Below are 57,671 nucleotides of genomic sequence, written 5' to 3' on the forward strand. Positions count from 1 at the left end.
CGAGACGGCGGCAAATGGCATCTGGCCAGACAGCATCAGAATGAAGGCTTCAAACAGCAAGGTGAAGCCATTAAGTCGCCCGGCAAAATCAGGCTCGACCAACCGCACCGAACCGTTGGGAAGTTTCACGCGAGGCGTGCGAACTTGCAGATGGCACTCGTGTTGAAAGAAGTTCAGGTGCCGATACGTCTTGGCCACCGTGTCGTGCACACCATGCAGCCCATCGTGACCCGAGACTGCAAAGCGACTGCCGACTTTGAAGTCAATCAATATCGTCAAGGTCTTGGCACCTTCGTCGAACTCAACCGAGGCAACGCACCACGGGTCAGTGATGCCCAGGGCAGATTCAAACAGCTTGGCAGTCATCAATTCACGCTCAAAAGTTGATCAATATGGCAGAAGCTTACCCACTCAAATTTCAAGAGAACCACAAAAGCCATTGGGCGAGAACACTCCGCAATCTGGGTTTGGCATACCACCAAATCGGCGACAACACGCAGGCTTTGGACTACGCCAAACACGCGCTGGACATCTATGCGCGTCTGGCCCAAGACAAGCCCAAGCGCTTTGAACCCGACTGGGCCATGTCGCTTAACGACTACGCAAATCTGTTATCAGACAAAGGCGACAACACGCAGGCTTTGGACTACTGCAAACAAGCGCTGAATATCCGTGAGCGTCTGGCCCAAGACAAGTCCGAGGACTTTGAATCCGACTGGGCCATGTCGCTTAACAACTACGCAAATCGTTTATCAGACAACGGCGACAGCACACAGGTTTTGGCCTGCGCCAAACAATCACTGGATATCTATGCGCGTTTGGCCCAAGACAAGCCCAAGCGCTTTGAACCCGACTGGGCCATATCGCTCAGCAACTACGCAATTCGTTTATCAGACAACGGCGACAGTACGCAGGCTTTGACCTGCGCCAAACAAGCACTGGATATCCGTGAGCGTCTGGCCCAAAACCAGCCCGAGCGCTTTGAACCCGGCTGGGCCATGTCGCTCAGCAACTACGCAAATGCGCTATCAGAGAACGGCGACAACGCGCAGGCTATAGACTTCGCCAAACAAGCGCTGGATATCTATGCGCGTCTGGCCCAAGACAAGCCCGAGCGCTTTGAACCCGGCTGGGCAGCGTCGCTCAACAATTACGCAACGTATTTATCAGATAACGGCGACAGCACGCAGGCTTTGGTCTACGCCAAAAAAGCGCTGGATATTTATGCACGTCTGGCTGAAAGCAACCCAAAAAAACGCACTGCAGATGCGGAGCGTAGCCAACTGAACGTTGCGATGTTGGCCTGGTTGATCACTGGGGCTGAGCTTGTCGTCAGTGCCGAAGCCGCCCCAGACAGCGCTTTGGACTATGACAGGCGACCTAACCGCTTTTACAGGCATGTGCTTTTAGCTTGGGCAGCAAACGACCCTGCCCATGCAGCAAACGCGCTGGAAAACGCGTGGCAGGCTTGGGGGGCGATGTCAAAAGCACAACAAAAAAATTGGGAAAACATCTTTCTGCTTGCGTGCGGCTTTGCCGCTGCACGCGCTGCTTTGCCGCCAGCGTTTGGCACTTGGCAAGTGCAGCTAACCCAGTTTAAAACCCGCCGAAAAGCTGGCTTGCCCCAGTGGATGGAAGAGATTGCGCGGCGCAAGGGTTTTGCTTTGGTTTGACAAATGGGCAGCCGCCAAGACTTCTAGCTTGGCGGCTTCTTACAGCTTGACAAGTGCAGACCACTGTAAGGTGCTGACCCGCACAGGTGCCTGCGGCGGCTCACGTAAGACCAAGATGCGCAAGCCGCTCATCGTGGCTAAGGCCGCAACCCCAGCATGATGCTGGACCAAGGCAGCGCATCGGCCAAGGCGAGCTGGCCGTGCGCACTGGCCGAACCCAGCACCAAGGCCCCATCAAATGAGCCAAAGGCCGAGCCCACGCCTTGGCGGGACCACTTCGAGGCCGATCGTCATGCCCACGGGTAGATGTCACCCAAGAAGAAACCCGTGGCACAGCAGCGGGAACACTTTGTAGATGCGGGCAATCCGCAGCGCCCACAGGAATTACGCCGAGCGTTTGGGCAGCACGAACACCTGCCTAAGCCACTACGCCCATGGCCTCCCTGCTGCGTGCACATGGTTGACCTTTGTCTGTTCCGAAACCGCATTCACTGTGCCCGCCACTTCGGTCAAAAAAAACGGCCCCGAAGGGCCGTTTTTCATTCAAGGAGCCGTGACCACTCAGGCGGTCACACCCTTGGCGTTCTCCACGTACTCTTCAATCTGGTTGAAGTTCAGGTACTTGTAGATCGCTGCGCCGTCCTTGTTCACGATGCCCATGGCTTCGTGGTATTCGGCCACGGTCGGGATGTGACCCAGCTTGGACGCGATCGCCGCCAATTCGGCCGAGGCCAAAAACACGTTGGTGTTTTTGCCCAAACGGTTGGGGAAGTTGCGGGTGCTGGTGGACACCACTGTGGCGCCTTCGCGCACCTGGGCTTGGTTGCCCATGCACAGCGAGCAGCCGGGCATTTCGGTGCGGGCACCGGCGGCGCCGAAGTTGGCATAGTGGCCTTCTTTGATCAGCTCGCTCTCGTCCATCTTGGTCGGTGGGGCGACCCACAGCTTGACGGGGATGTCGCGGCTGCCGCCGAGCAGCTTGGCCGCGGCGCGGAAGTGACCGATGTTGGTCATGCACGAACCGATGAACGCTTCGTCGATCTTGGTGCCGGCCACGTCGGACAAGAACTTGGCGTCGTCCGGGTCGTTGGGGCAGCACAGGATCGGCTCTTTGATCTCGTTCATGTCGATCTCGATGACGTGCGCGTATTCGGCGTCTTTGTCGGCTTCGAGCAGCTCGGGCGCGTCGAGCCAGGCCTGGACCTTCTCGATGCGGCGCTGCAGCGTGCGCTTGTCTTCGTAGCCGTTGGCGATCATGTTTTGCATGAGCACGATGTTGGACTTCAGGTACTCCTGAACCGGCTCTTTGTTGAGCTTGATCGTGCAACCCGCAGCCGAGCGCTCAGCAGACGCGTCGGACAATTCAAACGCTTGCTCGACCTTCAGGTTGGGCAGGCCTTCGATTTCCAGGATGCGGCCGGAGAACTCGTTGATCTTGCCGGACTTGGCCACGGTCAAGAGGCCCTTCTTGATGGCGTACAGCGGGATCGCGTGCACCAAATCGCGCAGGGTCACGCCGGGCTGCATTTCGCCTTTGAAGCGCACCAACACCGACTCGGGCATGTCCAGGGGCATCACACCCGTGGCGGCACCGAAGGCCACCAAACCGGAGCCAGCGGGGAAGGAAATGCCGATGGGGAAACGGGTGTGCGAGTCGCCACCGGTACCGACGGTGTCGGGCAACAACAGGCGGTTGAGCCAAGAGTGGATCACGCCGTCACCGGGACGCAGGGACACGCCGCCGCGGTTGCTGATGAAGGCCGGCAGTTCGCGGTGGGTCTTGACGTCCACAGCCTTAGGGTAAGCAGCGGTGTGGCAGAAGGACTGCATCACCATGTCGGCGCTGAAGCCCAAGCAGGCCAAGTCTTTCAACTCGTCGCGGGTCATCGGGCCGGTGGTGTCTTGCGAGCCCACAGTGGTCATCTTGGGTTCGCAATAAGTGCCGGGACGCACGCCCTGGCCTTCTGGCAAACCAACCGCACGGCCGACCATCTTCTGCGCCAGCGTGAAGCCGGCTTTGGTCGAAGCGGGCACGGAGGGCAAACGGAACACGGTGGACGCGGGCAAGCCCAAGAACTCGCGGGCCTTGGCGGTCAGGCTGCGGCCAATGATCAGGTTGATGCGGCCGCCGGCGCGCACTTCGTCAAAGAGCACATCGCTCTTGAGTTTGAACTCGGTGACAGTGGCACCGTTTTTCACGATCTTGCCGTCGTAGGGCAGGATGTCGATGACGTCGCCCATCTCCAGCTGGGACACGTCCACTTCGATCGGCAATGCGCCGGAGTCTTCTTGGGTGTTGAAGAAGATGGGGGCGATCTTGCCGCCCAAGGTCACGCCACCAAAACGCTTGTTGGGCACAAACGGGATGTCTTGGCCAGTGGCCCAGATCACGCTGTTGGTGGCCGACTTACGGCTGGAGCCGGTGCCGACCACGTCGCCCACGTAGGCGACCAAATGGCCTTTTTTCTTCAGGTCGTCGATGAACTGCATGGGGCCGCGCTTGCCGTCTTCTTCGGGCTTAAACGCCGCGCCAGGGCGTGTGTTCTTGAGCATGGCCAGGTAGTGCAACGGGATGTCGGGGCGGCTCCAGGCGTCGGGCGCGGGGGACAAGTCGTCTGTGTTGGTCTCGCCAGGCACCTTGAACACAGTGACGGTGATTTTTTTCTCAACTTCAGGACGGGTGGTGAACCACTCGGCCTCGGCCCAGCTTTGCATGACTTCCTTGGCCTTGGCGTTGCCGGCCTTGGCTTTTTCGGCAACGTCGTTGAAGAAGTCGAACATCAACAAAGTTTTCTTCAGGGCCTCAGCAGCCACACCAGCCACTTCGGCGCTGTCGAGCAACTCGATCAGGGGGTGCACGTTGTAGCCACCCACCATGGTGCCGAGCAGCTCTGTGGCCTTGGCTTTGGAGACCAAACCCACACTGATTTCGCCGTGGGCGACAGCTGCCAGGAAAGAGGCCTTGACCTTGGCCGCATCGTCCACGCCAGGTGGCACGCGGTGGGTCAGCAGGTCCATCAAAAAGGCGTCTTCGCCTGCGGGTGGGTTCTTGATCAACTCGATCAGTTCGGCCACTTGCTTGGCGTCCAGCGGCAGTGCTGGGATGCCGAGGGCAGCGCGTTCGGCTGCGTGTTCACGGTAGGCTTTCAACATGGTTTTTTTCTCCGGTCAAACAAAATAGGGATCAGTCATCGCCCCATGCCGGTCGTGTCGAACAGCTTGGGGGGTGGGTTGTGTTTCATGTCCTGCGCAAAGACAACTTGCTCGGGGTGTGCGCATTCATCGGCAATGCGTCGGCCTTTGTTCTGGTCCATCAGCATGGACTTGTTGGCCAGCTGAAGCCAGACGGCTCCGGCTTTTTTGTCTTCGAGGCGAATGGCCCCCGTGCTGGTGGCGACAGGGTGCATGCGGTAACGGAAACCTTTGCCGCGCAAATTGAAATAGCCCGGCTGCGAAGGATCAGCGTCCACACGAACCGTGGCGCCCAATTCGCAGGACAACTGGCCTTTGTGCACGCGATCTGCAATGGCCAGTTCTTCGGCGCCCATGGCTTGGTCACCTGAGGCCGTGCGCACGGTCTGGGCTGGAGATGCCGTCACGGCCGTCTGAGTTGGCACGGCGGGGGGACTGACAGTCGGTGCTAGGGGTGTTGCCGAGGTCAAACCGTGGGGCGCATGGACCGGCGCCGCGGAAGGCTTGGCCTGAGCACTGGCCAATGCCTGTTCATTGGCCAGGGCCTGAAGGCGGGCAGTGGCTTCGGCACTGGACATCGAGGATCCGTTCGGCGCGGTGCGGGCTTTGGTGCTTGACGGCTGGGCGTTTTTCGCAGGCGCTTGCGCCCATGCTGTGCCCGTCAAGCACACGCAGGTCAACACAATGGCTGTTTTGAACATGGGGAGCCCTTTCATGGAAGAAAGCACCATCATGAACCGCGCACGGTCGATTGACCAGATGCGGCAAAAAACGCCTGGATGAATGGGGGCAATGGACGGCCCGTTTGGTGGGCACGCTCCAGCAATTGCCAGAAAAAACGGTAGCTGGCCCGATCGTGCAACTGGCCCGCATGGCTGATAGGCGCCCAATCGGCGGCTTGGGCGACCTCCATGATCTCGCTGGCCTGGTCGATCTGCGCCTCGCTGGGGGCCATGGCCTCCAGGATGGGACGGATCTGGTCCGGGTGGATGCTCCACATGCGTGTGTAACCCAGTTCACAAGCGGCTTTCTTGGCAGCCATGCGCATGGCATCGGTGTTCTTGAATTCGGTCACCACGCAGTGCGAAGGCACCTTGCCATGCGCGTGGCAGGCACTGGCAATGTCGAGCTTGGCTCGAAGCACCAAGGGGTGCGTGAACTGGCCTTGGATGCCCATGCCCTCAGCGGGTATGGCCCCGCCATGGGCCGACACGAAGTCCATCAGGCCAAAACTGAGGGACTGCACGCGGGGGTGGGCAGCAATGTCAAATGCCCGGTGCACGGCAGCAGGTGATTCAATCAAAACATGCAGCGGCAGATGGCTTGCCCCTGCTTGCAACAGGGCCGCTTGCGCACGCTCAACATCGGCCACGGTTTCGACCTTGGGCACCATGATGTGCGACAGGCATGAACCGGCTTGGGCCGCAATCAGCGCCATATCGGCATCAAATGAGGGGTGATCGACTGGATGGACGCGCACGGCCACACGCACCCCGGGGTTGGCAGCCGTGGCGGCCAATGCCAGCTCGGTGACCAAGGCGGCATGCTCGGCTTCGCCACCCACGGGCGCACCATCTTCGCAATCCAGGGTGACATCAAAAACGCAAGCGCCGAACTCTTGCATCATGTCTGCCTGCAATTGCAGGCTTTTGCGCATCCTCGCCTCCACTCCGCTGTAATGGTCACAAACCGGCAGCTGAACGCTTCCGGCTTGTGCGCCCAACAGAACGTCGCGAGGATGGCTCACTTGGACTTCTCGGCCTGAAATCAGATCAGGTGAGCGACGCCAGCTTGCTCGTCGGTCAGCTCTTTCAGAGTCTTGTCGATGCAGCCCTGGCTGAACGCGTCGATGTCCAGACCTTCCACGACTTTGTATTCGCCGTTTTCGCAGGTGACGGGGAAGCCAAACATGACGTCTTTAGGAATGCCGTACCAGCCTTGCGACGGGATACCCATGGTGACCCACTTGCCGTTGGTGCCCAGGGCCCAGTCGCGCATGTGGTCGATGGCCGCGTTGGCAGCCGAAGCCGCCGAAGACAGGCCACGGGCTTCGATGATGGCTGCGCCGCGCTTGCCCACGGTGGGCAAGAACACGTTGGCATTCCATTCCTGGTCGTTGATCATGTCCTTGACCGATTCGCCGTTGATCGTGGAGAAACGGTAGTCGGCGTACATGGTGGGCGAGTGGTTGCCCCAGACGCACAGTTTTTCGATGTCGGCCACGGCTTTGCCAGTCTTGGCTGCGATTTGCGACAGGGCGCGGTTGTGGTCCAGACGCAGCATGGCGGTAAAGTTGCCGGGCTTCAAGTCCGGAGCGGCCTTCATGGCGATGTAAGCGTTGGTGTTGGCGGGGTTGCCCACGACCAGCACTTTCACGTCACGCGAAGCCACGGCGTTCAGGGCCTTGCCTTGAGCCGTGAAGATGGCGCCGTTGATGGCCAGCAACTCGGCACGTTCCATGCCGGGGCCGCGTGGGCGCGAACCCACCAGCAAAGCGTAGTCCACATCCTTGAAGGCGGTCATCGGGTCGCCATGGGCTTCCATGCCCACCAACAGCGGGAATGCGCAGTCTTCGAGTTCCATCATCACGCCCTTGAGGGCTTTTTGTGGGCCTTCGACAGGCACTTCGAGCAATTGCAGGATGACAGGCTGGTCTTTGCCCAGCATTTCGCCGGAGGCGATGCGGAACAACAATGCGTAACCGATTTGACCTGCTGCGCCGGTGACGGCAACGCGGACGGGCTTTTTGCTCATGGTGGAAAACTCCGAAGTGTTGAAAACAAGCGTTGCGGTCCGCTGCCAACATCCATGTCAGCAAGGCCGTCCGGCGCACCGGACCCGCGCTGGCGGTCTTTGTTCCAACAAAGCCGAAAGCGCAAGCAAACAACTTTCGAGTGTACCCGCGAAAACCCTGATCCGTCAATTTGTCTTATGTCTTATATAAGATATGATGACGCACCCGACATACACCTGACCGGCATGCCGGACAAACCATCAACACACCGTATCACCAACGTGACAGATTCCAACCTTCCTGCGGCAGACCTGCCCGCGCCCACTCCGGCGTTCAGTCCGCTCTACCAGCAGATCAAGGGCCTGATTCTGCAAAGCCTGCAAACAGGCGCATGGAAGCCTGGCGAGTCGATTCCCAGCGAAATGGAATTGGCAGCGCGCTACCGCGTGAGCCAGGGCACGGTACGAAAAGCCATTGACGAACTGGCGGGCGACAACCTGCTGGTGCGCAGACAAGGCAAAGGCACTTTTGTCGCCACCCATGCCGAGCAGCATGTGCAGTACCGCTTCCTCAAGCTCTTGCCTGACCAGGGGGGCGACCTCAATACCGAAGGCCCCGCACAGCGCGTGATCGTGGACTGCAAGCGGCTACGCGCCTCGGCCGAAATTGCCCGGGCGCTGGCTTTGAGGGCGGGTGACGCCGTCCTGCAGGTTCGTCGGGTGCTGTCTTTTGCAGGCGTGCCCACCATTTTGGAAGACCTGTGGCTGCCCGGTGGCCCCTTCAAAGGTCTGACTGCCGAGCGCCTGGCCGATTACCACGGCCCTATGTACGCCTTGTTTGAAACCGAATTTGGCGTGCGCATGGTCCGGGCTGACGAAAAAATCCGCGCCGTGCTGCCCGACGACGTCCAAAGTCAGCTGCTGGAAGTACCCGCCAGCACCCCACTTCTGAGCGTGGAGCGCATTGCCTACACCTACAACGACACGCCGATGGAGCTGCGCCGTGGCCTTTACCGGACAGACAGCCACCACTATCACAATGCCCTTAATTGACAAAAAAGCACGGTCAGACGTTTTTTCAATACTCGTCTGAAATGCTCATGTCAGTTTGTTGCGTTGCAATAGAATCCGACAGTTTGCCATCCAAAACTACAACCGAGTGACCACCCTGAAAGTGCCAATATGACTGAACTCGCCAGAAAGCGGCCTGAATTCCGCAACATCAACGCCCTGAAAGACTTGCCCACGTACCGCCTGCCGGCCGCTGGCATTGTCTCCATCCTGCACCGCATCAGCGGTTTCCTGATGTTCTTGCTCATGCCGTTGTTCATCTGGATATTTGACAACTCCATCACCTCCGAGATTTCCTTCGCCAAGCTCTCAGCCACTTTCGGCATCGGCATCGGCTTTGTGCCCGGCTGGTTCTTCAAGCTGTTGGCCTTAGCCCTGATCTGGGCCTATTTGCACCACTTCATCGCTGGCGTGCGCCACATCTACATGGACGCCTTCCATGCCGTGACCAAAGAATTCGGCAAGTCCTCTGCCGTGGCCACTTTGGTGCTGAGCCTGGGCTTGACCGCCGTGCTGGGTGCCAAGCTGTTTGGCCTGTACTAATTTCTCCGCCCCTCATTCAAAACAACAAGGAAACTGACCTATGTCGTCCGTGAATTACGGCTCCAAACGCATCGTGACCGGTGCAGGTTATGGCTTTCGCGACTGGCTGGCCCAACGTGTGACCGCCGTCCTGATGGCCCTCTTCACCGTGGTCTTGCTGGCCCAAGTGATCTTCACCTCCGGCCCCATCGGCTACGAAGAATGGGCTGGCATTTTTGCCTCGCAGTGGATGAAGGTCCTGACCTTCTCAGTCATCATTGCCTTGCTTTACCACGTCTGGGTGGGCATGCGTGACATCTGGATGGACTATGTCAAGCCCCTGGCCCTGCGCCTGGCCTTGCACGTCTTCACCCTCGTCTGGCTGGTCGGCTGTGCCGGCTGGGCTGTTCAGGCCCTGTGGCGCCTGTGATGCGTCAGCCCTCGCCTGTCATTGCGCTGAAACCACACCAACCAAGATAAACCATGAGCTATACCAAAGACAAAATCACCACCCGCAAGTTTGACGTTGTGATCGTCGGCGCCGGTGGTTCGGGCATGCGTGCCTCGCTGCAACTGGCCCGCGCCGGCCTCAATGTCGCCGTCCTGTCCAAAGTGTTCCCCACACGTTCACACACCGTGGCCGCCCAAGGCGGCATCGGTGCTTCGCTGGGCAACATGTCCGACGACAACTGGCACTACCACTTCTACGACACCATCAAGGGCTCCGACTGGCTCGGCGACCAGGATGCCATCGAATTCATGTGCCGTGAAGCGCCCAAGGTCGTGTACGACCTCGAGCACATGGGCATGCCGTTTGACCGCAACCCTGATGGCACGATTTACCAGCGTCCATTTGGCGGCCACACCGCCAACTACGGCGAAAAGCCCGTGCAACGCGCTTGCGCTGCGGCTGACCGTACCGGTCATGCCATGCTGCACACCCTGTACCAGCAAAACGTCGCCGCCAAAACCAGCTTCTTCGTGGAGTGGATGGCGCTCGATCTGATCCGCGACGTCGAAGGCGACGTGGTCGGCGTGACCGCACTTGAAATGGAAACCGGCGACCTGCACGTCTTGCATGCCAAGACCGTGCTGATGGCCACCGGTGGCGCAGGCCGCATTTATGCCGCATCCACCAACGCCTTCATCAATACCGGTGACGGCCTGGGCATGGCCGCTCGCGCCGGCATTCCTTTGGAAGACATGGAGTTCTGGCAATTCCACCCCACCGGCGTGGCCGGTGCTGGCGTGTTGTTGACCGAAGGCTGCCGTGGCGAAGGCGCGATCTTGCTCAACAGCAATGGCGAGCGCTTCATGGAGCGTTATGCGCCCACACTGAAAGACTTGGCCCCGCGTGACTTCGTGTCCCGCTGCATGGACCAGGAAATCAAGGAAGGCCGCGGCTGCGGTCCCAACAAGGACCATGTGCTGCTCAAACTGGACCACCTGGGGTCTGAGACCATCCATAAACGTCTGCCCTCGGTGTACGAAATCGGCGTCAACTTCGCCAACGTCGACATCACCAAAGAGCCGATCCCGGTGGTGCCCACCATCCACTACCAGATGGGCGGCATCCCCACCAACATCAACGGCCAGGTCGTGACGCAAAACGCCACCGACCACAACGCCGTGGTCAACGGTTTGTATGCCGTGGGCGAATGCTCTTGCGTGTCGGTGCACGGCGCCAACCGCCTGGGCACCAACTCGCTGCTCGACTTGTTGGTGTTCGGCCGCGCGGCTGGCAACCACATCGTCGACTTCGCCTCCAAAACCAAGTCGCACAAGCCTTTGCCCGCTGATGCCGCAGACTACACCTTGAGCCGCCTGAACAAGCTCGAAGGCCGTGGCGGCGAATACGCCCAGGACGTGGCCAACGACATGCGCGCCGCCATGCAGCAACACGCTGGCGTGTTCCGCACCCAAGCCTCTATGGACGAAGGCGTGCAAAAGATCGCTGCCATCCGCGAGCGCGTCAACGCGATCGGTCTGAAGGACACCTCCAAAGTGTTCAACACCGCCCGCATCGAAGCCCTGGAAGTGGACAACCTGATCGAGAGCGCACAAGCCACCATGGTGTCTGCCGCTGCCCGCCGCGAGTGCCGTGGTGCCCACACCGTGAGCGACTACGAGCGCCCCGTGGACGACGCCGTGGCCCCATTGGGCCGCGACGACGCCAACTGGATGAAGCACACCCTGTGGCACAGCGCCGACAACAGCCTGACCTACAAGCCGGTCAAGCTCAAGCCCCTGACTGTGGACTCCGTGCCACCCAAGGTTCGCACCTTCTAAAGATTGTTCGGACCGCGCACCCAAGGTGCCGGTCCACCACCCGAATACACCAGGAGTTCTTTCATGACCCTACGCACTTTCCAGATCTACCGCTACGACCCCGACAAGGACGCCAAGCCCTACATGCAAACCATCCAGGTCGAACTGGACGGCAATGAACGCATGCTGCTCGACGCCCTGATGAAACTCAAGGCAGTGGACCCCAGCATTTCCTTCCGCCGCTCCTGCCGCGAAGGCGTGTGCGGTTCGGACGCGATGAACATCAACGGCAAAAACGGCCTGGCGTGTCTCACCAACATGAACACCCTGCCCGACAACATCGTTCTCAAGCCCCTGCCCGGCCTGCCCGTGATCCGCGACGTGATCGTGGACATGACCCAGTTTTTCAAGCAGTACCACTCGATCAAGCCCTACCTGATCAACAGCACCATCCCGCCCGAGACCGAGCGCCTGCAAAGCCCGGAAGAGCGTGACGAGCTCAACGGTTTGTACGAGTGCATCTTGTGCGCCAGCTGCTCGACCAGCTGCCCCAGCTTCTGGTGGAACCCTGACAAGTTCGTGGGTCCCGCTGGCTTGCTGCAGGCTTACCGCTTCATCGCCGACAGCCGCGACGAAGCCACCGCCGAGCGCCTGGACAACCTGGAAGACCCTTACCGTTTGTTCCGCTGCCACACCATCATGAACTGCGTCGATGTCTGCCCCAAGGGTCTGAACCCCACCAAGGCGATTGGCAAGATCAAAGAGATGATGGTTCGCCGCGCCGTCTGATGACTGTCACCCCTATCCTGGAAGATGCGTCGCTGGTTGGTGCTGACCGACTCGCCCCGTTGAGCGAGCGGTCGCTGAGCAAGCTGCGCTGGCGCAGCCGACGCGGCTTGCTCGAGAACGATTTGTTCATCGAGCGCTTTTTCAACCGCCACGCCACTGCGCTGACGGTTGGCCAGGCCCGGGGCATGTATGTGCTGATGGACCTGTCTGACAACGATCTCATGGACTTGCTGCTGCGCCGCTCGGAACTGCAGACCGAGATCAGCACCGAAGAGGTGCGCGAAGTCCTGGACATGCTGAGAGCGTGAACCGAACTGGTTCTCACCTGGAAATTTAGAGGAAACCCACCATGAAACTCGCCGATAACAAAGCCACCCTGTCGTTCTCCAATGGCAGCCCCAGCATCGAGATGCCCGTGTACTCCGGCAACATCGGTCCAGACGTGATCGACATCCGCAAGCTCTACGCTCAAAGCGGCATGTTCACCTACGACCCGGGTTTCCTGTCCACGGCTTCGTGCCAGTCGGCCATCACCTACATCGACGGCGACAAGGGCGAGCTGCTGTACCGCGGCTACCCTATTGAGCAGCTGGCCAACAAGGCCGACTACTTGGACACCTGCTACCTGCTCCTGAACGGCGAACTGCCCGTCGGCCAGCAAAGCAAAGACTTCCACAAGCTGGTCAACCAGCACACCATGGTCAACGAGCAGATGCAGTTTTTCCTGCGTGGCTTCCGCCGTGACGCGCACCCCATGGCCGTGTTGACCGGTCTGGTGGGCGCTTTGTCGGCCTTCTACCATGACAGCACCGACATCAATAACCCCGAGCACCGCCACATCGCCGCGATCCGATTGATTGCCAAGATGCCCACCCTGGTGGCCATGGCCTACAAATACGGCGTGGGCCAGCCTTACATGTACCCCCGCAACGACTTGTCGTATGCCGGTAACTTCCTGCGCATGATGTTCGGCACACCTTGCGAAGAGTACAAGGTCAACCCCGTGCTTGAACGCGCCATGGACCGCATCTTCACACTGCACGCTGACCACGAGCAGAATGCTTCGACCTCCACCGTGCGCCTGTGCGGCTCGTCCGGCACCAACCCCTTCGCAGCCATTGCTGCGGGCGTGGCCTGCTTGTGGGGCCCTGCCCACGGCGGCGCCAACGAAGCCTGCCTGAACATGCTCGAAGACATCCAGAAAATGGGCGGCGTGTCCAAAGTTGGCGAGTTCATGAACCAGGTCAAAGACAAGAATTCCGGCGTCAAGCTGATGGGCTTCGGTCACCGCGTGTACAAAAACTACGACCCGCGCGCCAAGTTGATGCAAGAGACTTGCGACGAAGTGCTCAAAGAGCTTGGCCTGGAAAACGACCCCCTGTTCAAGCTGGCCAAAGAACTGGAAAAGATCGCCCTGGAAGACGAATACTTCGTCAGCCGCAAGCTCTACCCGAACGTGGACTTCTACTCCGGCATCGTGCAACGCGCCATCGGCATTCCCGTGAACCTGTTCACCGGCGTGTTCGCCCTGGCCCGCACCGTCGGCTGGATCGCACAATTGAACGAAATGATCAGCGACCCCGAATACAAAATCGGCCGCCCACGTCAGTTGTTCACCGGCTCCCCACGCCGCGACGTGCAGCGTTGATCGGTTGACACCCCCATGAAAAAACCCGCTTCTTGCGGGTTTTTTCATGGGTCAAATTATCGGGGTCTTCGACCACCAAGCTGCGAAAAACCACCCATCCCCTTGCAGGCATACTCGCAGAGCCAAACGATTCTCAGCCGACCTTGTCCAGCGCCAGCAGGCGCACCGCATTGCCCTGAAGGCTGCCAAGCATCACCTCTATGCGGAACCCAGCGACTTCAAATCACCCACCCCTCAGGCGTGAAGAGTGGGTGATCGCTGCCACAACAAACATCACCAGCCAGACCACAACGCCGGTTTAGACCACCGCCTATCGCCCTCCCATCGCAGCGCCCCGAGGACGTGACTTCTGTAAAGGGCTGGGCATACGCCTTGTGTAGACAAGGCGTCTAGGGAAAACACCAAGCAGTAAATCGTCATGCTCTGATCACAATATGGTTATGAGTAATAACCTTCTTGACCCATGGGTCAAGTCTGCAGAAAGCCCCTTGCAATGACACACAACAGTCACCCGATCCTCGAACGCGCAGCCGCCAACGGTGTTGCGCTGGACATGAAAGGGTCCGTCGCGGTGGTGCGCCTGTCCCGCTCTGCCAAGCGCAACGCCCTGAACGACGCCCTGATCGAAGCCCTGCGTGATGTGTTTCAAAACCTGCCGCCAGAAGCGGGAGCCGCCGTTATCCATGGCGAGGGCGACCACTTTTGTGCCGGTCTGGATTTGTCTGAATTGAAAGAGCGCGATGCGGGCGAAGGCATTCACCACTCACGCAGCTGGCATGTGGCCTTGAACGCCGTTGAGCAAGGCCGGGTGCCCGTGGTGGCCGCTTTGCATGGTGCTGTGGTGGGCGGTGGCCTGGAGCTGGCCAGCGCCAGCCACATCCGCGTGGCCGACGAGAGCACTTTTTACGCCCTGCCCGAAGGCACACGCGGCATTTTTGTGGGTGGCGGCGGCTCGGTGCGCGTGCCCAAACTGATCGGCACAGCGCGCATGATCGACATGATGCTCACGGGCCGTGTGTACGACGCGCAAGAAGGCGAGCGTGTGGGCTTTGCCCAATACCTGGTGCCCACCGGCACGGCTTTGACCAAGGCCATCGAACTGGCCACCCGCATTGCCACCAACGCGCCACTGACCAACTTTGCCCTCACCCACGCCATGCCGCGCATTGCCGAGCAACCGGCTGACCATGGCCTGTTCACCGAAACCCTGATGGCCTCGATCGCCCAAGCTGCCCCCGAAGCCAAAGCCCGTGTGCGCGCCTTCCTCGAAGGCAAGGCGGCCAAAGTGCAGAAGGGTTGAGCGTTAGGCGTTGAGCGTTGAGCGTTGAGCGTTGAGCGTTGAGCGTTGAGCGATGCGCAAACTCTGAAACTTAAATCCCGAACCCAACACGCTGAACGCAAAACGCTGAACGCTGAACGCCAAACGCCAAACGCCGAAACCGGAGACCCCATGACCGCCCCCCAATTTCGCCCGCTCAAATTTGGCGTGACCCGTGTCAGCCTGCGCGACGGCACGCCCGGCACGCGCTACCTGCAAGCCGACCAGGCGCTGCAGGCTTTTCCGGATCGACTGACCGACCGTCTGCAGCACTGGGCGCACCACAAGCCCGAGCAGACCTTCATGGCCCGGCGCGAAAAAAATGCCGATGGCACGCTGGGCAACTGGAAGCACATCACTTATGCGCAAGCCTGGCAAACCGCACGCAGCATCGCGCAAAGCGTGCTCGACCGGGGCCTGAGTGCTGAGCGCCCGGTGGTGATCCTGAGTGAAAACAGTCTGGAGCACGCCTTGCTGGCCCTGGGCTGCCTGATCGCGGGTGTGCCCTTTGTGCCCACCTCGCCGCCCTACTCACTGGTCAGCGTGGACTACGACAAGCTCAAGCATGTGCTGCGCACCGTCACGCCCGGCCTGGTGTTCGCCTCGGACGCCCGCTACGCCAAAGCCATCGCCGCCACCGTCAGTAACGACATGGAAGTGGTGATATGCGAAGGCCAAGTGCCCGGTCGCACGGTCACGGCTTTTGACAGCTTGTGCGCCACCGCAGCCACACCCGCAGTCGATGCGGCCATGGCCGCCACCGGCCCCGACACGATTGCCAAGTTTTTGTTCACCAGCGGCTCCACCAAAATGCCCAAGGCGGTCATCAACACCAACCGCCTGTGGTGCGCCAACCAGCAACAAATGGCGCAGTCCATGCCCGTGCTGGCCGAGCGTGAGCTGGTGCTGGTGGACTGGCTGCCGTGGAACCACACCTTTGGCGGCAACCACAACTTTGGCATGACGGTGTTCCACGGCGGCACGCTCTACATCGACGACGGCAAGCCCACGCCCGCCTTGATGCACGAGACCTTGCGCAACCTGCGCGAAATCGCGCCCACCGTCTACTTCAACGTGCCCACCGGTTTTGAAGCGATTGCCCACGCCATGCAAACCGACGACCAGCTGCGCAAAACGCTGCTGTCGCGGGTGCAGATGTTCTTTTACGCCGGGGCCGCTTTGGCCCAGCCCATCTGGGACAGCCTGTATGCCAGCCAGGAGCGTGAAGTGGGCGAGCGCATCGTCATGGGCACGGGCTTAGGGATGACCGAGTCCGGCCCGTTTGGCATCTTCGTGACCAACCCCTTTGTGCAAGCCGGTGACTTGGGCGTGCCCACGCCCGGCCTGGAACTCAAGCTGGTGGACACCGACGGCAAAACCGAGGTGCGCTACCGGGGCCCGAACATCACGCCCGGCTATTGGCGCGCGCCGCAGGAAACCACCGAGGCCTTTGATGAAGAAGGTTTCTTCAAAACAGGCGATGCGGTCAAGTGGATCGACGAAACCGATGTGCACCTGGGCCTGAAGTTTGATGGCCGCATTGCCGAGGACTTCAAGCTGGCCACCGGCACCTTTGTGAGCGTGGGACCGCTGCGCGCCAAGATCATCTTGGCAGGGGCGCCTTACATCCAGGACGCTGTGCTGACCGGCATCAACCTCAAAGAGGTTGGCGCCATGATTTTCCCGACCCCGGCGGTGCGCGCCTTGAGCGGCCTGCCTGCTGATGCGCCGCTGGCCGAAGTGCTGGCCTCGGCACCGGTACTGGCCAAGTTTCAGGACGTCGTCAACACCCTGGCCCAAACCGCCACCGGCAGCGCCAACCGCATTGCCCGCCTGTGTCTTTTGAGCGAGCCGCCCACCATCGACAAGGGGGAGATCACCGACAAGGGCTCGATCAACCAGCGCTCGGTGCTGGCCCACCGTGCGGGCACTGTGGCCGCGCTGCACGAAGGCACTTTGCCCAACATCCTTCAACCCCAATGAGGGCAACGCATTGGATCTGCGAACCTTGTAGGAGCGGCCTCTGGCCGCGATCCGCCCACCAAGTCACACAGACATCAGCGACACCCAACCCCATCGCGGTCAGAGACCGTTCACACAAAAAATCGAAAGAACAGACATGAGCTCCAAAGGATTTTTCAACGCGTTTGCCGATGTGTGGATGCACGAAGGCGTGCGCACGCCCATGGTCGATTACTGCGGCGCGTTGGGCCACATCTCGCCCACCGACCTGGGCATCAAGGCCGCACGCGAAGCTTTGAAGCGCTCTGGCATCGCCGCCAGCGAGATCGGCTCGGTCATCACCGGCAACATGGCTCCGGGCGACTTTGATCAGTTTGTGCTGCCGCGCCACATTGGCCTGTACGCAGGCGTGCCGCAAGAGGTGCCCGCCATCATGGTGCAGCGCATTTGCGGCACCGGTTTTGAGTTGTTTCGCCAAGCGGGCGAGCAGATCGAAGCGGGCGTGTGCGAGGCCGCGCTGGTGGTCGGCACCGAGAGCATGACGCGCAACCCGATTGCCGCCTTTGACCACCGCACCGGCTTCAAGCTGGGTGCGCCTGTGGGCTTCAAGGACTTCATGTGGGAAGCCCTGAAAGACCCGGCCGCAGGCATCAACATGATCCAGACCGCCGAGAACCTGGCCAAAAAATACAACATCACCCGCGAAGAGGTGGACCAGTTTGCCTCCGACTCGTTCGCCAAAGCCGTGGCCGCGCAAGCCGCTGGTTTTCATGCGGGCGAGATCGTGCCGGTGGTCACCGAAAAATTCGAGCTGGAAGGCTACGTCTCGCGCGGCATCAAACTGCAAGGCAAAGTGACCGAGGTCAGCGCCGACACCCACCCACGCATCTCGCCCGCCGAGGTGCTGGGCAAACTCAGGCCTGTGTACGAAGGCGGCGTGCAAACCGGTGGCAACAGCTCGGCCCTGGTCGATGCGGCGGCGGCTTGTGTGGTCACGTCGGGCACCTATGCCAAAGCCAACGGCAAAAAGCCGCTGGCCCGCGTGGTCGCTGCTGCGGCTGTGGGCGTGCCGCCCGAGATCATGGGCATTGGCCCCGCGCCTGCGATCCGCTTGCTGCTCGAGCGCACGGGCCTGAAACTGTCCGACATTGGCCGCTTTGAAATCAACGAAGCGCAAGGCGCGCAAACCCTGGCGGTGGCCAAAGAGTTGGGCCTGGACATGTCCAAGCTCAACGTCAACGGCGGCGCGATCGCGCTGGGCCACCCCCTGGCCGCAACCGGCGTGCGCCTGACCATCACGCTGGCGCGTGAGTTGCAGCGCAGCGGTTTGCGCTACGGCATCTCCAGCGCCTGCGTGGGCGGCGGGCAAGGCATTGCGCTCTTGATCGAGAACCCCGAGGCAGCATGACCCCCCTGTAGGAGCCCTTGTGGGAGCCCACCCTGTGGGCGATCTCCTGCAAAAACAAAACGACATCAAAAGGAACTGACATGAACATTCAAGGACAAGCCGCATTGGTCACCGGCGGTGGCTCAGGCCTCGGTGAAGCCACAGCCCGCGAACTGGCCCGCCTGGGTGCCAAGGTCGCGGTGCTCGACCTCAACATGGCCAACGCCGAGCGCGTGGCAGCCGACATCGGCGGCGTGGCCGTCCACTGCAACGTGTCTGACCCAGACAGCATGGCCCAGGCCATCGAGACTGCCGCCGCAGCCCACGGCCCCGCCCGTATCTTGATGCAGATCGCCGGCATTGGCACCGCCAAGCGCGTGGTCGGCAAAGACGGCAAAGCCGCGCCGCTGGACGAGTTCGCCAAGGTCATCAATGTCAACCTGATCGGCACCTACAACGCGGCGCGTTTGTTTGCCGAGGCCTGCAGCAAGCTGGACCCCATGGAAGACGGTGCCCGTGGCGTGATGGTCTTCACCGCATCGGTTGCCGCCTTTGACGGGCAAGTGGGCCAGCAGGCCTACAGCGCTTCCAAGGCCGGTGTGGTGGGCATGACGCTGCCCATGGCCCGCGATTTGGCGCAACACGGCATCCGCGTGTGCACCATCGCGCCGGGCCTGTTCAAGACCCCTTTGTTGGCCAGCTTGCCCGAACCGATCCAGCAATCGCTGGCATCCAGCATCCCCTTCCCCGCCCGCTTGGGCAAGCCCAGCGAATTTGCCGAACTGGCCTGCCACATCGTGCACAACGACCACCTGAACGGCGAAGTCATTCGCCTCGATGGCGCCTTGCGCATGGCACCGCGCTGACGCCCGTTGAGCGTTTGGCGTTCAGCGTTGAGCGTGAAAAACCGCCCAACGCCCAACGCCCAACGCTCAACGCTCAACGCCCAACGCCCAACGCTCAACGCTCAACGCCCAACGCCCACCCCTCAACGCTTAACGAAATAACCCATGAAAACCGTCATCTACGAAGTTCAAGTGGTGTTCGGTGACTGCGACCCCGCGGGCATCGTCTTTTTCCCTAATTTCTCCAAATGGATGGACGCGTCATCGCTGAACTTCTTCATGAAATGCGGCATTCCACCCTGGCGCGAGTTGGTCAAGACGCGCGGCATCATCGGCACGCCCCTCTTGGAGATCAACACCAAATTCATCCGCCCCGCCACCTATGGCGAAACACTGCAGGTGCACACCAGCGTGCAGGAGTGGCGCGAGAAAGTGTTTGTGCACAAACATGTGGTGATGCGTGGCGACACCGTGCTGTGCGAGGGCACCGAGGTGCGCGCCTTTTGCATCAAGCACCCCGAAGACCCGGACCGCATCAAAGCCATTGCCGTGCCCGAAGACATCAAAGCCTTGTGCAGCTGATGGGATCGATTCCCCTCTTTCCCCCAACCTGAATTTTCATCCACCCTTTCGAGGAGACAAGCATGAGCAACCGTCGCGAATTCATCCAATCCACCCTCGGTGCCGCCATTTTGGGCAGCACCGCGTTCCAGCAAGCTTGGGCGCAAAGCGGCCTGCCGATCGAGCAAGTCAAAGTGCTCTACGGCTTCCCACCCGGCAGCTCCGGCGACATCTGCGCTCGCCGTGTGGCCGAGAAGTTTGGCGGCACGCCCTACAGCAAGAATTCCGGCATCATCGACAGCCGCCCCGGCGCAGGCGGCCAGATTGCCCTGAACCTGCTGAAAAGCGCTCCGGCCGACGGCTCGGTGCTGGCCATGACCCCGTTCTCGGCCATCTCGCTTTACCCGCACATCTTTAAAAACCTGCAGTACAAGCCTTTTGAGGACTTCACGCCCGTGGGCACCGCCTCCATGATTCACCACGGTTTTGCCGTCGGCCCCATGGTGCCAGCCAGTGTGAAAAACGTGAAAGACTTCATCGCATGGGCCAAGGCCAACCCCGCACAAGCGAGCTACGGCTCGCCCGCTGCAGGCTCCACGCCCCACTTTGTTGGCGCTTTGCTCGGCCTGAACCAGAATTTCGAGTTCAAGCATGTGCCTTACCGTGGCTCGGTGCCCGGCGTGACCGATGTGGTCGGCGGCCAAATCGCCTGCATGTTCACACCGCACGGCGACTTCATTGCCAACCACAAAGCCGGCAAGATGCGCATCCTGGCCACATCGGGCAAAACCCGTTCGCCTTTTGTGCCCGACGTGGCCACCTTTGCCGAGCAAGGCTTTCCTGAATTGACCGTGGAAGAGTGGTTCGGCTTTTATGCCCCCGCCAAAACCCCGGCCAACGTAGTGCAAGCGGCCAATGCGGCGATCAATGCCGCCCTCAAAGACAAAGGCGTGCAAGACGCTTTGACCGTGGTGGGCCTGATTCCTTTTGGCGGCACGGTTGCGGACCAACTCAAGAGCTCGCAAGTTGAACTCGAGCGTTGGGGTCCGCTGATCAAGCGCATCGGCTTCAGCGTCGATTCTTGATTGGACCGACCCACACCGTGTTGTCCGGCGCAGCTTGAGGGTTGCGCCGGATTTTTCCATTGAACAAAGAACCCCATGAACGCCTATCAGCCCCGCACCGACGACATGCAATTTTTGTTGTCCCGCGTTTTGAACGCGCCGGCCCAACTGCAAGCCCTGCCCGCCTTTGCCGAGGTGGACGCCGAATTGATGCAGCAGGTGCTGGGTGAAGCGGGCAAGTTCGTGGGCGACGTCATCGCCCCGCTCAACCGCGATGGCGACGAGGTCGGGGCCCAATGGAAAGACGGCGTGGTCACCATGCCGCCGGGCTTCAAAGACGCCTACCAATCCTTTTGGCAATCGGGCTGGCCCGCTTTGGCCGCCAGCGCCGAAGATGGCGGCCAAGGCCTGCCCAGCGTGCTCGAAGCCATGCTCTACGAAATGCTGAGCGCCGCCAACCACGGCTGGACCATGGCGCCGGGCTTGCTGCATGGCGCGTACGAATGCATCAAGCACCACGGCAGCGACGAACTCAAAGCGCAGTATTTGGAGAAAGTGGCCACCGGCGAATGGCTGGCCACCATGTGCCTGACCGAGCCGCACGCGGGCTCTGACCTGGGCCTGGCGCGCACCAAGGCGGTCCCCATGCCCGATGGCCGCTATGCCGTCAGCGGCACCAAAATATTCATCTCGGGCGGTGAGCACGACCTGAGCGACAACATCGTGCACCTGGTGCTGGCGCGCCTGCCCGACGCGCCGCCTGGCCCCAAAGGCCTGTCGCTTTTCCTGGTGCCCAAGTTCTACCCCGACGGTTCGCGCAGCCGCGTGCACTGCGATCGCATCGAAGAAAAAATGGGCCTGCACGGTAGCCCCACTTGCGTGATGCGTTTTGACGAAGCGGTGTCTTCAATCGTGGGCGAGCCCGGAAAGGGCCTGAACGCGATGTTCGTGATGATGAACGCCGCCCGCTTGCATGTGGCCTTGCAAGGCATTGGCCTCTTGGACGCCGCTTGGCAAAAGGCCGACGCCTATGCACAAGAGCGCCGCCAGATGCGTGCGCCGGGCAAAGGCAAAAGCGCGGGCGAGGCTGACCTGATTGCCGAGCACCCCGCCATGCGCCGCATTCTGGACACGCAGCGCGCCTGGGTGGATGCCGGTCGCGTGTTGGCTTATCGCACGGCCCTTGAGTTGGACCAGATCAAACACAGCCCCAACGCCGACACGCAAGCCGCCGCCCAGCGCTGGTGCGCGCTGGTCACGCCGGTCATGAAATCGGTGTTCACCCACCAGGCTTTCCATGGCGGCAGCGACTGCCTGCAGGTGCTGGGTGGCCACGGCTATGTGCGGGAATGGGGCATTGAGCAAATCGTGCGCGACGCCCGCGTGGCCATGATTTACGAAGGCACCAACGAGATTCAGGCGATTGACCTCTTGGTGCGCAAAGTGCTGGCCGATGGCGGCGCTGGCATGAACGCGCTGCTGGACACCCTCACAGCCGACTTGCCCCAGGCGGCCAAAGCCAGCAAAGCACACACCCCAGCGCAGGCCCGTATCCAGACCTTGCGGGCGGTGACGCAACAAATCGTGCAGGCTGCCCCCAAAGACGCGGCGCTCGCTTACCGTGTGGCCGACGACTATTTGCGCGCTGTGGCCCTGGTGCTGATGGACTGGGCGTGGCTGCGCATCCAAGCGGGCGTGGACGCCGACACGCCCAACGCCCAAGCCCGTTGGCTGGCACCGGCCAAGGCCTTGCGAAGCTGGGTGCTGCCCGAGTTCCAGATGCGCAGCTTCATCATCGTGCAGCAATGCATGGCAGCCGCATGAGCGACAACATGCCCAGAACCATACGATCTGACAAAGCCGCCAATTTAGTGGCCCCAAAAACTCCACGCCCCGCTTCGGCCAAAGCGGTGCGCCCCAGCGCCAAAGTGGTCAAGCCTGCTGCCGCCAGCGTTGAGCAAGTGGACACCCGCTACCTGCAAAGCCTGATGGGCTACAACGCGCGGCGTGCGGCCCTGAGCATCATTGAATTGTTTTTGGACCGGCTTGCGCCCTATGGCCTCAAGCCGGTGGACTTTTCGGTGATGTCCACCATTGGCCACAACCCCGGCGTGACCTCGCGGCAGCTGTGCGCGGCCTTAAATTTATTGCCCCCCAACCTGGTGGGGTTGATTCAGTCGCTGGAGGCTCGGGGCCTGATCGAGCGCAAGCCCCACCCGCACGACGGTCGCGCCGTGGGCCTGCACGCCACCTCCAAGGGCCAGGCCTTGATGGTGCAAGCCGAACAAACGGCAACCGAGCTCGAAACCGAAAAAACCGCCAAGCTCACGCCAGCAGAGCGCAAAACGCTGCTGTCGCTGTTGCAAAAAATTTACCTCTGAGCTTCACCTGACAGCAGCGCGTTCGGCCAAAAAGATGTCAATCCGACGGTTGCGGGCGCGGCCTGCTTCTGTGGCATTGTCGGCAATGGGTTCACGAGAACCTCGGCCATCAATCGCCATGCGGCTCGCATTGACGCCGCGTGACACCAGATAATCGCGCGCACTTTGCGCCCGGTTCACCGACAAAGGGTTGTTGATGGCGTCGCTGCCTGTGTTGTCGGTGTGGCCCACAATTTTGACCTCCATGGACACTTGCTGGCTCAAACCCTGAGCAAATTGGTCCAGGATCGGGCGCAAATTCGGCTTGATGTCATAGCGCCCCGTGTCGAATGAAATGTCATTCGGAATGCTCAGCTTGAGCTGGTTATCAGCGGTTTGCGTGACCACCGTGCCGGTGCCCGCTGTGGCAGCTTCCATGGCGCGTTTTTTGTCTTCCATGTTTTTGGACCAGACATACCCGCCCAAAGCGCCCAAGCCCGCACCAATCGCAGATGATCGCGAATCGTGCCCCAGGATCTGCCCGGCCACCGCGCCAATCAAAGCGCCAGTTCCAGCAGCTTTTTGTTCAGGGGTTGCTGTGGCGCAGCCAGTCAATAAAACGGCTACGGCACAAGCGGCTGTGCCCATGGCGGTCCACACGGAATTTTTCGGGGTCATGAACTGTGTTCTCCTTTGACATGAATGGACCTAATTTAGCCCATGCAGACTGGATTTCAGTTTTGCAACACACCAAGCTTGCAAGTAATCGTTTCAGCCCTGTCCGCCCAGGTGACAGCCTGGCAAGCACCCGGCTGTCAAAATCATTCTTTTGTTTGCCCGAAAGGATGGAACATGCTGCCCAACACCTTGCCCACAGACATGCATCAGGCCTTGTTGATCGGGCGTTTATGGGTGCCAAGCCTGGGGCCTGTGCTCGTGGCAATCGCGCAAGACGCCGTGTTCGACCTGTCTGAATTGGCGGCCACTTGCAGCGATTTGCTGGAACTGCCCCAAGCGGCCGAACGCGTGAGTGAATGCATGCGCACCGGGCAGGCGCCTCGCCTGGCCAGCACAGCCGATGCAATGGCCAACAGCGATGAAAGCAAGCGCCAAGCCGACCAGCCCTGGTTCATGGCCCCGTGCGACTTGCAGGCCATCAAGGCGGCAGGCGTGACCTTTGTGGCCAGCATGCTCGAGCGCGTGATCGAAGAGCAGGCACGGGGCGACGCCAGCCGGGCAGAAGCGGTGCGTCAGGCCGTGGTGGCGGTGATTGGTGACAACCTTCGCAGTGTCAAACCCGGCTCGCCCGAATCTGGCAAGCTCAAGGAAGTGCTGCTGGCCCAGGGCATGTGGTCGCAATACCTGGAGGTGGGCATTGGTCCTGACGCCGAAATTTTCACCAAGGCGCAGCCCATGAGCGCGGTCGGCCCAGGCGCCAGCGTGGGCATCCACCCGGGCAGCCAGTGGAACAACCCCGAGCCCGAAATCGTGCTGGCAGTCAACTCACGCGGTCAAGTGGTCGGCGCCACGCTGGGCAACGATGTCAACCTGCGCGACTTTGAAGGCCGCAGCGCCCTGCTGCTGGGCAAGGCCAAAGACAACAACGCCAGCTGCGCTATCGGCCCTTTCATCCGATTGTTTGACGACCATTTCGGCATCGCCGATGTGCGCCAGTGCGACCTCAGCCTGAAAGTGCATGGCCCTGAAGGCTTTGTGATGCAAGGCAGCAGCTCGCTCAGCCAGATCAGCCGCGATCCGCTGGATCTGGTGGGTCAAGCCATGGGCCAGTACCACCAATACCCGGACGGCATGATGCTGTTTTTGGGCACCATGTTCGCCCCCACGCAAGACCGGCATGGCCCCGGCCAAGGCTTCACCCATGTGGTGGGCGACGTGGTGAGCGTGTCCACCCCCCAGCTGGGCACCTTGGTCAACCAAGTCACCACCAGCGACCAGGCCAAGCCCTGGGTATACGGCGTGGGCGCCCTGATGCGCGACCTGGCCAAACGCCAGCTGCTGGTTTAACAAGCACAAAGCATCCCGGTAGGTCGGCGGCTTCAGCCCCGACATGAGGCCTGCGCCGAAGCGAACCATGTCGGAGCAGAAGCTCCCACCTACGGGGGCCGTGTATCCGAAGGTCGGCACTCGAAGAGTACGACATGACAGGATCCGGATGATGTGCAGGTCGGGGCTGGCATAATTTTGGTTTTTCGACCGCCCTCAAGCGCCTGCGTTGGCGCCATCGCATTCACAGAAAGCTCTCCCATGAACACCACCCCCTCCGGCCTGCAATACGAAGACACCGTTGTTGGCGAAGGCGCTGAAGCCACCAAAGGCCAGGACGTCACCGTGCACTACACCGGCTGGCTCTACAAGGACGGCCAACAAGGCGCCAAGTTCGATTCGAGCCGTGACCGACGCGATCCCTTCGTGTTTCCATTGGGCGCAGGCATGGTCATCAAGGGCTGGGACGAAGGCGTGGCCGGCATGAAGGTGGGCGGTCAGCGCACCTTGATCATCCCGTCCGAGTTGGGCTACGGTGCCCGCGGTGCTGGCGGTGTGATTCCGGCCAATGCCACCCTCAAATTTGACGTGGAATTGCTGGCTTTAAACTGATTAGGCACTCAGTCTGCCACCCTGCCCGCCGCCTGGCGGGCTTTTTTCTGGCAACCTGCTGCAGCCACCTCATTCGCCTGAGCACCCCCTCTTGAAGTCTGATCATTCGCCCTTACCTAATGGGGGTATTCATTTTTTGCGGACATTGTTCATGTCAGAAGCTACTCAAAACCCCGAAATCAAACCCTTGAGCGATGAAGAGCTGGCAGCCGCCGCTGCCATGGCCCCCACCGACCCACTGGCTGATGCCCAAGCTGAACTGGCCAACCTGAAAGCGCAAAACGCCGATCTGGCCGACCAGTTCCTGCGTGCCCAGGCCGATGTGCAAAACGCCCGTCGCCGCGCGGACGAAGAAATCAGCAAGGCACGCAAGTTCGCCGTCGAAGGCTTTGCCGACAGCCTGCTGCCTGTGCTCGACAGCCTGGAAGCCGGTCTGGCCATCCCCAACGCCACGCTGGAACAAATCCGCGAAGGCTCCGAAGCCACCTTGCGCCAGCTCAAAAGCGCGCTGGAGCGCAACAAGGTGGTCGAAATCGCCCCGCCTGCGGGCACCAAGTTCGACCCGCACCACCACCAGGCCATCAGCGTGGTGCCCGCCGAGCAGGAAGCCAACACCGTGGTCACTGTGCTGCAAAAGGGCTACCTGATCGCCGAGCGCGTCCTGCGCCCGGCTTTGGTGACGGTCACCGCCCCCAAATAAATCGGCCTTAAACAGGCGGCCATGGGCTTGGCCGTGGTCTTGAAGGGCGTGTTCAACGCCCATTGCCATCGGGGTGGGCGTTTACACGACCCCAGCTCAACATTGGTTTTTTGTGTCTTGGACCACGTAAAACCTTTTTTGGGGTGTGGGGACTTGAAATGTTTTCACCCCGCCCCACTTTCAGAGCATCAACACTTTCACTCAATTTCGGAGCATCAACATGGGAAGAATCATCGGTATTGACTTGGGCACCACCAACTCGTGCGTGGCCATCATGGAAGGCAACACGACCAAAGTGATCGAGAACGCCGAAGGCGCTCGCACCACGCCTTCGATCATTGCCTACCAGGAAGACGGCGAAATCCTGGTTGGCGCATCGGCCAAGCGCCAGGCGGTCACCAACCCCAAGAACACGCTGTACGCAGTCAAGCGCTTGATCGGCCGCAAGTTCGCCGAAAAAGAAGTCCAAAAAGACATCGACCTGATGCCTTACACCATCGCCAAAGCCGACAACGGCGACGCCTGGGTGGAAGTGCGCGGTCAAAAGCTGGCCCCGCCACAGATCAGCGCTGAAATTCTGCGCAAGATGAAGAAAACCGCCGAAGACTACCTCGGCGAAGAAGTGACCGAGGCCGTCATCACCGTGCCCGCCTACTTCAACGACGCTCAGCGCCAGGCCACCAAAGACGCGGGTCGCATCGCCGGTCTGGATGTCAAGCGCATCATCAACGAACCGACCGCAGCCGCTTTGGCCTTCGGTCTGGACAAGAACGAAAAGGGCGACCGCAAGATCGCCGTGTATGACCTGGGTGGCGGCACCTTTGACGTGTCCATCATCGAGATCGCCGATGTCGATGGTGAAAAGCAGTTCGAAGTGCTGTCCACCAACGGCGACACCTTCCTGGGCGGCGAAGACTTCGACCAGCGCATCATCGACTTCATCATTGCCGAGTTCAAGAAAGAATCCGGCGTCGACCTGACCAAGGACGTGCTGGCCCTGCAGCGCCTGAAAGAAGCCGCTGAAAAAGCCAAGATCGAGCTGTCCAGCTCGGCGTCCACCGACGTCAACCTGCCCTACATCACCGCTGACGCCACAGGCCCCAAGCACCTGAACGTCAAGCTGACCCGCGCCAAGCTGGAGCAACTGGTGGAAGAGCTGATCGAGCGCACCATTGCCCCTTGCCGCACCGCCATCAAGGACGCTGGCGTGTCGGTCTCCGACATCCACGACGTGATTTTGGTGGGCGGCATGAGCCGCATGCCCAAGGTGCAGGAAAAGGTCAAGGAATTCTTCGGCCAGGAACCCCGCAAGGACGTGAACCCTGATGAAGCCGTGGCTGTTGGCGCTGCCATCCAGGGCCAGGTGCTGTCGGGCGACCGCAAGGACGTGCTGCTGCTGGACGTGACACCTTTGTCTTTGGGCATCGAGACCATGGGCGGTGTTATGACCAAGATGATCACCAAGAACACCACGATCCCGACCAAGTTCGCACAAACCTTCTCGACAGCAGAAGACAACCAGCCAGCCGTGACCATCAAGGTGTTCCAGGGCGAGCGCGAAATTGCCAACGGCAACAAGCTGCTGGGCGAGTTCAACCTCGAAGGCATCCCACCCGCATCGCGCGGCACGCCCCAGATCGAGGTGTCTTTTGACATCGACGCCAACGGCATCCTGCACGTCGGCGCCAAGGACAAAGGCACCGGCAAGGAAAACAAGATCACGATCAAGGCCAACTCGGGTCTGTCGGAAGACGAAATCCAGCAAATGGTGAAAGACGCCGAGCTGAACGCCGCCGAAGACAAGAAGAAGCTCGAATTGGTGCAAGCCCGCAACTCGGGCGAAGCCGCTGTGCACAGCGTCAAGAAGAGCCTGACCGAGCACGGCGACAAGATCGAAGCAGCTGAAAAAGAAGCCATCGAAGCAGCATCCAAGGCGCTGGAAGAAGCCTTGAAAGGCGAAGACAAAGACGCCATCGAAGCCAAGACCGAAGCCCTGATGACGGCCAGCCAAAAGCTAGGCGAGAAGGTCTATGCCGAGATGCAAGCGCAACAAGCTGCAGCCAGTGCAGGCGCTGCCGAAGCCAAGCCCCAGGACGACAACGTCGTGGACGCTGAAGTCAAGGAAGTCAAAAAGGGCTGACCCGGTTCAGCGACCTGCGTTGAGCGTTCAGCGTGCGGAATTACCGCGACCTGCTGGCCTGGCAAGTTTCTTTTGAGCTTGCCAGGCTTGTCTATGAGTTGACCGAGTCTTTTCCAAAACACGAGGTTTTTGGGCTCACTGCGCAAATGCGCCGAGCTGCTGTGTCGATCCCCAGCAATTTGGCTGAAGGCGCAGGTCGTGGTGGTAAAAAGGACTTTGCGCATTTCGTGACCATGGCCAGGGCCTCGCTCAACGAACTTGAAACTCAGCTTTTACTGGCCCAAGCATTGGGTTACGGCGAATTGACCGATGCCATGCAACAACACATTGAACGCTTGTTTGCTCTCCTGAACGGTTTACGCAATTCGCTCAACGCTCAACGCTCAACACAAAACGAACATGGCTAAACGAGATTTTTACGAAGTGCTGGGCGTTGCCAAAAACGCTTCAGACGATGACATCAAAAAGGCTTATCGCAAGCTGGCGATGAAGTACCACCCTGACCGCAATCAGGGGGATGCTGCCAAAGATGCCGAAGCCAAATTCAAGGAGGTCAAAGAGGCCTACGAGATGCTGTCGGACGGCGAAAAACGTGCCGCCTATGACCAGTACGGTCATGCCGGTGTGGACCCCAATATGCGCGGCGGCCCCGGTGGGGCTCAAGGCTTTGGGGGCTTTGGCGATGCGTTTGGTGACATCTTTGGTGACATCTTTGGCGGTCAAGGCCGCGGTGGACGTGGCGGTGGTCGCCAGGTTTTCCGGGGCGCCGATCTGAGCTACGCCATGGAAATCACGCTCGAAGAAGCGGCCAACGGCAAGGATTCGCAGCTGCGCATTCCAAGCTGGGACGAGTGCGACACCTGCCACGGCACCGGTGCCAAACCCGGCACCAGCGCCAAAACCTGCTCGACCTGCCACGGCCAGGGCCAGGTGCAGATGCGCCAGGGCTTTTTCAGCGTGCAGCAAACCTGCCCACACTGCCGGGGCACGGGCAAGATCATTCCCGACCCTTGCGGCACTTGCCACGGTCAGGGCAAGGTCAAGAAACAAAAGACGCTGGAAGTCAAAATCCCGGCCGGTATCGACGACGGCATGCGCATTCGCAGCGCGGGCAATGGCGAGCCGGGCACCAACGGCGGGCCACCGGGCGATTTGTTCATCGAGATTCGCCTTAAGAAACATTCGATTTTCGAGCGCGACGGTGACGACCTGCATTGCGCTGTGCCCATCAGCTTCAGCAAAGCGGCATTGGGCGGCGAAATCGAAGTGCCCACCCTGGGCGGCAAAGCAGCCATTGACATTCCGGAAGGCACACAAACCGGCAAGCAATTCCGCATTCGCGGCAAAGGCATCAAGGGCGTGCGCGGCAGTTATCCGGGCGATTTGTATTGCCACATCACCGTGGAGACTCCGGTCAAGCTCACCGAGCACCAGAAAAAGTTGCTCAAGGAGTTTGAAGAGTCCTTGCAAAAAGGCGGCGGCAAACACCAGCCCAGTGGCGAGAGCTGGACCGACAAGCTCAAGGGCTTCTTCGGCGCTTGAGTTTGACTGTAAGTCTGTGGCTTCAGCCCCGACATGATGGCGCGCCTGCACCGGCAATGTCGGACCTGAAGGTCCGACCTACAGAAACCTGATGAGACCGATCCCAAGGCTGTTTGACTTGCGTCAAACAGCCTTTGGCTTTTGGGGCCACCATGGTAAGCATGAGCGCCACCATCACGTTCCTGGGCGGAGCCGACACTGTCACCGGCTCCAAATACCTGATCGAGCATCAAGGCCAGCGCCTTCTGGTCGATTGCGGGCTGTTTCAAGGCTACAAACAGTTGCGTTTGCGCAATTGGGGGCCTTTGCCCGTGGCAGCCAACCGCATCGACGCCGTCTTGCTCACCCACGCCCATCTGGACCACAGCGGCTATTTGCCCCTGCTGGTCAAAAATGGCTTCAAAGGCCGTGTGCACGCCACAACGGGCACCTGCGATCTGGTGGCCATCTTGTTGCCCGACAGTGGCCACATTCAGGAAGAAGACGCGTTTTTTGCCAACAGGCATGGTTTTTCCAAGCATGCACCGGCCTTACCGCTGTACAGCAAGCAAGAGGCCATCGACAGCCTCAAGCACCTGCGCGCCGAGCGGCAAGGCCAATGGTTTGAGCCGATGCATGGCTGGAAAGCGCGCTTTCAACCGGCGGGCCACATTCTGGGGGCCGCCAGTTTGCTGCTGGATGTGTCGGGGCGGCGCATCCTGTTTTCTGGCGACCTGGGGCGGCCCGATGACCCCTTGATGAACCCGCCCGAGCCACCGCCGCAAGCCGATACGGTATTGATCGAATCGACCTATGGTGATCGCCAGCACCCCAAGGAAAAACTGTTTGAAGAACTCGGCCCCCTGCTGCACAAGCTGGCCGCCCGGGGCGGCGTGGCCGTGGTGCCGGTGTTCGCGGTGGGTCGCGCACAAGCGGTGCTGCACACCATCGCCCAACTCAAGGCGGCCGGAGAGATTCCACGCAGTTTGCCGATTTTTCTGGACAGCCCCATGGCTATCCACACCACCGCGCTGTTTCAACGCCACCCTGGCGAGCACCGCCTGAGCGAACAGGAAGTACGCAATATGGACCATGTGGCCACCATGCTGGAGACGCCCGAGCAATCGAAATCTTTGGCCAGAAGACACGGCCCCATGGTGATTCTGGCAGCCAGCGGCATGGCCACCGGCGGGCGCGTTCTGCATCATCTGGCGCAATACGCTGGCGATCATCGCAACATGATCATCCTGACGGGCTACCAAGCCCCCGGAACACGTGGCGCCTGGCTGGCCAGTGGTAGCAACACCATCCGAATCCATGCCCAGGATGTGGCAGTGCGCGCCGAGGTGGTGCAAATCGAGTCGGCCTCGGCCCATGCCGACGCCAACCAGCTACTCAGCTGGCTGCACAAAATGCCCAGCGCCCCCGGGCAGGTGTATGTGGTGCACGGCGAACGCGAAGCCTCAGACATGCTTCGCCAGCGCATTGAGCACGAGATCAAATGGCGCGCTCTGGTGCCCGAGCAAGGCTCGGTCTGGCCGTTGTAGCAGCACGGCGTTTATCTGAATTCTGGGAAATCGGCGGCTTCAGCCCTGACATGGGCCTGCGCAAAACCAACAGCGTCGGACTCTGCGAGTGCCGACCTACGGGAGACAGCGCTCTTGTAGATCGGCGGCTTCAGCCCCGACAAGACTCATCAGCGCTAAAGCCGTCATCATCGGATCTGAAGCCCAGACCTACAAAAAGCGGTCGAGCAGCTTGCGCGAGTGTTTGTCCATGGCTGCGAGGTCGCGGATCATGTATTGCACGCCATCAGCGTCGTTGATCAGCAGCACCGTGCCCGTCAGGCGGCGAATGTCTTCTTCGCCCTTGAGCAAAAACTGGTTCTCCCCGCGATCCGTCATCACCGTCCAGGTGCTGGGCGTGGCAAAGCTGCTGACCCCCTCCAGACGCAGGATTTCGGGCAGAAATTCCCGTTCATTGAGTGCCTGCAAAACGGTGGTGCGCACGGCAGCATCGAGCTTGGCCAGGTCGTCGATCCAGAGCAGCTCATGCCCTTCGGCGTCCATCAGGGCAATGCCCTGCTCGGGCGAGGTCACGGGGTAAGCCCGCAGCGCGGTCACCGGCGCGTGGCGTGTCCCATCGACCAAAACCAGGGTCCAACGGCCAAAGGCATCGCGTTGCAAATCAAACGGGGTCATGCGTTCACCTTTTGTGCTGTCACCGGGCTGCTGCCACCCAACACCGCTTCGGCCTCGGCCTGGCGCTGCTGCGCTTCGTACAGGCGCCAGTAAGCGCCCTGGGCTTCGATCAGTTCGTCGTGAGAGCCTTCTTCGACCACCACACCCTTGTCCATCACGACCAAACGGTCGGCCTTGCGCAAGGTGGACAGGCGGTGCGCAATGGCAATGGTGGTGCGACCGCGCACCAGGTTGTCCAGGGCACGCTGAATTTCCTTTTCGGTCTCGGTGTCCACTGCCGAGGTGGCCTCGTCCAGGATCAGGATGCGTGGGTTGATCAGCAAAGCTCGCGCAATCGAGATGCGCTGGCGCTCACCACCAGACAGGCCCTGGCCGCGCTCACCTACCAGCGAGTCGTAACCCTGCGGCATGCGCAAGATGAATTCATGTGCGTGCGCGGCGCGGGCAGCGGCCACGATGTCTTCGCGGGTCGCACCGGGCTTGCCATAGGCGATGTTGTCGGCAATGGTGCCGAAGAACAGGAAGGGCTCTTGCAAGACCAAACCAATCTGGCTGCGGTAGTCGGCGATTTTGAGCTGGCGGATGTCGGTGCCGTCGAGCTCGATAGCGCCTTCGGTCAAGTCGTAAAAGCGGCAGATCAAATTGACCAAGGTGCTTTTGCCCGAGCCGCTGTGCCCCACCAGACCGATCATCTGACCAGGCTGGATGTCCAGGTTGAGCTGGCGGATCACGGCGCGATTGCCGTAGCGGAAACCGGCGTCGCGCACCGTGATGCGCCCTTGCACCTGTGGCAGGGGCAAAGGATTCACCGGCTCGGGCACGCTGGAGACATGGTCCAGGATGTCAAAAATACGCTTGGCCCCCGAGGCGGCTTTTTGCGTGTGCGAGACGATGCGGCTCATCGTGTCCAGACGGCCATAAAAGCGGCCGATGTAAGCCAGGAATGCGGTCAACACACCCACGGTGATTTGGTCATCCGACACCAGCCAGATGCCAAAGCCCCAAACCACCAACAGACCCACTTCAGTCATCAGCGTGACCGTGGGCGAGAACAAGGCCCAGACACGATTGAGGCGGTCGTTGACCATCAGGTTGTGGCGATTGGCGTCCTTGAAGCGGGTGGCTTCGCGGTCTTCCTGGGCAAAGGCCTTGACCACGCGGATGCCGGGAATCGTGTCGGCCAGCACATTGGTCACTTCGGCCCAGACGCGGTCGATCTTTTCAAAACCGGTGCGCAGCCGCTCGCGCACCACATGGATCAGCCAGCCAATAAAGGGCAGTGGCAGCAAGGTCACCATGGCCAAGGTGGGGTTGATGGTGAACAGGATGACCGCGGTCATCAGGATCATCAGCACATCGGTGGCGAAGTCCAGCAGGTGCAGGGACAGGAACACGTTGATGCGGTCGGTCTCGTTGCCGATGCGGGCGATCAGGTCACCGGTGCGGCGGTCGCCAAAGTACTCCAGCGAGAGCTTGAGCAAATGCTCGTAGGTGGTGGTGCGCAAGTCGGCGCCAATGCGCTCGGACACCAGCGCCAGGATGTAGGTTTTGGCCCAGCCCAGCACCCAGGCCAACAGTGCGGCGCCCAGCAAACCCATCAAATACAGGGACACCAGGCCCGGATCAATCGCCTTGCCGTTCTGGTAAGGGATCAGGATGTCATCCATCAGCGGCATGGTCAGGTAGGGCGGCACCAGGGTCGCGGCCGTGGCGGCCAAAGTCAGCACAAAACCCGCCAGCAGCGAGCCCTGGTAGGGCTTGGCAAAGCGCCACAGCTTGAACAGGGTCCAGGTGGAAGGCGGTGTCAGGTCTTCGCGGCCGCATTGGGAACACTCATCCTCGTCCTTGCGCATGGGACTTTGGCAAACCGGGCAAACCGAGCCCGACAGCAGGGTTTGCAAAGGCTGCCCCTGGTCGGTGTTGCCCAGACGTGCCATCTGGCTTTCAAATTGCGCCACCCAGCGAGCCACCGCCGGTTGCAGGCCCAAGGTGAAGCGCCAAACGGCCAGCCGCCCCGACGAAGTGGACAACTCCAGCGTGCCGACACCCGCGTGATCGCTCAATTTCAGGCTCAATTCGGGCTGCAAACCCCAGCTGCGCCAACTTTTTTCAGGGCCGTCAGGTGATAAAACGCGGCGATCAGTCAAAATAATGACATTTTTAGCGAACTTCAATTGCGCATCGAGGTCAACTTCCAAGAAGGCTGACGCGTTTTCTTCAGGTTGAAGGTGCACTGAAACCTCGGTTTGCCAGACGTCTGGAATCACCGGACGGGGCAAAACAGAGGAAGATGTTGAGATCATGAAGATTGAACCGCAAATAGCCGACCAGCCATTTGGCCAGTCGAGACAAAAACAACCATTGGTGTGGCCAACGACTGCACCAACTCTGCCCATGTATCTTTCGAACCCTGAGCTTCGTGCCAGCGCCAATATCGGCCGGTCATTGTATAGCCGCCCTCCCAAGCCATGAGCGCCAAAAACATCCTGTTCCTGCGCGTGACCCATTTGCGCGGCCCCAACATCTGGACCTACCGTCCCGTGATCGAAGCCCTGATCGACATCGGTGAATTGGAGGATTTCCCCTCCAACTTGCTGCCCGGCTTCAACGACAGGATCAAAGCCTGGCTGCCCCAGATGATCGAGCACCGCTGTACGCCTGGGGTTCGCGGTGGCTTCTTCCAGCGACTGGACACCGGCACCTGGGCGGGTCATATCCTGGAACACGTCAGTCTGGAGCTGCAAACCCGAGCGGGCATGCCCATGGGTTTTGGCAAAGCGCGTGAGGCAGGCCCGCGTGGGGTCTACAAAGTCATCATCCGCACCGACCACGAAGACGTGGGTCGCAGCGCACTGGAAATGGCACGCGAGCTGATCCTTGCGGCCATTCACGACAGTCCGTTTGACGTGTCCGGCGCCATCTCCAAACTGACAGACATGGTCGACAGCCTGTATGTCGGCCCCAGCACCGCCAGCATTGTTGAAGCCGCTTACGACCGTCGTGTGCCCTTCATCCGTCTGAACGCAGGCAATCTGGTGCAATTGGGCCACGGCGTGAACCAGCGGCGCATCTGGACAGCCGAGACCGACCGAACCAGCGCGATTGCTGAAGGCATCTCCAAAGACAAGGACCTGACCAAAAACCTGCTGGCCATGTGCGGCGTCCCCGTGCCCGAAGGCCAGGTGGTGGCAAGTCCTGCCGCTGCCTGGGTGGCCGCGCAGGAAATCGGCCTGCCCGTGTGCGTCAAGCCCAGCGACGGCAACCGTGCCCGGGGCGTGTCGCTGGATCTGCACACCCAAGCCGATGTGGAAGCGGCCTACGCCATTGCTCTGGAGCAAGGCAGCGAAGTCATCGTGGAACGCTTTGTGCAGGGCGCCGAACACCGTCTGCTGGTGGTGGGCGACCGTCTGGTGGCCGCCAGCCGTGGCGAAACCGCCAGTGTGACGGGCGACGGCCAGCACAGCGTGCGTGATCTGGTCGAGATGCAGATCAACTCCGACCCACGTCGTGGCAGCGACGGCAGCTTGCCCCTCGAACGGGTGCGCCTGCGCGACAACAGCCCCGAGGTGCTGGAGTTGGCCCGCCAAGGCCTGAACCCCGACAGCGTGCCCGAAGCGGGTCGCCAAGTGCTGGTCAAGCGCACGGGCAACATGACCAGCGACGTGACCGACGAGGTGCATCCCGATGTGGCCGCACTGGCCGTGTTGGCAGCCCGCGTGGTGGGCCTGGACATTGCCGGTGTGGATGTGGTCACCCCGGATATCCGCGAACCCTTGGGCCAGCAAGGCGTGGTGGTCGAAGTCAATGCAGGCCCCAGCTTGCTGATGCACCTGAACCCGGCCGAAGGCCAGCCCCGACCAGTCGGTCAGGCCATTGCCGATCACCTGATCCCCCCCCAGGAAACCGGCCGAATCCCGGTGATTGGTCTGATGGGTGATGGCGACACCACCCGCAGTGCCAAACTCATTGCATGGCTGCTGCACCTTCACGGTTTTTACACCGGGCTGGCTTGTGCAGATGGCCTTTACATTCACCAACGCTGCGTTCAGACAGAGCATGCCATGGACTTTGAACAAGCCGAGCGTTTGCTGGTGAACCGATCCGTACAAGCGGCCGTGTTCGAAACGGATGCACGGCGTTTGCTGACCCAGGGCCTGCCCTATGACCGCTGCCAAGTGGGCATCGTCACCCGCATGCCCAAAGCCGCACCGCTGGAAGACCTGTATCCCGGTCCGGACGAAAAAATGCCCAGCTACATCCGCACCCAGATTGATGTGGTGCTGCCGCATGGCTTTGCCGTGCTCAACGCAGATGATGAAGCCGTGGCCGATTTGGCGCAGTACAGCGATGGCGACGTGATTTTTTATGCTGCCCAAGAATCCAACGCACGCCTGAGCGCGCACCGCTGCGAAGGCGGCCGCGTCGGTTTCTGGCGCGATGGCCAGCTGATCCTGGCCGAAGGCAGCAAGGAAGTGTCCGTGCTCTCCAGCCAGCGCCCCGCTGTGGCCCGCTTACTGAAAACCGACACACTCAGCCAGACCGACATGCTGATTGCCAGCTGCGCGGCCTGGGCTCTGGACATGGGCGCCGACCTGATCCGCGCGGGTGTCAAGAGCTACGGCCAAACCGCCGCCGTCTGAAGCGGCCCCAGAAGAACAACAGGAACCCATCTCCATGGAAGTGTCCCGAATTCGCGCCTTGCGCGGCCCCAACTTGTGGAGCCGCCACACGGCCATTGAAGCCATCATCACTTGCACACCCCATGAGCAAGGGCTGAACGCCCAGCACCCCATCGAGCAGCAATTGCGCCGCATCTTCCCGCAAGTCGGCCCCTTCGATGGGCAACGGCCGGGTCAGCAAGTCGCCATGGCACACGCTCTTGAAAAAGTGACGCTGGGCTTGCAAACCCAGGCCGGTTGCCCCATCTCATTTAGCCGAACCACCCCGACCCAAGAGCTTGGTGTGTACCAGGTGGTGGTGGAATACAGTGACGAGGCCGTTGGGCGCTTGGCCTTGGAACTGGCTGAAAAACTTTGCCATGCCGCCATCACCGGCGTCGGTTTTGATGTGGAGGCGGCCATCACCCAGCTGCACGAACTCGACGAAGAAGTGAGACTTGGACCCTCCACAGGCGCCATCGTGGACGCAGCTGTGGCCCGTGGCGTTCCCATCCGACGACTCACGGATGGCAGCCTGGTGCAGTTCGGCTGGGGCGCCAAGCAAAGACGAATTCAGGCCGCCGAGATTGACACCACCAGTGCAATTGCCGAGTCCATTGCACAAGACAAAGACCTGACCAAAAGCCTTTTGCACGCAGCCGGGGTGCCCGTGCCCATGGGACGGCCGGCCTTGTCCGTGGACGAGGCCTGGCAAGTGGCCCTGGAAGTGGGCCTGCCCGTGGTCGTCAAACCGCAGGACGGCAACCAGGGCAAAGGCGTCTCAGTCAATATCACCGACCGCACGGCCTTTGACAACGCCTATGCCACCGCCGTGCGCTACGGCGTGGTCATGGTCGAAAAATTCCTGCCCGGCCACGATTACCGCTTGCTGGTGGTGGGCAACAAACTGGTCGCCGCTGCACGCCGCGAGCCGCCCTTGGTGGTGGGTGACGGCAAGCACACCGTGCGCCAGTTGGTGGACCTGGTCAACGCCGACCCGCGTCGCGGCACAGGTCACTCCACATCGCTGACCAAAATCCGCTTTGACGACATCGCCATTGGCCGCCTGCGTGAGCAAGACCTGGAGCCCGAATCGGTGCCCGAAAAAGGCCGACGCGTGATCCTGCGCAACAACGCCAACCTGTCCACTGGCGGCACCGCCACGGATGTGACCGACGATGTGCACCCCGAAGTGGCCGCCCGCGTGATCGAGGCCGCGCAAATGGTGGGCCTGGACATTTGCGGCGTGGACGTGGTGTGTGAGTCGGTGATGCGGCCTCTTGAAGAGCAAAACGGCGGCATTGTCGAAGTGAATGCCGCCCCTGGTCTGCGCATGCACATCAGTCCCTCGTACGGCAAGGGCCGCGATATCGGCAAGGCCGTGCTTGACCATATGTATCCCGATGGTGACAACGGCCGTGTGCCCGTGATTGCCGTGACCGGCACCAATGGCAAAACCACCACCGTGCGCCTGACCGCCCACCTGCTCAAAGCCCAAGGCCTGCGCGTGGGCATGACCAACACCGACGGTGTGTACGTCAACGGCCGCCAGACCGATTCAGGCGACTGCAGCGGCCCGCGCAGCGCCCGCAATGTGCTGATGCATCCCGAGGTGGATGCCGCCGTGTTTGAAACCGCGCGTGGCGGCTTGCTGCGCGAAGGCCAGGCCTTCGACCGCTGCAAAGTGGCCATCGTGACCAACATAGGCGCTGGCGATCATCTGGGTCTTAACTACATCACCACGCTCGAAGACCTGTCGGTGCTCAAACGCGTGATTGTGCTGAATGTTGAGCAAAATGGCATGGCCGTGCTCAACGCGGCTGACCCTGCGGTGGTCGCCATGGCACACCACTGCCCCGGCGATGTGACGTTTTTCGCGCTCGACGGCAACCAGCCCGTGCTGGCCGCGCACCGCGCTCAAGGCAAACGCGTGGTCTTCACTGATGACGGCGACATCGTGGCCCAAAACGGCAAACAGATTTTCCGCATCCCGCTGGCCCAAGTGCCCTTGACGCGCCAAGGTCAGATCGGTTTTCAGACTGAAAATGTGCTGGCGGCTGTGGCTGCAGCCTGGGCAGTGAATGCACCTTGGGATGCCATCGCCCAAGGCCTTGCAACGTTCATCAGCGATATCCAGGGCGTCCCCGGTCGCTTCAACGTGTTCGATTACAAAGGGGCCACCCTGATTGCCGATTACGGCCACAACCCCGATGCCATCCAGGCTCTGGTGCAGGCCGTAGACAACATGCCCGCGAAAAAACGGGTGGTGGTGATCAGCGGCGCTGGCGACCGGCGCGACCAAGACATCCGCGAGCAGACGCAGATTCTGGGGGCAGCCTTTGACGATGTGCTGCTGTATCAGGATGCCTGTCAACGCGGCCGAGCAGACGGCGAAGTGCTTCAGCTCTTGCGCGAAGGTCTGCATGGCGCCTCACGCGCCCGCCATATCGAAGACATTCAGGGTGAATTTAATGCCATTGACATTGCGCTTTCGCGCCTGAATGCAGGTGATTTGTGCCTGATCCTCATCGACCAGGTCGAAGAAGCATTGGCCTACATCACCGAAAAAGTCAAAGCTGAAAGCCTGAAAGCCTGATTTTCACCTGGCGGCTTCAGCCCGCCAGGCTGTTGATGTGCATGGCCAGCGCCACACTGAACATGAAAATCCCCACCCAACGCAGCCAGCGCATGAAGGTCGGGCGGGGTTGCTCCACATATTTGAAAAGCAAAGCCCCGGCCAACAAAGACAGTGCCAAAGAGCCCAGCATCCCCAATGCATTGGGCAACAACTGTTCAGGCCAGCGTTGCGACACCCAGGCATTGACCGCCAAGCTGACGCCAAAATGGACCACGAACACGGCGTAAGACATCCTTGAGATCCCCTGAACTGTCCGGCACCACAAGCCACCTCCCACAGGGGACTGAAACCAAGTCAGCGGAGCGCCGACCAACAAGGCCGCTACCGCCAAAGCGGTGACCAGCCGCCAATTCGGGGCCAACCACAGCGCCATGGCACCCAAAAACACAAAAACTCCCAAACTGGCCCCGAATTTTCCCGCCTCCTGCGCCCGTCGAGTCTGATAGGCCAGCCAACCCATGGCGTAAGAGCCGCAAAAATAGAGGGCGTAATCGTCCAGACTTTCAATGCCACTCCACCACCACAAAGACGCTGCAGCCAGCGTCAGCCAAAGACGTTTGCACCAAACCTCTGCACTTGTGTGAGGTTTCAAGCGGCTCAGCCACTGTGCCATGGCCAGCACCAGCAAGGCCAGCGCATACAGCTGAAAATCCATGGCCACATACCAAACACCCGCCGACAAGGCTTCCAAATCCAGCAAATGCTGCAATAAAAAGACATGCGCCCAAGCCTGCCACCATGTGGGCAAAGCGGACAAAGAGGGGTGATCAAATCCAGGCCTGATGATTTCAGACACCAGCACCACGAGACTCAGGGCCGCCAGCAGCGGCAGCGCCAGTCTCAAATAGCGACGCCACAGCCACTGCGCAGCCAATGGCGCATCAAGTCTCATGATGTGGCTCAAACTGCCCGCTGTCAAAAAGCCACCGCAAACCAAAAACATCTGCACCGCCAATCGCGCACGGTCAAACAACCATTCGATCAGTTGGGGCCAGGCGCCCATCACGACGTCCGACATGGGTCCGTAAAAAGCCAGATGGTGGAGCACAATCAAGACACAGCCAAGTGCCTTGAGCAGGTCAAGCAGCCAAGCTCGCCCCGAAAGGGGCGCCACCTCAGGAGCAGAGACAGTCGTGCGCAAGACGCTCAAAGCGCCAAGCGGGCGCGGGCCGCTTGGTACTGGGCCTTGAACTGGGCCACCAGATCGGCCGTGCTTTGCACCGACTGGATGGCGCCAATGCCCTGGCCGCAGCCCCAGATGTCTTTCCAGGCTTTTTTGGCGTCACCGCCAAAGTTCATCTTGCTGGGGTCGGACTCGGGCAGGTTCTCAGGGTCCAGGCCCGCCGCGCGGATGGATGGGGCCAGGTAGTTACCATGCACCCCGGTGAACAGGTTGCTGTAGACGATGTCGTCGGAGTTGCTGTCGACAATGGCCTGTTTGTACTCTTCGGCGGCACGCGCTTCGTGCGTGGCAATGAAGGCTGAACCGATGTAGGCGAAATCCGCGCCCATGGCTTGCGCCGCCAAAATCGCATCGCCCGTGGCGATCGAGCCCGACAAAGCCACCGGGCCATCGAACCACTGGCGGATTTCCTGGATCAGAGCAAACGGGCTTTTGACACCCGCATGGCCACCCGCACCTGCGGCCACGGCAATCAGGCCGTCCGCGCCTTTTTCAATCGCTTTGTGCGCGTGTTTGTTGTTGATGATGTCGTGCAGCACCACGCCGCCGTAGCTGTGCGCGGCCGCATTGATCTCTTCACGAGCGCCCAGCGAGGTGATGATGATCGGCACCTTGTACTTCACGCACATGGCCATGTCGTGCTCCAGACGGTCGTTGCTCTTGTGCACGATTTGGTTGATGGCAAAGGGCGCAGCGGGCTTGTCGGGGTTGGCGGCGTTGTAGGCAGCCAAGGTCTCGGTGATCTCGATCAACCACTCTTCGAGCTGCGCAGCAGGGCGGGCGTTCAAAGCGGGCATGGAGCCGACAATGCCCGCCTTGCACTGCTCAATGACCAACTTGGGGTTGCTGATGATGAACAAAGGTGAAGCGATGGCGGGGAACGGCAGGTTCGCCAGAACCGGGGGCAACTTGGACATGTAGTCTCCTGAAAAATATCGGTCTATTGTGAGAGAACAAAGGCATCAAACGGTGTCGGCGCGGCGACAAGCAGGCCCCTTGCGTGAGGAAAACCGGCGTGGTGCTTGTCCCTTGCAGGAGACAGCCCTGCTGGCGATTTGTCTGCGCTGGACGGCAGGCCATCGCTTGCAGGGCAAGCTCCTACAAAAAAACCGGCACAGGCAGCTGCCTCGTGTCGGCCCCATGCATGAGGAAGACCGACATGGTGCTTGTCCCCTGTAGGAGCCAGCCCTGCTGGCGATGGTTTGAAACTTTGCAAATGCTTGTTCAAAGCCACGGTGTCAGAACGCGTCGAGCGCCATCGCGGTCACGCTGCCTGCGCCTTCCACGATGCTGTCGCGGATGCCGGGGGCCTTGGACAGGATGTGGTCGGCGTAAAAACGCGCGGTGGTCACCTTGGCGGCCATGAAGGCAGCGTCTTGGGCTTGCGCTTCGGGTGAGAGGGCCACCAGCAAGGCGCGGCCCATTTGCCAGCCCGCCATCAGGTTACCGGCCAGCATGAGGTAAGGCACGCTGCCTGCAAACACGTCGTTGGGGTGGGCCTTGGTGTTGCCCGCCACAAACTCGACCACGTCCACAAAGGCTTCGCGGGCGGCTTTGAGTCGCTTGGCCACGGCCTGCGCATCGGCGTTACCAGAAGCGGCCAATTCGCTTTCGGTTTGCGCCACCTGTCCAGCCAGCGCCTTGGCGGTCTGGCCACCGTCACGGGCGGTTTTGCGACCCACCAAGTCGTTGGCCTGGATGGCGGTGGTGCCTTCGTAAATCGTCAGGATCTTGGCGTCGCGGTAGTACTGCGCCGCACCTGTTTCCTCGATGAAGCCCATGCCGCCGTGCACTTGCACGCCCAGGCTGGTGACTTCCAGGCTCATCTCGGTGCTGTAGCCCTTGACCAGCGGCACCATGAATTCGTAGAACGCGGCATTTTGCTTGCGCACCTCGGCATCGGGATGGTGGTGCGAAGCGTCGTAGGCCGCAGCGGCGGTGGCGGCCATGGCGCGGCAGCCTTCGGTGTAGGCGCGCATGGTCATCAGCATGCGGCGCACATCGGGGTGGTGAATGATGGGGCCAGCAGCGGGCAAGCTGCCGTCCACCGGGCGGCTTTGCACGCGGTCACGGGCGTATTGCACGGCCTTTTGGTAAGCGCGCTCGGCAATCGCGATGCCCTGCACGCCCACGGCGTAACGGGCAGCGTTCATCATGATGAACATGTATTCGAGGCCGCGGTTTTCCTGGCCCACCAAATAGCCCACGCCACCACCGTGATCGCCAAACTGCAGCACGGCTGTGGGGCTGGCCTTGATGCCCATCTTGTGCTCGATGCTCACACAGTGCACGTCGTTGCGATCACCCAAAGAGCCATCGGCCTTGACCATGAATTTGGGCACCACGAACAGGCTGATGCCTTTGACGCCTTCGGGTGCGCCCACCACACGGGCCAGCACCAGGTGCACGATGTTCTCGGCCATGTCGTGCTCACCGTAGGTGATGTAGATCTTGGTGCCGAAGATTTTGTAGGTGCCATCGGGCTGCGGCTCGGCGCGGGTGCGCACAGCGGCCAGGTCCGAGCCGGCTTGTGGCTCGGTCAAGTTCATGGTGCCGGTCCACTGGCCGGAGATCAGCTTTTCCAGGTAGGTGGCTTTGAGCTCGTCCGAACCTGCGGTGAGCAATGCTTCGATCGCGCCATCGGTGAGCAAGGGGCACAGCGCAAAGGCCATATTGGCCGAGTTGAGCATTTCGCCGCAAGCCGCGCCAATGGTTTTGGGCAGGCCTTGCCCGCCAAAGTCAGCGGGGTGCTGCAGGCCTTGCCAGCCGCCTTCGGCGTACTGCTGATAAGCCTCTTTGAAGCCGGGCGTGGTGGTCACGCCGCTGCCGTTGTGGAAGGACGGGTTTTTGTCGCCTTCCCAGTTCAGGGGCGAGATCACGTCCTGGTTGAGCTTGGCGCACTCTTCGAGCACGGCCTGAGCGGTTTCTAGACCCGCGTCTTCAAAACCGGGAATCTGCGCGATCTGGTCAATGCGGGCCAGATGCTCGATGTTGAAAAGCATGTCCTTGAGGGGGGCGATGTAGCTCATGTCTTGTCTCCGATGAGGGTCCGAGGAAATAGGGGTCGGGTACAAAAAAGACCTCTCAAGGAGGTCTTTTTTGTAGTCGTCAAATCATCACAGTGCGTTGGTCAACTCAGGCACGGCGGCAAACAAATCGGCTTCGAGGCCAAAGTCGGCCACGCTGAAGATGGGTGCTTCGGGGTCCTTGTTGATCGCCACGATCACCTTGGAATCCTTCATGCCTGCCAAGTGCTGGATCGCACCCGAGATGCCCGCAGCGATGTACAGCTGAGGCGCGACGATCTTGCCGGTCTGGCCGACCTGCAGGTCGTTGGCGGCGTAGCCTGCGTCCACCGCTGCGCGGCTGGCACCGATGGCAGCACCCAGCTTGTCGGCCAGGGGGGTCATCACTTCGTTGAACTTTTCGGCGCTGCCCAATGCGCGGCCACCCGACACAATGATCTTGGCGGCGGTCAACTCAGGGCGGTCGTTCTTGGCGATCTCGCTGCGCGTGAAGCTGCTCTTGCCGCTGTCGGCTTGGGCTGATGCGCTTTCCACCGTGGCGCTGCCACCTGCAGCGGCTGCGGCGTCAAAGCCGGTGGTGCGCACGGTGATGACTTTGGTGGCATCCAGGCTTTGCACCGTGGCCATCGCGTTACCGGCATAGATGGGTCGCTCGAAAGTGTCGGCAGAGAACACTTGCGTCACATCGCTGATTTGGCCGACGTCCAGCTTGGCGGCCACGCGAGGCGCCACGTTCTTGCCTGCCGCAGTGGCGGGAAACAGGATGTGGCTGTAGTTGGCAGCAATGGCCAACACTTGGGCTGCCACGTTTTCGGCCAGGCCATGAGCCAAGGCTTCACTGTCGGCGTGGATCACTTTGGTCACACCCGCGATTTGGGCGGCGGCCGTTGCAGCAGCGCCTGCGTTGTGGCCTGCGACGAGCACATGCACGTCACCACCGCAAGCGGCGGCGGCGGTCACGGTATTGAGGGTGGCGCCTTTGATCGAGGCGTTGTCGTGTTCTGCAATCACAAGAGAAGTCATGATGGTTCCTTGATGGATACGGGTTGTTGTAGGAGCTTGCCTGCAAGCGATGGCTTGCGGACCACGACCGGCTATCGCCAGCAGGGCTGGCTCCTACAAAAAGAAGGTTTGTTTAAATGACCTTGGCCACGTTTTTCAATTTATCCACCAGCGTGGCCACATCGGGCACCTTGATGCCGGCGCTGCGCTTGGCAGGCTCTGCCACTTTCAGGGTCTTGATGCGGGGGGCCACATCGACACCCAGGTCTTCGGGCTTGAAGGTGTCGAGCTGCTTTTTCTTGGCCTTCATGATGTTGGGCAAGGTCACGTAGCGTGGCTCGTTCAGGCGCAAGTCGGTGGTCACCACCGCAGGCAGGCTGATGCTGAGCACTTCCAGGCCGCCATCGATCTCGCGGGTGACATGGGCTTTACCGTCCACGATGTCGACCTTGGAGGCGAAGGTGGCTTGGGGCAGATCGGCCAAAGCGGCCAGCATCTGGCCGGTCTGGTTGCAGTCGTCGTCAATGGCTTGTTTGCCCAAAATGATCAGGCCGGGCTGCTCTTTGTCCACCAGAGCCTTGAGCAGCTTGGCCACGGCCAAGGGCTGCAGGTCCAAATCCGCTGGGGTCTCGACCAGAATGCCGCGGTCGGCACCGATGGCCATGGCGGTACGCAGGGTTTCCTGGCACTGGGCCACGCCGCAAGACACAGCAATGACTTCAGTGGCCAGACCTTTTTCTTTCAGACGCACAGCTTCTTCGACCGCGATCTCGTCAAAGGGGTTCATGCTCATCTTGACGTTGGCGATGTCCACGCCCGAACCATCGGACTTGACGCGCACCTTGACGTTGTAGTCCACCACCCGTTTGACGGGAACGAGAATTTTCATGAAAGCATCTCCGATTGGATTGATTTTGAAAGTCTGAAATCAATTGACGTTTACGTCAACGTAAAGGTCAATTTTGCACTAAATTGCCCTGGCGTGTTGTCGATTCACCCAAAAAAGCACGACCGTTCGTATTTTACACACATGAAAAAGACGTCTTTTTTGCATCCTACCCCCGGGAATTCACCGACCAATCGGTCGGTGAATTCAGGTTAGTATCAATTGCAGTCTGATCATCAACCGATTAGATTATGTTTAGTAACCAATTTGTGTGGAGTCCACCATGAAGAAAGTCCTGATTTCCTTGTCATTGACAGCTCTGGCCAGCTTGGCTGGCACAGCTCAAGCTCAGACGGTCCTGACCGTCTCCAGCTGGCTGCCGCCCACCCACACGGCCAGCATGGCCCAAAAAGAATGGTGCGACCTGCTCGAGGCCAACACAAAAGGCCGCATCAAGTGCAACATCCTGCCCCGTGGCGTGACGCCTGCCCCAGGCACTTATGATGCGGTCAAAAATGGTTTGGCTGATGTGTCCTACACCGTACATGGCTACACCCCCGGCCGCTTCATCGCTCCGCAAATGGCCGAACTGCCTTTCCTGGGAAACAGCGCTGAAACCATCTCGGTGGCTTTAAGCCGCGTGAGCGACAAGCACCCCGAGTTCGCGGCCGAGCACCCTGGTGTCAAGGTCATCAGCTTGTTCACCCATGGCCCTGGCATTGTGTTCAACACCAAGCGTCCCATCACCAAGGTGGATGACTTGTCAGGCCTGAAATTCCGCGTTGGCGGTGGCATGGTCAATGACATGTCCAAAGCACTGGGCATGAATGTCACGCTCAAACCCGCACCGGACTCTTATGAACTGCTGTCCAGCGGTGTGATGGACGGCACGCTGTTCCCGGCTGAGTCCACCGAATCGTTCAAGATCGACAAGATCATCAAGCACGCCACCACCTTCCCAGGCGGTCTGTACAACACCAGCTTCGTCTTCATGATGAACCAGGCCAAGTACGACAAGCTGTCTGCAGAAGACAAAAAAGCTGTGGATGCCATCTCTGGCGAAACCGCTGCCCGCATCTTTGGCCGTGGCTGGGACAAAGTGGATCGCCGCGCCTTTGCGCTGATGCAAGTCAACGGTGTGGCGGTCACCAAGGCCGATGCCAAGTTCGTTGCCGACGTCAAAGCCAAAACCGCACCTCTGGAACAAGCTTGGATCAAAGCCGCTGAAGGCAAGGGCCTGAAGAACCCAGCCAAAGTGCTGGCTGACTTCCGCGCCGAAATCGCCAAACTGGAGAAGTGATTTCCGCTTTGCCCGATGGGGCAAAAGGAACAACCGGCGGTCCCCTTCTGAACGAGGGGACCGCTTTTTGAATTTGAAAGACACCTGTTTTGAAAAAACTGCTTGAAACCCTTTGCGGGCTACTCGCTGGAATCGCCCTCTTTGCGATCATGCTGCTCACCTTCCTCGATGTAGGGGGCAGAAAATTTTTGGGCAACTCCATCACCGGGTCTCTGGAATTGACCGAATTGCTGATGGTGGTTGTTATTTTCGGCGCCCTGCCTTTGGTATCCGAGCGTGGCGAACATGTGGTGTTCGACTCGATGGACCCCTATCTGCCTGAAATGATTCGCAAAATTCAGCGCGCCTTGGTGCACCTTCTGTGCGGCGCCGCTTTGGTTTCGCTGGGCTGGTTGATGTGGAAAACCGGTGGCGACTTTCTGCAAACCGGTGAAACCACGGCCCAACTCAAAATTCTCAAAGCCCCGTTCATCTATGGCATGGGCCTGCTGTGTGCCTTCACCGGCCTCATCCACTTGAGCTTGATGTTCAAGGAACAACAAGACAACGAAGGAGGCGTGCTGTGATTGAAGCGCTGATTGGATTTGCGGCCATCTTTGGCCTGGCGCTTTTGCGCGTGCCACTGGCTTTCTCCATGGGCCTGGTCGGTCTGGTGGGCATTGGCTTGACTCGCGGATGGATGCCCGCGGTGGCCAGCACAGCCCAAGTGGTTTACGAAACTGGATTTGCCTACACCCTGTCGGTGATCCCGCTGTTCATCCTGATGGGCAACTTTGTCGCCCGTGCAGGGTTGGCGCATGAGCTCTTTCATGCTGCCTACACTTTCATCGGCCACCGCCGGGGCGGCCTGGCGCACGCCACCATCGCCGCCTGCGCAGGCTTTGGCGCCATTTGCGGCTCGTCCATTGCAACGGCTGCGACCATGAGCAAAGTGGCCTACCCGTCCATGAAAAAGCTCGGCTACAGCGATGCGCTGTCGACCGGTGTGATCGCAGCGGGCGGCACCCTGGGCATCATGATTCCGCCGTCCACCATCATGGTGATCTACGGCATCATCACAGAGACCCACATCGGAAAATTGTTCGCGGCTGGGGTGATTCCCGGCTTGATGACCGCCATTCTCATGATGGTGGCCGTGGTGATCATGACCTCGCGTGACCCCGAACATGCGCCAGCAGGCGAAAAATTCAGCTGGTCACAACGCTGGGCGGCACTGCGCGGCATCTGGGGGGTTTTGCTGCTGGTGGTGATCGTGCTGGGAGGCATCTATGGCGGCTTCTTCACCGCTACCGAAGGCGCTGGCATGGGGGCCATGGGTGCATTCCTGTTTGCCGTGGCACGGGGGGCTCTGAGCTTCAAGGCCTTGTTCGAGGTGCTGGTCGAATCGGCCCGCACCACCGCGATGCTGTTCACGCTGCTGATTTCGGCCACCATTTTTGCCAACTTCGTCAACTTCACCAGCATGCCCATGGAACTCAAGGAGTGGATCACCCACCTGGGCCTATCACCAATCATGATCGTGGGCGCCATGATGCTGATTTATGTGATTTTGGGCACCGTGATGGAAGAGCTGACCATGGTGCTGCTGACCATTCCGCTGTTCTTCCCCATCGTCACCCAGCTGGGCTTTGACCCGGTGTGGTTTGGCGTGCTGATCGTGATGGTGATCCAGATCGGCCTGATCTCGCCGCCCGTGGGCATGAACCTGTTCGTCATCAACACCCTGCTGCCCAAAGTGGGGCTGGGCACCATCTTCCGTGGCGTGTGGCCGCTGGTGGTGGTGTTGATCATCTGCTTGGGCATCTTGCTGGCATTCCCGGGCTTGAGCCTGTGGTTGCCTTCCATGATGGACTGACAGCGTCATCCAATTGCAAAAACGGCACGCCTTGGCGTGCCGTTTTTCATGGTCAGCAGCCCTTAAAGGCTTCCGCAGCTCATTCGCCGCTTCGACGGCCTACCTACCACGCCTTCGCAGCTTGGAACTCGCGGAGTCCGAAGTTTGCAGGCTTCGGTTAAGACCGCATGTCGGGGCTGAAGCCGCCGACCTACAAAACCGGCTCAACGGGTGCGTACATGGCCCCAGCAGCCCGATCAGGCGGTGGGGGGCAGCACGTTGTGCACCACACGCTGAGGAAACGGAATCTCGATGCCGTTGGCTTGCAAGATCTGCAAGATGGCGCGGTTGATGTCCGACTTGAGTTTGAGGGGGCCATTTTCCGGATCGGCGATCCAGTACGACACGACAAACTCCAGGCCATCGGCACCAAATGTGGCCAAGCTGGCTATAGGCGGAGGATCGGGCAACACCCGAGCTTGGGATTTGCAAGCGTCTTCCAACAAGTCCACCACCAAATCCACCGGGCTGTTGTAGGCCACCGACACTTGGGTGCTTTGCGACACCTTGGGGTCGGCCAGCGACAAATTTTCCACGCGCTGGATGATCAGCATTTCATTGGGCACGATGGATTCCCGTCCGGACAGGGCCCGAATGACCGTGTAGCGGGCCTTGATGTCGGTGATGCGTCCCTCAAAACCGTCGACCCGCACCATGTCGCCGATGCGCATGCTGCGCTCGGCCAGGATGACGAAACCACTGACGTAATTGGCCGCCAGTTTTTGCAAGCCAAAACCAATGCCCACGCCCACCGCGCCACCCAATACGGACAAAGCCGTCAGGTCAATGCCCACAGAAGACAAAGCCAGTATCAAGCCCACAAACATCAAGGCAGCGCGCACCGTGTTGCTGATGACTTTGCGCAGCGACAAATCGCTGCCCGTGGCCGATCTGAGCAAACGAGACTCCAGCGCAGCCGACACCCACAACATGACGATCATGACGGCACCTGCCGTCAGCGCGCCTTCGATCAACGTGCGCATCGACAAGACGCTGCCACCGACTTTCCAGCGGATTTGATCAAGCTCATCGAGCAACAGCGGCAAAACCCCTGTGACCCACAACACCACGGCCAGCCATGCCATCCAGGAAATGGTCCGCTCCAGCACCCGCACAAAATGGGCTTCACCGAAGGCCACCTGCATCACCTTGACGCCCAGACGGATCAGAGCCAGAGAAATACACACCGGCAACAAGATGTCATACAAGGCCATGGGGTGGTCGGTGGTCAACAGCGCCCGCGAAGCAAAGGTCAGGCCCAGCAACAAAGTGGGGAACAGCACCCCGTCCACCAAGCGTTTTCCCAAAAGGATCGACAACTCGGCCCCTGCAAAGGCCCGGCGCACCAGCCATGCAGCCCCCCAGGACAAGCCCACACAAACGACAAACGCCAACAAAACGTGCAAGGAATCGGCACGAACCAGCTTGTCCAGCCAAGCCAGGGGGTCGGTGATGTGAAGTGACTTCATGCTCGCCATGCGGGGCTCCTTTTGTCAATAAATGCCTGCACGCCTTCCTGGGCGTCGGCGTGCATCATGTTGCAGGCCATGGTTTGACCAGCCAGCTGGTAAGCCGCTTCGATGCCCATTTCCCGCTGCTTGTAAAACAGCGCCTTGCCCATGCGCACAGCCTCGCGGGGCTTGCTCACAATCGAGTCAACCCATTCGTTAACTTGTGCATCCAGCCCCTCTGAGGCGCTCACGCGGTTGATCAGGCCTCGCTGGCAGGCCTCTTGCGCGCTGATGAAACCGCCCGTTAGCAGCATTTCCATGGCCTGCTTGGCATGCATATTGCGCACCAGGGGCACGCTGGGCGTGGCGCAAAACAGGCCTACATCGATGCCATTGACCCCAAAGCGGGCGGTCTCGGCAGCCACCGCCAGATCACACTGCGCCACCAGTTGGCAGCCCGCAGCGGTGGCCACGCCCTGCACGCGCGCAATCACCGGCACCGGCAGGTTCTGAATGGACAGCATCATGCGCGTGCACTGCGCAAACAGCTTTTGGTAGTAGGCCATCTCGGGCTGCGCCCGCATTTCCTTGAGGTTGTGCCCGGCGCAAAAAGCCTTGCCCGCCGCCGCCAGCACCACCACACGGGCGTGCTCGTCCAAGGCGATCTGGTGCAGAGCGTTTTGCAGGGCATGCAGCATGTCCTCGCCCAAAGTGTTGAAGGTGCTTGCTTGGTTCAGGGTCAGGCGGTGCACGCCACGCGCATCGCGCTCGTGCAGCAGCACATCGGCCCCGGTAGGAACAGTTGAATCAGTCATGCCCCCGATTGTGCCCAAAGCCGCAAGCCGCCCGGCGGCCCAGTCAGGGCTCAGACGTCGGCCAGCACGCGCAAATGCGCCTCGACGCTGCGGCCCAAGGCGCTCAGGTTGTAGCCGCCCTCCAGACAACTGACGATGCGCCCCTGGGCATGGCGCAGGGCCACATCCTTGATGCGCTGGGTGATCCAGGCATAGTCCTGCTCAACCAGCCCCATTTGCCCCATGTCGTCCTCGCGGTGTGCATCAAACCCGGCGCTGATGAAAATCAGCTCGGGCCGGTGCGCCTCCAGGCGCGGCATCCACATCATGTCGATCAACTCGCGGATGTCCATGCCCCGCGTGTAGGCCGGCACCGGCAAATTCACCAGATTGTTTGCATGAGACTGCGAACCGCCTTCCGGGTAAAACGGATGCTGGAAAAAGCTGACCATCAAAATCCGCTCATCCCCGGCCACGATGTTTTCGGTGCCATTGCCGTGGTGCACATCAAAATCCACAATCGCCACGCGCTTGAGCCCATGGCGCTCCACCGCATACTTGGCGGCAATGGCCACATTGTTGAAAAAACAAAACCCCATGGCCTTGTCCCGGCAGGCATGGTGACCAGGCGGGCGCACGGCACAAAAAGCGTTCTCCAACTCACCGGCCATGACCGCATCGGTGGCGTCAATCGCCGCCCCGGCCGACAGCAGGGCAGCCTCCCAAGTGTGGACGTTGATCATGGTGTCCGGGTCAATGGAGGTGTGGCTGGGGCCACCTGCGTCCATGTCTTCGCGCAGCACATCGCTCAGGCCCCGCAAAGACGCCACATGCATGCGCCCGTGGGCCAATTCAATGTCAGCCAAGGCGGCCGGTCCGGCCTCTCGCCGCTGCAAAGCCATGTCCAGCCCGGTGATGAGCAACCGGTCCTCGATGGCGCCCAGGCGCTCAGGACATTCCGGATGGCCCGCGCCCATCTCGTGTTTCCAACATGTGGGGTGTGTGAAATAACCTGTCGCGCCCATATGGCTTGTCTTCCTGCAAGTTCAACACCCTTCTCGGAAGTGTTGAATTTTTTAAATTAGTGCACGTTTATCAGTTTCAGCTTATCACGCCCAGCTTGCAGTATCTGACGAGCAGCGCACCACCAGGATCACTGCTCCACACGCATCCGTCGAAGCAGAAGCCTGCAAGCTGCAAAATGCAATCGCCTCGCGATTAAACTGAGCCCACATGAATTTTCTTGCCCGCTCCTACGTCACCCCGCCGGACCCCCGCCTGAACCCTTTGTGCGCAGGCCTGCTCGTTGTGCTGATCTCACTGGCCTGGTCAGACCCCGCCTTCGCGGTCAACCGCCATGACAAGCATGCAGGCAAAACGGCCCAATCACCGACATCCAGCCGAAAATCACACCACCCCAAAGCCACCCCCAGAGCCCCTGTAAAAGCCACGCGCCTGATGGACAACCCCGAAGTTCTGGCCTGGGCCCATGACGCTGCCAGTCGCCTGCAACTCGACCGCGCTTGGGTGCTCAAAACCCTGGCGCCAGCGCAACGCCTGCCCCTGGTGGAAAAACTCGTACTGCCCCCCGCCAGCCCCACGGCCAAAGACTGGGGGGCTTACCGGGCGCGCTTCATCGAGCCCATCCGCATCCAGGCCGGCGCCCGATTCTGGCTTGCCCACCGCGCCACCCTGGAGCGTGCCGAAAAAGAATACGGCGTGCCAGCCGCCATCATCGTCGGCATCATCGGGGTGGAAACGCTGTATGGGCAAAACACCGGCAACTTCCGCATCGTCGACGCCTTGGGCACCTTGGCTTTTCACTTTCCATTGGCCCACCCGCGTGCAGCAGAACGCCAGGCGTTTTTCCGCGCCGAGCTGGAACAATTTTTACAACTCAGCCAGCAAAGCGGAGCCTCCCCCCTGGCCGTGCGCGGCAGCTACGCAGGCGCACTGGGCTTGCCGCAATTCATGCCGTCCAGCTGGACCCGCTTCGCCGTTGACTTCGACGGCGATGGCCGCATCGACCTGTTTGAAAGCCCGACTGACGCCATCGGCTCAGTCGCCAATTACTTCAAGGCCTTCCAGTGGCGCACGGGCATGCCCACACACTACCCCGTGACCCTCACCCCCGGCCAAACCGACATGGACGCCCTGCTCGCCCCCGACATCCTGCCCACCTTCAGCGTGGCCAGCTTCACGGCCAAAGGTGCAGCCCTTGAAGGCGCAGCACTGACCCACAACGGCCCACTAGCCCTGATCGAATTGCGCAACGGCAACAACCCACCCAGCTATGTGGCCGGCACCGAAAACTTCTACGCCATCACCCGTTACAACTGGAGCAGCTACTACGCCATGGCGGTGATCGAGTTGGCCGAGGCGGTGGCGCGGGAAGTGCAAAGCAAGCCTTGAGGGCCATGACGCATGAACCCCCTGAACCCCAAAAAACTTCTGCTGACCAAGTGGACCGCGGTCAAACCTGTTGCCAAACAAAAGCATTTTTGGGTCAGCCGGGTGATCCAACCCAATGAGCCCACGGACCCGATTGAATTGGTAGAAATCGAGTCGGTGTTTTCCAAGGCTGTGCAGGTCATTGCTTGGCGGGATCTGCAGGACGACAGCGTGTGGCGGCAGGGCTGGGTTTAAAGCAATCAATCAGCCAATCGGTTTTTAGCCGTCAACGCCAATGTTTGTTCACTGGCATTTGAGTCCAAACTTTGAAAGTAAGTTGCTCTTACGGAGCGTGACGGCAAACTCACAATGTCTTGGCAGGAACAGGACTTGCCCCTGGCGTGCCTATTTTCAACGCCTTTTCGCGTCCACCAAATTTTGCGACCAATCGGTCTTGGTCTTCTTTGGCCTGCTGATCAACGGCCTCCGGGTCCAGTTGTTGGTGCAGGATTTTTTCAAAATACCGACACACTTCTTGGTGCGTGACGCTTGCAGCCAGGTTGGTGGTTTGACCAGGGTCATTGATGATGTCAAACAACTCTGCCGGGTATCCCACGTAATGGTGATACGCCCAGCGATCTTGGCGCAGCATGTACGCTGCGCTGGGCGAGCCCAAAGCGTGGTACTCGCTGAATCCCAGGCGCTGAGGGTCATCAGGAGAGCGGGCAATCTCCACCAAAGAGCGTCCCGGCAGGTCCTTGTCCGGCGCCAAACCCGAATTGGCCAGCACAGTGGGTGCCACGTCAATCAAGTTGACATGGGTATGGCACAGGTGGTTTTCAGGAACACCTGGACCTGCTACCACCATCGGCACATGGGTGGCTTCGCGGTACAGCGTCGATTTGTTCCACATGCCTCGCACGCCTTGGTTGTCGCCATGATCGCTGCTCAAGATCACACGGGTGCTGCCTTCCAATCCGGCGTCCTTCAAGGTGTTCAGCACCAGCCCCAACTGCTCGTCTATGAAGTTGACCAACGCAAAGTAACAAGCCAAGGCCTCGCGACGTCGCTGAGCAGAGCCCAACTCTTGGTCAGGGTTTGAATAGTCGGCATGCCGCTGCACCCACGGATGCCTGGGATGGCCGCGATCGGGATGCAAGCGGGGTTCAGGAATGCGGTCAAAGTCAATTTGATCGAGGTACTTTTGGGGCACCACCAAGGGAAAATGCGGCGCCACAAAACCAACAAACAATGTCCAAGGTGTCGTGCTCTTCTCGGCAGCACGGTCTTTTAACCACGCCACGGCTATTTCTGCACTGGCCATGTCATAGCGGTTGTAACTCGACTCCCCTGCCCCCAATTCGTTAAAAAGAAACGGTGGACGTTTTTCATCGGGCAAAGGGTTGCGCACAGAACCCCAGACTTGACCAATGCCTACCGCCAGGTGAGCGGGCTGATGCTGCCGCATGAAACCCGTGGGCGCAGTTTCGCTCACGTAATGCAACTTGCCGATGGACTCGACACGCTGACCCGCTTGGGCCAAATCATGGCACCAACCTGGAATACGCCCGTCATAGCCCATGGCGTTGTCCCAATAGCCGGTTTGGTGCACCCACCGGCCAGTGGCCAATGCCGCTCGCGCAGGCACACAGATTGGCGAGGGGGTGAAAGCGTTGGTGAAACGTGTGCCTCGCGCCGCCAAAGCGTCCATGTGCGGGGTGGTGACAAAGGGGTGACCGGCGCATCCCATGACCTGTGCGTCTTGCTCATCGGTGAGCAGTATCAATGTGTTGTAGTTTTCAGTGGCCATGATTCAATGACTTGTTGTGTTTTGCGCGATCCGATCCAGCGCCATGCTGAGTTCTGTCGGGTGAGTGACCATCAAATCATGGCCCCCAGCGATGACCTCGGTCGTCCAGTCAGGTTGACTTTGCGCTGCGTTGTAATGCGCTGAAAAGCGTGGGTTCATCTGTGCCCCCGCCAAAATATAGTGCTTGGTCCCAACGGCCCTCCAAGCCTGGCGCAGCTGAGGCCGGTCATGCATGGTCTTGAGTGGGTGCGGCGTACAACAAGCGCGCAGCCAAGCCAAATCTTCGGCTTCCGTCACCCCCCAAAGTGATGGATCAGGCGGGGGCACTCTGTGGCCGCCCAGCGTGCTTGCGCCATTCAGCATGTCCGCCTTGCGTTGATCGGGAAAGCCGTCCCATCCTGGCACACCCTGTTCGGGAATGACCGCATCCACGTACACCAGGGCGTTGATGTGGGCCGCCATTTGATCAGCCACCAGCGTCATGATCGTGCCCCCATAGCTGTGCCCCACCAAGATGACCTGGCTCAGCTGTTCAAACCGGATCAAATTCAATACATCTTGTGTGTGTGTGGCCAAGCCGACCTCTGGCGTCCACAAGTGCTGGCGCTCTCCCATTCCAGTGAGCGTAGGTGTGAACACTTCGTGCCCACGGTCGCGCAAATTTTTCGCCACCCGACGCCAGCACCAGCCGCCATGCCAGCCGCCATGAATCAACACAAAGCAACTCATAGCGCCTGGCTTTACGCATCAACCGGCTGGTAGTTCATGCGCTTGGCTGTTTCGCCCCAGCGGTCAACGTCGGCCTTGATCATGCGGGCGAATTCAGCCGAAGGGGTCGACGCGGGCTCCATCACCAATTTGCCAAAGGCTTCCTTGATGCGGTCACTGGCGACGGCTTTGCTGACTGCCGAGTTAAGGGCCGCAATACGCTCTGGGCTTATCCCGGCTGGTGCCAACAAGCCAAACCACTCCAAACTCGTGAGCTGAGGAAATCCCGCTTCTGCCGCAGTCTGCACATCGGGCAAAACAGCACTGCGTTTGGGCGATGTCGTCACCAGAACGCGCATTTTCCCGGCCTTGTGGGGTTGAGCTGCGTTGGACAGGGCTGTCACAAACGAAGAAATACGACCTCCGTACAAGTCGTTGAGGATATCCGGTGCGCCCTTGTAGGGAACGTGCAGCATCTCGATGCCCGCCGCACTGGCGATTTGGGCACCCAGAAAATGTGGGGCGGAACCCGCACCAGGAGAAGCATAGGTAGCATCTTTGGGGTTGGCTTTGCACCAAGCTAGGAACTCACCCAATGTTTTGACAGGCACATGCGTGCCCACCGCAAGCGCGTTGGCCGACATACACACGGGACTGATCGGTACAAAGTCCTTTTGGGTGTCGTAGGCCAGCTTGCTGAAGACATGGGGGTACAGCGTCATGATCGACGCGGGTGTCAGCAACACAGTATTGCCATCTGGCGGGGCAGTTTTGACAGTGGCAACGCCAATCCGACCGCCCGCGCCTGGTTTGGCATCCACGACGACAGCGCGCCCACCCAGATGCGGCTTCATGGCTTCAGCCAGTTCACGGGCAATGATGTCCACCACTCCGCCCGCCGGAAAACCCACAACGATGCGAAGCGGATCAGATTGCGCGAGCGCTGGTGCGCCCATTGTTGCAGCAGCGCTGAAAACAGTGAAAGTTCTTCGGTTCAACATGCTCAGTCTCCTTTGAAAAAATCAAGCAGGGCCAACCGGCTCTAGCGCCGGACTGCGGACATCATCTGGACGGCTCATGATTCGCTGCACCAGTTCTTCGCGCAAGCCCCGTGAATGGACGTCGTCAAACAAGTTGTTGCACTCTTGGGGGTCGTTGTGCAGGTCATACATTTCGCCTGCTCCGGATGTCAATTCGAGCGTGAGCTTGGCGGTTTGCGTGCGCACCGTGCGCAAATTCAGCGCCACACCGCAACGCGAAGGCCCCAAGCGCCATTCGTTGAAGGCGTGATCACGCTGCGTCTGGGGCTGGCCTTCGAGCAATGGTCGCAAGCTGGTGCTGTGCACAGCGGAGCCGATG

49 protein-coding genes and 1 pseudogene (1 of these 50 running past the window's edge) are annotated in these 57,671 nt (G+C 60.3%); 30 read left to right on the plus strand and 20 right to left on the minus strand.

All coding sequences use genetic code 11. The annotated features are described in order from the left end of the window. Window positions 1-366 (minus strand): annotated as a pseudogene (locus AMM33_RS14610) (ISL3 family transposase); the annotation flags it as partial. Window positions 367-392: 26 nt separating this feature from the next. Here AMM33_RS14610 and AMM33_RS14615 point away from each other — a divergent pair. Further along, on the plus strand, window positions 393-1,673 hold the full coding sequence (locus tag AMM33_RS14615) for a tetratricopeptide repeat protein (RefSeq protein WP_090142041.1): 1,281 nt from the start codon (window positions 393-395) through the stop codon (window positions 1,671-1,673). Between the two features lie 561 nt (window positions 1,674-2,234). Here the strand turns inward: AMM33_RS14615 and acnB are convergent. The 4 genes from acnB to AMM33_RS14635 form a co-directional block, all read right to left on the minus strand. Further along, entirely contained in the window at window positions 2,235-4,826 is a 2,592-nt protein-coding gene (gene acnB, locus AMM33_RS14620) for a bifunctional aconitate hydratase 2/2-methylisocitrate dehydratase (protein WP_090142042.1), read from the minus strand. A gap of 35 nt (window positions 4,827-4,861) precedes the next feature. After that, window positions 4,862-5,581, minus strand: a complete 720-nt coding sequence (locus tag AMM33_RS14625) for a hypothetical protein (protein ID WP_228768151.1) — start codon at window positions 5,579-5,581, stop codon at window positions 4,862-4,864. A gap of 14 nt (window positions 5,582-5,595) precedes the next feature. Then, window positions 5,596-6,522, minus strand: a complete 927-nt coding sequence (locus tag AMM33_RS14630) for an HpcH/HpaI aldolase/citrate lyase family protein (RefSeq protein WP_228768152.1) — start codon at window positions 6,520-6,522, stop codon at window positions 5,596-5,598. 110 nt (window positions 6,523-6,632) lie between these two features. Beyond that, complete coding sequence (locus AMM33_RS14635) at window positions 6,633-7,619, minus strand: malate dehydrogenase (RefSeq protein ID WP_090142044.1); 987 nt, start codon at window positions 7,617-7,619, stop codon at window positions 6,633-6,635. A 225-nt stretch (window positions 7,620-7,844) separates the two neighbouring features. On the opposite strand from AMM33_RS14635, the gene AMM33_RS14640 reads away from it, so the two are divergent. The 15 genes from AMM33_RS14640 to AMM33_RS14710 all read left to right on the plus strand — a co-directional run bounded on the left by AMM33_RS14640 (window position 7,845) and on the right by AMM33_RS14710 (window position 23,414). After that, window positions 7,845-8,651, plus strand: a complete 807-nt coding sequence (locus tag AMM33_RS14640) for a GntR family transcriptional regulator (protein ID WP_090142045.1) — start codon at window positions 7,845-7,847, stop codon at window positions 8,649-8,651. Window positions 8,652-8,780: 129 nt separating this feature from the next. Beyond that, window positions 8,781-9,212, plus strand: a complete 432-nt coding sequence (sdhC, locus tag AMM33_RS14645; protein WP_090142046.1) for a succinate dehydrogenase, cytochrome b556 subunit — start codon at window positions 8,781-8,783, stop codon at window positions 9,210-9,212. A 40-nt stretch (window positions 9,213-9,252) separates the two neighbouring features. Continuing rightward, window positions 9,253-9,621 (plus strand): succinate dehydrogenase, hydrophobic membrane anchor protein, encoded by a 369-nt coding sequence (gene sdhD / locus AMM33_RS14650; RefSeq protein ID WP_090142047.1) that lies wholly within the window; start codon window positions 9,253-9,255, stop codon window positions 9,619-9,621. A gap of 53 nt (window positions 9,622-9,674) precedes the next feature. After that, on the plus strand, window positions 9,675-11,480 hold the full coding sequence (sdhA, locus tag AMM33_RS14655; RefSeq protein WP_090142048.1) for a succinate dehydrogenase flavoprotein subunit: 1,806 nt from the start codon (window positions 9,675-9,677) through the stop codon (window positions 11,478-11,480). A gap of 63 nt (window positions 11,481-11,543) precedes the next feature. Next, window positions 11,544-12,248, plus strand: a complete 705-nt coding sequence (locus tag AMM33_RS14660; RefSeq protein WP_090142049.1) for a succinate dehydrogenase iron-sulfur subunit — start codon at window positions 11,544-11,546, stop codon at window positions 12,246-12,248. Further along, a complete protein-coding gene (locus tag AMM33_RS14665; protein ID WP_090142050.1) occupies window positions 12,248-12,556 on the plus strand; it encodes an FAD assembly factor SdhE in 309 nt (102 codons plus the stop codon). The genes AMM33_RS14660 and AMM33_RS14665 overlap by 1 nt, the downstream gene beginning before the upstream one ends. Window positions 12,557-12,597: 41 nt before the next feature. Next, window positions 12,598-13,896 carry a citrate synthase gene (locus AMM33_RS14670; protein ID WP_090142051.1) on the plus strand — a complete coding sequence of 433 codons (1,299 nt, stop codon included), beginning with the start codon at window positions 12,598-12,600 and terminating at the stop codon, window positions 13,894-13,896. Window positions 13,897-14,449: 553 nt separating this feature from the next. After that, window positions 14,450-15,196: a crotonase/enoyl-CoA hydratase family protein gene (locus AMM33_RS14675; RefSeq protein ID WP_369802450.1), complete on the plus strand. Its 747-nt coding sequence runs from the start codon at window positions 14,450-14,452 to the stop codon at window positions 15,194-15,196. Window positions 15,197-15,346: 150 nt separating this feature from the next. Beyond that, window positions 15,347-17,197, plus strand: a complete 1,851-nt coding sequence (locus AMM33_RS14680; protein ID WP_090142126.1) for a feruloyl-CoA synthase — start codon at window positions 15,347-15,349, stop codon at window positions 17,195-17,197. A gap of 136 nt (window positions 17,198-17,333) precedes the next feature. Then, the gene (locus AMM33_RS14685; protein ID WP_090142053.1) at window positions 17,334-18,584 is read left to right on the plus strand and encodes a thiolase family protein; all 1,251 of its coding nucleotides are present in this window, start codon (window positions 17,334-17,336) and stop codon (window positions 18,582-18,584) included. A gap of 80 nt (window positions 18,585-18,664) precedes the next feature. Then, window positions 18,665-19,429 (plus strand): SDR family NAD(P)-dependent oxidoreductase, encoded by a 765-nt coding sequence (locus AMM33_RS14690; RefSeq protein ID WP_090142054.1) that lies wholly within the window; start codon window positions 18,665-18,667, stop codon window positions 19,427-19,429. Between the two features lie 144 nt (window positions 19,430-19,573). After that, a complete protein-coding gene (locus tag AMM33_RS14695) occupies window positions 19,574-19,990 on the plus strand; it encodes an acyl-CoA thioesterase (RefSeq protein ID WP_090142055.1) in 417 nt (138 codons plus the stop codon). A gap of 62 nt (window positions 19,991-20,052) precedes the next feature. After that, window positions 20,053-21,054 (plus strand): tripartite tricarboxylate transporter substrate-binding protein, encoded by a 1,002-nt coding sequence (locus tag AMM33_RS14700; protein WP_090142056.1) that lies wholly within the window; start codon window positions 20,053-20,055, stop codon window positions 21,052-21,054. A 75-nt stretch (window positions 21,055-21,129) separates the two neighbouring features. Then, complete coding sequence (locus tag AMM33_RS14705; RefSeq protein ID WP_090142057.1) at window positions 21,130-22,857, plus strand: acyl-CoA dehydrogenase family protein; 1,728 nt, start codon at window positions 21,130-21,132, stop codon at window positions 22,855-22,857. Window positions 22,858-22,865: 8 nt separating this feature from the next. Then, window positions 22,866-23,414, plus strand: a complete 549-nt coding sequence (locus AMM33_RS14710) for a MarR family winged helix-turn-helix transcriptional regulator (RefSeq protein ID WP_090142127.1) — start codon at window positions 22,866-22,868, stop codon at window positions 23,412-23,414. 3 nt (window positions 23,415-23,417) lie between these two features. Here the strand turns inward: AMM33_RS14710 and AMM33_RS14715 are convergent, their stop codons facing one another. Continuing rightward, window positions 23,418-24,071 carry a YiaD family glycine zipper/OmpA-like lipoprotein gene (locus AMM33_RS14715; RefSeq protein ID WP_228768154.1) on the minus strand — a complete coding sequence of 218 codons (654 nt, stop codon included), beginning with the start codon at window positions 24,069-24,071 and terminating at the stop codon, window positions 23,418-23,420. 174 nt (window positions 24,072-24,245) lie between these two features. Between AMM33_RS14715 and AMM33_RS14720 the strand changes: the two genes are divergently transcribed. From AMM33_RS14720 to AMM33_RS14750, 7 genes are all read left to right on the plus strand, one after another. Further along, on the plus strand, window positions 24,246-25,418 hold the full coding sequence (locus AMM33_RS14720; protein WP_090142058.1) for a fumarylacetoacetate hydrolase family protein: 1,173 nt from the start codon (window positions 24,246-24,248) through the stop codon (window positions 25,416-25,418). A 240-nt stretch (window positions 25,419-25,658) separates the two neighbouring features. Then, window positions 25,659-26,009, plus strand: a complete 351-nt coding sequence (locus tag AMM33_RS14725; protein WP_090142059.1) for an FKBP-type peptidyl-prolyl cis-trans isomerase — start codon at window positions 25,659-25,661, stop codon at window positions 26,007-26,009. A gap of 151 nt (window positions 26,010-26,160) precedes the next feature. Then, on the plus strand, window positions 26,161-26,709 hold the full coding sequence (grpE, locus tag AMM33_RS14730; RefSeq protein WP_090142060.1) for a nucleotide exchange factor GrpE: 549 nt from the start codon (window positions 26,161-26,163) through the stop codon (window positions 26,707-26,709). A gap of 220 nt (window positions 26,710-26,929) precedes the next feature. Next, entirely contained in the window at window positions 26,930-28,849 is a 1,920-nt protein-coding gene (gene dnaK, locus AMM33_RS14735) for a molecular chaperone DnaK (protein WP_090142061.1), read from the plus strand. Window positions 28,850-28,881: 32 nt separating this feature from the next. Further along, window positions 28,882-29,256, plus strand: a complete 375-nt coding sequence (locus tag AMM33_RS14740; RefSeq protein ID WP_228768155.1) for a four helix bundle protein — start codon at window positions 28,882-28,884, stop codon at window positions 29,254-29,256. Next, window positions 29,249-30,391, plus strand: coding sequence for a molecular chaperone DnaJ (gene dnaJ / locus AMM33_RS14745; protein WP_090142062.1), 1,143 nt, complete (start codon window positions 29,249-29,251; stop codon window positions 30,389-30,391). Before AMM33_RS14740 ends, dnaJ begins: the two co-directional genes overlap by 8 nt. Before the next feature lie 161 nt (window positions 30,392-30,552). Beyond that, the gene (locus AMM33_RS14750; RefSeq protein WP_090142130.1) at window positions 30,553-31,917 is read left to right on the plus strand and encodes an MBL fold metallo-hydrolase RNA specificity domain-containing protein; all 1,365 of its coding nucleotides are present in this window, start codon (window positions 30,553-30,555) and stop codon (window positions 31,915-31,917) included. Between the two features lie 189 nt (window positions 31,918-32,106). Here AMM33_RS14750 and AMM33_RS14755 read toward each other — a convergent pair whose 3' ends face one another. Both AMM33_RS14755 and AMM33_RS14760 read right to left on the minus strand, forming a co-directional pair. Further along, window positions 32,107-32,571, minus strand: coding sequence for a cyanophycin metabolism-associated DUF1854 family protein (locus tag AMM33_RS14755; RefSeq protein WP_090142063.1), 465 nt, complete (start codon window positions 32,569-32,571; stop codon window positions 32,107-32,109). Next, the gene (locus AMM33_RS14760) at window positions 32,568-34,874 is read right to left on the minus strand and encodes a cyanophycin metabolism-associated ABC transporter (RefSeq protein WP_090142064.1); all 2,307 of its coding nucleotides are present in this window, start codon (window positions 34,872-34,874) and stop codon (window positions 32,568-32,570) included. Before AMM33_RS14760 ends, AMM33_RS14755 begins: the two co-directional genes overlap by 4 nt. Before the next feature lie 165 nt (window positions 34,875-35,039). On the opposite strand from AMM33_RS14760, the gene cphA (AMM33_RS14765) reads away from it, so the two are divergent. Together cphA (AMM33_RS14765) and cphA (AMM33_RS14770) are read left to right on the plus strand one after the other, a co-directional pair. Beyond that, window positions 35,040-37,211 (plus strand): cyanophycin synthetase, encoded by a 2,172-nt coding sequence (cphA, locus tag AMM33_RS14765; RefSeq protein WP_090142065.1) that lies wholly within the window; start codon window positions 35,040-35,042, stop codon window positions 37,209-37,211. A 34-nt stretch (window positions 37,212-37,245) separates the two neighbouring features. After that, window positions 37,246-39,825, plus strand: a complete 2,580-nt coding sequence (gene cphA, locus AMM33_RS14770; protein WP_090142066.1) for a cyanophycin synthetase — start codon at window positions 37,246-37,248, stop codon at window positions 39,823-39,825. Window positions 39,826-39,841: 16 nt separating this feature from the next. On the opposite strand, the gene AMM33_RS14775 is transcribed toward cphA (AMM33_RS14770), so the two are convergent. The 5 genes from AMM33_RS14775 to AMM33_RS14795 all read right to left on the minus strand — a co-directional run bounded on the left by AMM33_RS14775 (window position 39,842) and on the right by AMM33_RS14795 (window position 45,967). Next, the gene (locus AMM33_RS14775; RefSeq protein ID WP_228768156.1) at window positions 39,842-40,981 is read right to left on the minus strand and encodes an acyltransferase family protein; all 1,140 of its coding nucleotides are present in this window, start codon (window positions 40,979-40,981) and stop codon (window positions 39,842-39,844) included. 32 nt (window positions 40,982-41,013) lie between these two features. Then, a complete protein-coding gene (locus AMM33_RS14780) occupies window positions 41,014-41,967 on the minus strand; it encodes an NAD(P)H-dependent flavin oxidoreductase (RefSeq protein ID WP_090142067.1) in 954 nt (317 codons plus the stop codon). Window positions 41,968-42,288: 321 nt separating this feature from the next. Beyond that, window positions 42,289-44,079, minus strand: a complete 1,791-nt coding sequence (locus AMM33_RS14785; RefSeq protein ID WP_090142068.1) for an acyl-CoA dehydrogenase — start codon at window positions 44,077-44,079, stop codon at window positions 42,289-42,291. Between the two features lie 87 nt (window positions 44,080-44,166). Beyond that, window positions 44,167-45,099, minus strand: coding sequence for an electron transfer flavoprotein subunit alpha/FixB family protein (locus tag AMM33_RS14790; RefSeq protein ID WP_090142069.1), 933 nt, complete (start codon window positions 45,097-45,099; stop codon window positions 44,167-44,169). A 112-nt stretch (window positions 45,100-45,211) separates the two neighbouring features. Continuing rightward, window positions 45,212-45,967: an electron transfer flavoprotein subunit beta/FixA family protein gene (locus AMM33_RS14795; RefSeq protein WP_090142070.1), complete on the minus strand. Its 756-nt coding sequence runs from the start codon at window positions 45,965-45,967 to the stop codon at window positions 45,212-45,214. 280 nt (window positions 45,968-46,247) lie between these two features. Here AMM33_RS14795 and AMM33_RS14800 point away from each other — a divergent pair, with 280 nt between their 5' ends. The 3 genes from AMM33_RS14800 to AMM33_RS14810 all read left to right on the plus strand — a co-directional run bounded on the left by AMM33_RS14800 (window position 46,248) and on the right by AMM33_RS14810 (window position 49,119). Further along, the gene (locus tag AMM33_RS14800; RefSeq protein WP_090142071.1) at window positions 46,248-47,264 is read left to right on the plus strand and encodes a TRAP transporter substrate-binding protein; all 1,017 of its coding nucleotides are present in this window, start codon (window positions 46,248-46,250) and stop codon (window positions 47,262-47,264) included. A gap of 149 nt (window positions 47,265-47,413) precedes the next feature. Then, window positions 47,414-47,830, plus strand: coding sequence for a TRAP transporter small permease (locus AMM33_RS14805; protein ID WP_090142072.1), 417 nt, complete (start codon window positions 47,414-47,416; stop codon window positions 47,828-47,830). Beyond that, on the plus strand, window positions 47,827-49,119 hold the full coding sequence (locus AMM33_RS14810; RefSeq protein WP_090142073.1) for a TRAP transporter large permease: 1,293 nt from the start codon (window positions 47,827-47,829) through the stop codon (window positions 49,117-49,119). Before AMM33_RS14805 ends, AMM33_RS14810 begins: the two co-directional genes overlap by 4 nt. Window positions 49,120-49,355: 236 nt before the next feature. Here AMM33_RS14810 and AMM33_RS14815 read toward each other — a convergent pair whose 3' ends face one another. The 3 genes from AMM33_RS14815 to AMM33_RS14825 are packed head-to-tail and all read right to left on the minus strand — an operon-like array spanning window position 49,356 to window position 52,428. After that, window positions 49,356-50,636, minus strand: a complete 1,281-nt coding sequence (locus AMM33_RS14815) for a mechanosensitive ion channel family protein (RefSeq protein WP_090142074.1) — start codon at window positions 50,634-50,636, stop codon at window positions 49,356-49,358. Continuing rightward, a complete protein-coding gene (locus tag AMM33_RS14820; RefSeq protein ID WP_090142075.1) occupies window positions 50,624-51,424 on the minus strand; it encodes an enoyl-CoA hydratase in 801 nt (266 codons plus the stop codon). The genes AMM33_RS14815 and AMM33_RS14820 overlap by 13 nt, the downstream gene beginning before the upstream one ends. Before the next feature lie 50 nt (window positions 51,425-51,474). Further along, entirely contained in the window at window positions 51,475-52,428 is a 954-nt protein-coding gene (locus AMM33_RS14825) for a histone deacetylase family protein (RefSeq protein ID WP_090142076.1), read from the minus strand. Window positions 52,429-52,636: 208 nt separating this feature from the next. Here AMM33_RS14825 and mltB point away from each other — a divergent pair, with 208 nt between their 5' ends. Both mltB and AMM33_RS14835 read left to right on the plus strand, forming a co-directional pair. Next, window positions 52,637-53,815, plus strand: a complete 1,179-nt coding sequence (gene mltB / locus AMM33_RS14830; RefSeq protein ID WP_090142077.1) for a lytic murein transglycosylase B — start codon at window positions 52,637-52,639, stop codon at window positions 53,813-53,815. A 12-nt stretch (window positions 53,816-53,827) separates the two neighbouring features. Further along, complete coding sequence (locus AMM33_RS14835) at window positions 53,828-54,049, plus strand: TIGR02450 family Trp-rich protein (protein ID WP_090142078.1); 222 nt, start codon at window positions 53,828-53,830, stop codon at window positions 54,047-54,049. Window positions 54,050-54,158: 109 nt separating this feature from the next. On the opposite strand, the gene AMM33_RS14840 is transcribed toward AMM33_RS14835, so the two are convergent. The 4 genes in view from AMM33_RS14840 to AMM33_RS14855 are tightly spaced (at most 21 nt apart) and all read right to left on the minus strand, a layout consistent with a single transcriptional unit that may run on beyond the window. Further along, window positions 54,159-55,604 carry a sulfatase-like hydrolase/transferase gene (locus tag AMM33_RS14840; RefSeq protein WP_090142079.1) on the minus strand — a complete coding sequence of 482 codons (1,446 nt, stop codon included), beginning with the start codon at window positions 55,602-55,604 and terminating at the stop codon, window positions 54,159-54,161. A 3-nt stretch (window positions 55,605-55,607) separates the two neighbouring features. Next, window positions 55,608-56,333 (minus strand): alpha/beta fold hydrolase, encoded by a 726-nt coding sequence (locus AMM33_RS14845; RefSeq protein WP_090142080.1) that lies wholly within the window; start codon window positions 56,331-56,333, stop codon window positions 55,608-55,610. Window positions 56,334-56,344: 11 nt separating this feature from the next. Further along, a complete protein-coding gene (locus AMM33_RS14850; RefSeq protein ID WP_090142081.1) occupies window positions 56,345-57,313 on the minus strand; it encodes a Bug family tripartite tricarboxylate transporter substrate binding protein in 969 nt (322 codons plus the stop codon). A gap of 21 nt (window positions 57,314-57,334) precedes the next feature. Next, window positions 57,335-57,671 carry the end of a sulfatase family protein gene (locus tag AMM33_RS14855; RefSeq protein WP_090142082.1) on the minus strand. 1,235 nt of this gene lie beyond the right edge of the window, so 337 of the gene's 1,572 nt are visible here — the last part of the coding sequence; the start codon falls outside the window, past its right edge — the gene reads right to left on this strand; its stop codon occupies window positions 57,335-57,337.

Source organism: Limnohabitans sp. DM1 (assembly GCF_001269385.1).
Taxonomy (GTDB): domain Bacteria; phylum Pseudomonadota; class Gammaproteobacteria; order Burkholderiales; family Burkholderiaceae_C; genus Limnohabitans_A.

Bases quoted from the DNA above. Each gene is read 5' to 3' on its own strand.
- AMM33_RS14615 (WP_090142041.1), top strand. From the start codon at position 393: ATGGCAGAAGCTTACCCACTCAAATTTCAAGAGAACCACAAAAGCCAT.
- acnB (WP_090142042.1), bottom strand. From the start codon at position 4,826: ATGTTGAAAGCCTACCGTGAACACGCAGCCGAACGCGCTGCCCTCGGC.
- AMM33_RS14625 (WP_228768151.1), bottom strand. From the start codon at position 5,581: ATGAAAGGGCTCCCCATGTTCAAAACAGCCATTGTGTTGACCTGCGTG.
- AMM33_RS14630 (WP_228768152.1), bottom strand. From the start codon at position 6,522: ATGCGCAAAAGCCTGCAATTGCAGGCAGACATGATGCAAGAGTTCGGC.
- AMM33_RS14635 (WP_090142044.1), bottom strand. From the start codon at position 7,619: ATGAGCAAAAAGCCCGTCCGCGTTGCCGTCACCGGCGCAGCAGGTCAA.
- AMM33_RS14640 (WP_090142045.1), top strand. From the start codon at position 7,845: ATGCCGGACAAACCATCAACACACCGTATCACCAACGTGACAGATTCC.
- sdhC (WP_090142046.1), top strand. From the start codon at position 8,781: ATGACTGAACTCGCCAGAAAGCGGCCTGAATTCCGCAACATCAACGCC.
- sdhD (WP_090142047.1), top strand. From the start codon at position 9,253: ATGTCGTCCGTGAATTACGGCTCCAAACGCATCGTGACCGGTGCAGGT.
- sdhA (WP_090142048.1), top strand. From the start codon at position 9,675: ATGAGCTATACCAAAGACAAAATCACCACCCGCAAGTTTGACGTTGTG.
- AMM33_RS14660 (WP_090142049.1), top strand. From the start codon at position 11,544: ATGACCCTACGCACTTTCCAGATCTACCGCTACGACCCCGACAAGGAC.
- AMM33_RS14665 (WP_090142050.1), top strand. From the start codon at position 12,248: ATGACTGTCACCCCTATCCTGGAAGATGCGTCGCTGGTTGGTGCTGAC.
- AMM33_RS14670 (WP_090142051.1), top strand. From the start codon at position 12,598: ATGAAACTCGCCGATAACAAAGCCACCCTGTCGTTCTCCAATGGCAGC.
- AMM33_RS14675 (WP_369802450.1), top strand. From the start codon at position 14,450: ATGAAAGGGTCCGTCGCGGTGGTGCGCCTGTCCCGCTCTGCCAAGCGC.
- AMM33_RS14680 (WP_090142126.1), top strand. From the start codon at position 15,347: ATGACCGCCCCCCAATTTCGCCCGCTCAAATTTGGCGTGACCCGTGTC.
- AMM33_RS14685 (WP_090142053.1), top strand. From the start codon at position 17,334: ATGAGCTCCAAAGGATTTTTCAACGCGTTTGCCGATGTGTGGATGCAC.
- AMM33_RS14690 (WP_090142054.1), top strand. From the start codon at position 18,665: ATGAACATTCAAGGACAAGCCGCATTGGTCACCGGCGGTGGCTCAGGC.
- AMM33_RS14695 (WP_090142055.1), top strand. From the start codon at position 19,574: ATGAAAACCGTCATCTACGAAGTTCAAGTGGTGTTCGGTGACTGCGAC.
- AMM33_RS14700 (WP_090142056.1), top strand. From the start codon at position 20,053: ATGAGCAACCGTCGCGAATTCATCCAATCCACCCTCGGTGCCGCCATT.
- AMM33_RS14705 (WP_090142057.1), top strand. From the start codon at position 21,130: ATGAACGCCTATCAGCCCCGCACCGACGACATGCAATTTTTGTTGTCC.
- AMM33_RS14710 (WP_090142127.1), top strand. From the start codon at position 22,866: ATGCCCAGAACCATACGATCTGACAAAGCCGCCAATTTAGTGGCCCCA.
- AMM33_RS14715 (WP_228768154.1), bottom strand. From the start codon at position 24,071: ATGACCCCGAAAAATTCCGTGTGGACCGCCATGGGCACAGCCGCTTGT.
- AMM33_RS14720 (WP_090142058.1), top strand. From the start codon at position 24,246: ATGCTGCCCAACACCTTGCCCACAGACATGCATCAGGCCTTGTTGATC.
- AMM33_RS14725 (WP_090142059.1), top strand. From the start codon at position 25,659: ATGAACACCACCCCCTCCGGCCTGCAATACGAAGACACCGTTGTTGGC.
- grpE (WP_090142060.1), top strand. From the start codon at position 26,161: ATGTCAGAAGCTACTCAAAACCCCGAAATCAAACCCTTGAGCGATGAA.
- dnaK (WP_090142061.1), top strand. From the start codon at position 26,930: ATGGGAAGAATCATCGGTATTGACTTGGGCACCACCAACTCGTGCGTG.
- dnaJ (WP_090142062.1), top strand. From the start codon at position 29,249: ATGGCTAAACGAGATTTTTACGAAGTGCTGGGCGTTGCCAAAAACGCT.
- AMM33_RS14750 (WP_090142130.1), top strand. From the start codon at position 30,553: ATGAGCGCCACCATCACGTTCCTGGGCGGAGCCGACACTGTCACCGGC.
- AMM33_RS14755 (WP_090142063.1), bottom strand. From the start codon at position 32,571: ATGACCCCGTTTGATTTGCAACGCGATGCCTTTGGCCGTTGGACCCTG.
- AMM33_RS14760 (WP_090142064.1), bottom strand. From the start codon at position 34,874: ATGATCTCAACATCTTCCTCTGTTTTGCCCCGTCCGGTGATTCCAGAC.
- cphA (WP_090142065.1), top strand. From the start codon at position 35,040: ATGAGCGCCAAAAACATCCTGTTCCTGCGCGTGACCCATTTGCGCGGC.
- cphA (WP_090142066.1), top strand. From the start codon at position 37,246: ATGGAAGTGTCCCGAATTCGCGCCTTGCGCGGCCCCAACTTGTGGAGC.
- AMM33_RS14780 (WP_090142067.1), bottom strand. From the start codon at position 41,967: ATGTCCAAGTTGCCCCCGGTTCTGGCGAACCTGCCGTTCCCCGCCATC.
- AMM33_RS14785 (WP_090142068.1), bottom strand. From the start codon at position 44,079: ATGAGCTACATCGCCCCCCTCAAGGACATGCTTTTCAACATCGAGCAT.
- AMM33_RS14790 (WP_090142069.1), bottom strand. From the start codon at position 45,099: ATGACTTCTCTTGTGATTGCAGAACACGACAACGCCTCGATCAAAGGC.
- AMM33_RS14795 (WP_090142070.1), bottom strand. From the start codon at position 45,967: ATGAAAATTCTCGTTCCCGTCAAACGGGTGGTGGACTACAACGTCAAG.
- AMM33_RS14800 (WP_090142071.1), top strand. From the start codon at position 46,248: ATGAAGAAAGTCCTGATTTCCTTGTCATTGACAGCTCTGGCCAGCTTG.
- AMM33_RS14805 (WP_090142072.1), top strand. From the start codon at position 47,414: ATGCTGCTCACCTTCCTCGATGTAGGGGGCAGAAAATTTTTGGGCAAC.
- AMM33_RS14815 (WP_090142074.1), bottom strand. From the start codon at position 50,636: ATGGCGAGCATGAAGTCACTTCACATCACCGACCCCCTGGCTTGGCTG.
- AMM33_RS14820 (WP_090142075.1), bottom strand. From the start codon at position 51,424: ATGACTGATTCAACTGTTCCTACCGGGGCCGATGTGCTGCTGCACGAG.
- AMM33_RS14825 (WP_090142076.1), bottom strand. From the start codon at position 52,428: ATGGGCGCGACAGGTTATTTCACACACCCCACATGTTGGAAACACGAG.
- mltB (WP_090142077.1), top strand. From the start codon at position 52,637: ATGAATTTTCTTGCCCGCTCCTACGTCACCCCGCCGGACCCCCGCCTG.
- AMM33_RS14835 (WP_090142078.1), top strand. From the start codon at position 53,828: ATGAACCCCCTGAACCCCAAAAAACTTCTGCTGACCAAGTGGACCGCG.
- AMM33_RS14840 (WP_090142079.1), bottom strand. From the start codon at position 55,604: ATGGCCACTGAAAACTACAACACATTGATACTGCTCACCGATGAGCAA.
- AMM33_RS14845 (WP_090142080.1), bottom strand. From the start codon at position 56,333: ATGAGTTGCTTTGTGTTGATTCATGGCGGCTGGCATGGCGGCTGGTGC.
- AMM33_RS14850 (WP_090142081.1), bottom strand. From the start codon at position 57,313: ATGTTGAACCGAAGAACTTTCACTGTTTTCAGCGCTGCTGCAACAATG.